Consider the following 56,766-nt stretch of genomic DNA (forward strand, 5'->3'; position numbering starts at 1 on the left):
AGGGCGACGGCGGCCTCCGGGGACGCGGGCCGCCCCTCGGCGCGGGCCCCGCCGCCCGCGTCGGGCACGATCCGCACCAGGCTCAGCGCCCCGGCGAGGAGAACGCCCCCGACGAGGGCGAGCAGCACCTTGCGCGGCCGGGGCCGCCGATGCCGCCCCCGCGCCCGTCCCCTGCCCCGGGCCGACGCGGGAGGGGGAGGGGAAAGGGGAGGGGGAGAGGGAAGGACGGTGTCAGGTTCGGGATCGGGAGCGGGAGCGGCGGCGGGGGTGGCTGGGGGCTCCGGGACCGGTACCGGGACCGGGACGGTCGGCGCGGTGAGGGTGCCAGAGGCGCGAGAGACCTTTGGGGCGCCCGGGGTCTTCGTTTCGCCCGGGGTCTTCGTTTCGCCCGGGGTCTTCGAGTCGGCTGGGGTCTTTGCTTCGGCCGGGGTCTTCGAGTCGCCCGGGTTCTTCGAGTCGCCTGGGCGCTTCGTGGGTCCTGGGGCCTTCGAGGCGCCCGGGGCCGGTATGTGGGGTGGGGGGCTGTCGGGCGGGGGCGGGGTGTTCCGCGCAGGCGTCGGACCGGTCCGTGTCTCGCTCATGGCGTCCCCTCCCTGGTGCGCGGTGGCGGACGCACGCTATGCGGAGAGGCGGGGTCCGGGGCGGGCGAAGCGGGCGGACATCACTCGAACGAGATGCGCGGAGCGGCTGCGGGAACTGACGGCGCCGGCCGGTGCGCGACCGTCCCGGGCCCGGTCGCGTGGCCGAACGCCCTTTCCCGGCGCGGCCCCGGCTGCGATGATCGGGGCGGACAGTTAACCCGCGTTAACCGGAGGGCGTCATGAGTGAGGAACGGTTCGGGGAGTTCGTGGTCGTGCGGCGGCCCGGCGAGGGGCACGTCGCCGAGCTGGTCCTCGACCGGCCCAAGGCCATGAACGCCGTCTCGTCGGAGATGGCCCGGTCGATCGCCGGGGCCTGCGCCGCGCTCGCCGGGGACCAGGGGGTCCGGGTGGTCGTCCTGACGTCGACGCACGAGCGGGCCTTCTGCGTCGGCGCCGACCTCAAGGAGCGCAACTCCCTCACCGACGCCGAGCTGCTCAGGCAGCGGCCGGTCGCGCGCGCCGCCTACGGCGGGGTCCTCGCCCTGCCGGTGCCGACGATCGCCGCCGTGCACGGCTTCGCGCTGGGCGGCGGGTTCGAGCTGGCGCTCTCCTGCGACGTGATCGTGGCCGACGGGACGGCGGTCGTCGGGCTGCCCGAGGTCTCGGTCGGCGTGATCCCGGGCGGTGGCGGCACCCAGTTGCTGCCCCGCAGGGTCGGCGCAGCCCGCGCGGCCGAGCTGATCTTCACGGCGCGGCGCCTGGAGGCGGCGGAGGCGCGGGAGACGGGTCTGATCGACGTGCTGGTGGACACGGGCCGGGACCGGGAGGAGGCGCTGGCGCTGGCCGCGAGGATGGCCGCGAACTCCCCGGTCGGCCTGCGCGCCGCCAAGCGCGCGCTGCGGCTCGGGCACGGTCTCGACCTCGCCACGGGCCTTGAGGTCGAGGACGCGGCCTGGCGCACGGTGGCCTTCTCGGGAGACCGGGCGGAGGGCGTGGCGGCGTTCAACGAGAAGCGCCCACCGAGGTGGCCGGGGGAGTGACGGGGCTCGGGGGCTGACGGGGGCCTCCGGGGGTCCCCGGCCCGCCCCCGGCCCGTCCCGGTCGCGTGCCGTGGGTCACCCCAGCGCGCTCTCAATGTCCCCCGGTGGCCGAAAACTGCCTAGCCTGGGGCGATGGGTGAGGACAGGCGGCTCGCGGCCGTCGTCGCGTTGGCGCAGGCCATGGCTGCGGCCCACGGCTCGCACGAGGCCTGGCGGGCCGCCGCGCTCGGCGCCTGTCACGCGCTGGGCGGCACCTTCGCGGCGCTCTCCGTGTGGGAGCGGGAGCTGGGGCGGCTGCGGGTCCTCGCCAACGTCGGGGAGCGGACGGCCGGGGAGGCCGAGTTCCCCGAGGACGAGTCCTACCCGGTCCACCAGTTCCCGGAGATCACCGAGTTCCTGCACGAACGCTGGGCCGGGGGCGGCGAGCCCGACGCCTGGGTCGAGACGGCGGCGGGTCCGGCCGCGGGCGACCGGCCCGGCTACGTCCACGAGCGGGTCGCCGCGCTGCGCCGCCGCGGCCGGGGCTGCTGCGTGGTCGCGCCGATCGTGCTGCACGGCCGGGCGTGGGGCGAGCTGTACGTCGCCCGCCCGGCCGGTGCCCCCGTCTTCGGCCGGGCCGACGCCGACTTCGCCACCGTCCTGGCCTCCGTCGTCGCCGCCGGGATCTCCCAGACCGAGCGGCTGGAGGAGGCCAGACGGCTGGCCTACACCGACGCCCTGACCGGCCTCGCCAACCGCCGCGCCGTGGACGGCAGGCTGGACGAGGCCGTCGAACAGCACCGCCTCGACGGCTCCGTCGTCAGCCTCGTCGTCTGCGATCTGAACGGGCTCAAGCGGGTCAACGACACCCTCGGGCACGCCGTCGGTGACCGTCTCCTGGAGCGGTTCGGGTCGGTGCTCTCGCTGTGCGGGGCGATGCTGCCCGGGGCGCTCGCGGCGCGGCTCGGCGGGGACGAGTTCTGTCTGCTCGCGGTCGGCCCGCCGGCCGCCGACGTGGTCGCGGCGGCCGGTGAACTCTGCCGCCGTGCGGCCGAGTTGGAGCTGGGCGAGGGGGTGGCCTGCGGGGTCGCCAGCACCGGCGACCCGATCGGGCCCGTCCGCTCCGGCCGCCGTCTGTTCCGGCTCGCGGACGCCGCCCAGTACCGCGCGAAGGCGGTGCGCGCCGCGGGTCCCGTCGTCGCCGGGCGCGAGGGCCCGGACGATCCCGTGGTCCGGCTCGCCGACGAGCCGCCCCCGAAGAACGCCGACCGCGGCGAACGCCGCCGCTTCCGGGGCCGCCGCGGCTGAGACCGGCGGCCCTGCGGCAGCGGTCCTGCGGCAGCGGCCTTGCGGAGACGGCCCCGCGGCAGCAGCCCGTCGAACCCGAACCCCGCCTCACCCGTCGCCCCGCGTCCCCCTCGCCCCGCCGCACCCGAACCCCGCCCCGCCCGTCGCCCAGCCCCTCCCCGGTCGCCCCCCCGCCGTGCGCTGCGCAGCGCCCCGCCCCCGGTGTGACCAATCGGTAAGGGGCGTAGCCCCGGTCCACTGGTGACATCCTGGAATTCACTGCGTACGCTCCTGAATATGGATATGCACACTGTGGTGGTGGGGACGTCCGGGGTGACCGCGTCCGACGTGCTCGCCGTGGCCCGCGGCGGTGCCCGGGTCGAGCTTTCCGGGGAGGCGGTCACGGCCCTCGCCGCGGCCCGCGAGGTCGTGGAGGCGCTGGCCGCCAAGCCCGAGCCGGTCTACGGGGTCAGCACCGGCTTCGGCGCCCTCGCGACCCGGCACATCAGCCCCGAGCTGCGCGCCCGCCTCCAGCGCAACATCGTCCGCTCGCACGCGGCGGGCATGGGCCCGCGGGTCGAGCGCGAGGTCGTCAGGGCGCTGATGTTCCTGCGCCTGAAGACCGTCTGCTCCGGCCGCACCGGTGTGCGCCCCGAGGTCGCGCGGACCATGGCGGACGTCCTGAACGCGGGGATCACCCCGGTCGTGCACGAGTACGGCTCGCTCGGCTGCTCCGGCGACCTGGCCCCGCTCTCGCACTGCGCCCTGACGCTCATGGGCGAGGGCGACGCGGAGGGCCCCGACGGCACCGTCCGCCCCGCGCGCGACCTCCTCGCCGAGCACGGCATCGAGCCCGTCGAACTGCGCGAGAAGGAGGGGCTCGCGCTCCTCAACGGCACCGACGGCATGCTCGGCATGCTGGTCATGGCCCTCGCCGACCTCGACACCCTCTACAAGACCGCCGACGTCACCGCGGCCCTCTCCCTCGAAGCGCTGCTGGGCACCGACAAGGTGCTCGCCCCCGAGCTGCACGCCATCCGCCCGCACCCGGGGCAGGGCGCGGCAGCCGCCAACATGCTGGCCGTGCTGAAGGGTTCGGGCCTCACCGGGCACCACCAGGACGGCGCCCCGCGCGTCCAGGACGCCTACTCGGTGCGCTGCGCCCCGCAGGTCGCGGGCGCCGGACGGGACACGCTGGCGCACGCCCGGCTGGTCGCGGAGCGCGAGCTGGCCTCGGCCGTGGACAACCCGGTGATCCTGCCCGACGGGCGGGTGGAGTCCAACGGCAACTTCCACGGCGCCCCGGTGGCGTACGTCCTCGACTTCCTCGCCATCGCCGCCGCCGACCTGGCCTCCATCGCCGAGCGCCGCACCGACCGGCTGCTGGACAAGAACCGCAGCCACGGGCTGCCGCCGTTCCTCGCGGACGACGCCGGTGTCGACTCGGGCCTGATGATCGCCCAGTACACGCAGGCCGCGCTGGTCAGCGAGATGAAGCGGCTGGCCGTCCCGGCGTCCGCCGACTCCATCCCGTCCTCCGCCATGCAGGAGGACCACGTCTCGATGGGCTGGTCGGCGGCGCGCAAGCTGCGCACCTCCGTCGACAACCTGGCCCGGGTCCTCGCCGTGGAGCTGTACGCGGCGACCCGGGCGGTGGAGCTGCGCGAGGGGCTCGTCCCCGCGCCCGCCTCGCGGGCGGTCGTGGCTGCGGCCCGCGAGGCGGGCGTCGGCGGCCCCGGGCCGGACCGTTTCCTCGCCCCCGACCTGGCCGCGGCCGACGCCTTCGTGCGCGCCGGGGGCCCGGTGACCGCCGCCGAGACGGTGACCGGACCGCTGCTGTAGGCCGTGGCGGCCCGGTGCCGGAGGCGTACCGGGCTGCCGCCGACCGCCGTGCGCTACTTGAGCTTGCTCTCCTGGGCCGTGACGATCTCCTCCGGTATGGAGGTGTCGGCCTTCTTGCCCGCCAGGGCGGCCAGGTTGAGCGCGTAGTACGTGGCGACCGTCGAGCCGTGGCGGACCACCTCGGCGTTCACCGTCGTCTCGCCGCCGTCGGTCTTGCCGTCGATGGTGAACGCGGCCGACTCGTCGCCCGACCCGACGGGCTTCCCCGGCGCCACCTTCGTGAACTGCTGGGCCTCCTGGCCCTCGGCCGAGAAGGTGAAGCCCCCCGCGCAGCCGGAGACCGCGTCCTTGACGGCCTTCATGGTGCGCTGGGCGCCGTCCCCGTCGTAGGAGGAGAGCGAGACGATGGTGATGGTCGAGCCGAGCAGGTCCTTCGCGGCGTCCAGGTCGGCGTCCGAGCCCGCCGACGGCGCGGCCGTGGGCGCCGCCTGGGTGGCGACCCGGTTGACGAACGCCTTCTCGTCGCCGGGCGCGAACCCGGTCAGCACGTAGGCGAGCGGCTCGCAGGCCGCGTCCTTCACCGTCAGCGCGTCCTTCGACGGGACGATCTGCTGGGCCGCCCCGGCGGGCTTGACGTCGTAGCCCTCGACGTCGGCGGTGGCGACGATCAGCTTCTCCAGCTCGCCCTTGCCGATCGCCTCGGCCGTGGCGGCGGGCGCCGACGGCTTCCCCGCGGTGTCCTTCGTGTCCTTCGCGTCGGAATCCCCGCCGCACCCCGTGATGAGGACGAGCGACAGCGCGCTCACGGAGAACGTGGCGACTGCGCGGGTCCTCGATGATCTCTTCATGGGCGGACTATGAAGTTTCGGTCAAGGCCACGTCAAGTCGGTTCAAAAACCGAGCCGTTCGCGGCGCACCGAGTAGACGACGAACCCGGCACCGAGCGTGAGGAAGAGCGTGCCGCCGACGACGTACGGCGTGGTGTCGAAGCTGCCGGTGTCGGCCAGCCCGACGCCCTCGGCACCGGCCTCGCCGGCCGGGTCCGACGGCCCGGCCGACTCGTCCGACGTCTCCGACAGGGCCCTGGCCTGCGTCGTCGAGGTGCCCGACGGCTGATCTGCCGCTGGGTTCTCCTGGGACGCGTTGGCGGACGGGACGAACCACAGGGCACCGAGGAGGGTCCCCGCGGCGGTGGCGGTCAGCAACGGACGGCGAGCGGATGACACGGAATATCGATCCCCTTGTGGCGCTGGCGAATTGGCCGTGTGGGGCGATGTTAGTGAAAGGCGCGGGTCACGGGAAAGTCACGGGTGCGACGGGCCGTACTCTCCGGGCATGAGCAACGAAGAGACCTCGCGTTTTGTGCGGCTTCGCGTGGAAGTCGTCCTCGAAGTGAACGACGCGGACGCCGTCACCCGGGCCGCGCTCGACCGGATCACCGACGACGAAGGTGTACCCGACGGCGAGCGGGTACACGCACAGAGCGCTGTGACGGAAGACACCGCGGAGGCCCTGGCCTACCTCGTCGACCCGTTCGACCTGGTCAGTGAGGTGCCCGGGGTGGAACTCGCGCAGGCCAGCTGGTCGAGCGAGGAGATCGAGTACGACCCCGATGCGCCCGAGTGGGAGCTGGACGAGGATGATGAGGACGCGGAAGGCGCGCGTGACATGGAGGACGTGGTGGACGGCGTCCGCTGAGGCGGCGGGGGAAAAACCCGGCCCCGGGCGGCAACCGCCGTCCGGGGTTCTCGCGTCTCAGAGGTGCGCACCGACCGGCCGCCGCACCACGCCTCCCCGGCGACGTGGCGTGCCCCACACGTCCGCGGATCGTGGAACGGGATGAGCCGGTCGTAGCGTTGAAGTTCGTTAACGGGGACTGTTGGGGTTTCTGGGTTCGGCAACGATGGAGAAGCGTGTGATGACGGACAGTAAGCGGCGCAGGGGCCTGATGGCCGCGTCCGCTCTGCTCGGCGGTGTGCTGGTGCTCTCGGCGTGTTCGGGCAGCGACGACGCCTCGGGCGGCGGGAGCAAGGACGCCTCGCAGGCCCAGGCGGACGAGGCGGCGGCCAAGAAGACCTCGGCGGCCGATATCAAGATCACGCCGAAGGACGGCTCGGACAACGCCTCCATCAACAACTCGGCCACGGTCACGGTCAGCAAGGGCACGCTCACCAGCGTCGCCATGAAGACCGCCGACGGCGCCGCGGTCAGCGGCGAGCTGTCCGCCGACAAGACGAGCTGGAAGCCGACCACCCAGCTGGAGCGCTCGACCACCTACCGCGTGACGGCGGCGGCGAAGGACACGGAAGGCCGCGTCGCGCACGAGAACGCGTCGTTCACCACCGTCTCCCCGAGCAACAGCTTCATAGGCAACTTCACGCCGGAGAACGGGGCCACCGTCGGCGTGGGCATGCCGGTGTCGATCAACTTCGACAAGGCGATCACGAACAAGGCCGCGGTCCAGAAGGGCATCACGGTCACCTCCAGCAGCGGTCAGGAGGTCGTCGGCCACTGGTTCAACGCCAACCGCATCGACTTCCGCCCCGAGGAGTACTGGAAGGGCAACTCCACCGTCACGCTGAAGCTCGCGCTCGACGGTGTCGAGGGTGCCGACGGGGTCTTCGGCGTCCAGCAGAAGACGATCACCTTCCACGTGGCCCGCAACCAGGTCTCCTACGTCGACGCGAAGACCAAGCAGATGAAGGTCACGCAGGACGGCAACACCGTCAAGACCATCCCGATCTCGGCGGGTTCCCCGGACAACAAGACGTACGAGGGCATCATGGTGATGTCCGAGAAGTTCAAGGAGACGCGCATGAACGGCGCGACCGTGGGCTTCACCGACGACGACGGCAAGGGCGAGTACGACATCAAGGACGTGCCGCACGCCATCCGCCTCACCAACTCCGGCACCTTCATGCACGGCAACTACTGGGGCGCCAAGTCCATCTTCGGCAGCGTGAACACCAGCCACGGCTGTGTCGGCCTGTCCGACACCAAGGGCGCGAACGACACCGGTACCGCGGCCTACTGGATGTACAGCCACTCGCTGGTCGGTGACGTCGTGGTCGTGGAGAACACCGGCGACAAGACCGTCGCGCCGGACAACGGCCTCAACGGCTGGAACCTCAGCTGGGCCGACTGGAAGGCCGGTTCCGCCGCCTGACGCACCCTCACCCCACAGTCCTCCGATGCCGCCTCCAGGGGCGGCATCGGTGTTTCCGGGGCGCTCCACAGCCTTCTCATGCTTCTCTTATGCGGGCCTTATCGCATCGTCACGGTGCCTCCCTAGCTTGCGGCCATGTTCTTCACCTACCTGAGGCGCGAACTGCGCCGCCGCAGAAAGGCGGCCCTCGTCGTCGCCTCCGGTCTCGCACTGGGCATCGCGCTGGTCATCGTGGTCACGTCCGTGTCGTCCGGCATGGGCAGGGCACAGGACAAGGTCCTCCAGTCGCTCTACGGACTGGGCACGGACATGACGGTCACCAAGGCGGCGGCGCCCTCGACGAGCGCGTCCCAGCGCCCGCGCTTCCAGTTCGACGCGCAGGGCGACGACTCCGGCGAGGAGCAGAGCAGCGACCGCGTCATGGTGCAGGGCTTCCAGACCCTGTCGGCGGCGACGGTGACCAAGGTCGGCTCGCAGCAGGGCGTCTCGGCGGCGGCCGGCGGGCTGAGCCTCCAAGTCATCAAGATCAACGGCCAGTTCACCCGCGGTCAGTTCCAGCAGGACCAGAGCGGCGGCGGACGGCAGGGCGGCCCCGGCGGCGGCAGCGACCAGCCGCAGGGCGAAGTCCGGGGCGGCGGCGCCGACTTCGACGTCAACAACTACTCCGTCTACGGCACCGACGTCACCAAGCCCGCGCTCGGCCCGCTGACCTCGTCCAGGATCAGCAGCGGCCGCACCTTCACCACCTCCGAGACCGACGCGAAGGTCGCCGTGGTGGACTCCGCCTACGCCAAGGAGAAGAAGTACAAGGTCGGTTCGTCGATCACGATCAAGGGCACCGCGTTCAAGGTGATCGGCGTGGCGACCGCCGACAGCGGTGACGCGGCGGCCAACCTCTACATCCCGCTCGAGCGCGCGCAGACGCTCGGCGACGCGAAGGACAAGGTCACCACGGTCTACGTCAAGGCGACCGACTCGCAGCAGATCTCCCGCGTCAAGTCCGTGATCCAGAAGAACGTCTCGGGCACCACCGTCACCACCTCCGCCGACCTCGCCTCCACCGTCTCCGGGTCGCTCTCCACCGCCTCCTCGCTCGCCACCAGCGTCGGCAGGTGGCTGTCGATCGCGGTGCTGGTGGCCGCGTTCCTGGTGGCAGGACTGCTGACCTCCTCGGCGGTCTCCCGCCGGGTCCGCGAGTTCGGCACCCTCAAGGCGCTGGGCTGGAAGTCGGGCCGGGTGACCGGGCAGGTGGTCGGCGAGGCCGTGGTCAACGGCCTCCTCGGCGGCGCCCTGGGCATCGCCCTCGGCCTCGCGGGCGCCTACGCCGTCACGGCCGTCTCGCCCACCCTGAGCGCCCAGTTGGGTGGCGGTGGCGGTGGCGGTGGCGGCATGGGCGGACCCGGCGGCGGCGGTGGCGGCGGCTTCGGGGGCGGCGCCGGGCGGGCCGCCGCCAAGACCCTGGAGGTCACCCTGACCGCACCGGTGAGCGTGACGACGGTGCTGACCGCGGTGGGCCTCGCGGTGGCCGGCGGTCTGATCGCGGGCGCCTTCGGCGGCTGGCGGGCCTCGCGGCTGCGCCCGGCGGACGCCCTGCGCCGCGTCGAGTAGCCGTCAACTCCCCTCCCACCACAGCACCTTCCAGGAGTCACCGTGTACGAACTCAGAAGCGTCACCAAGCGCTACACCCGGGGCAAGGACACCGTCACCGCGCTCGACGGCGTCGACCTCACCATCGCCGACGGCGACCGGCTGGTCATCCAGGGCCCGACCGGCGGCGGCAAGTCCACCCTGCTCCAGATGCTCGGCGGCCTCGACCGGCCCACCTCGGGCGAAGTCGTCCTGGACGGGACCGACTTGGCCACGCTCTCCGAGGGCAGGCTCACCGCCGTGCGCAGCGCCCGCATCGGCTTCGTCTTCCAGTCGTTCAACCTGATCCCCACGCTCACCGCGCAGGAGAACGTGGAGACCGCGCTCGTCCCGCTCGGCGGGAAGGCGAAAGAGCGCCGCGAACGCGCCGCCGAGGCGCTGCGCTCGGTCGGTCTCGGCGAGCGGCTCGGGCATCTGCCGTCCGAGATGTCCGGCGGGCAGCAGCAGCGGGTGGCGATCGCCCGCGCGCTGGTGAAGCAGCCGAAGGTGCTGCTCGCCGACGAACCGACCGGAAACCTCGACGAGTCGATGCGTGACGAGATCATGGAGGTTCTGGAACGGATGTGGAAGGAGCTGGGTCTGACCTTCATCATGGTCACGCACGACTCCGCCATCGCGCGGAAGGCGCCGCGCCTGGCGACGATCCGCAAGGGCCGGATCACTGTCAAGGAGAACGCCGGAGCCTGATCCGGCGATCTTGTAACAGCGGCCGCGCGGTCGGGTAACAGTCGGCACGAACCCCCTCTTACCGTCCTCTCACCTCTTGAGACGGCTGATCGCCCCCCGGCATACTCCAGCTCCGGGGGCGATCGCGCATGTGTACGACACACCTCTCGGCCGGGTGAACGGGAGGACCGCACCCGGACCTTCGGCGAGGGGGAGTTTTGCGCAGAGAATTCAAGAGAGCGTGCGCGGGCACGATCGCCGCGGCAGCGGCCGTGGCCCTCGCGGCGGGCATGACCAGCCCGGCGCAGGCCACGGCGGACCGCGCGGCCGGGACACCGGCCGTCAACGGCAAGGCCAAGCACCGCGTCACCCTGATCACGGGGGACCGGGTCGCGATCGACGGCAAGGGCCGCGTCGTCGGCCTGGAACCGGCCGCGGGCCGGGCCCACATACCCGTCGAGATCCGCAGGGCCGGCGGCCACACCCTGGTCGTCCCGGCCGACGCCGCCCGCATGATCGCGACCGGCAAGGTCGACCGGCGGCTGTTCGACGTCACCGAGCTGAACAAGGCCGCCAACCGCAAGGCCCAGAAGCAGGGCCTGAACGTCATCGTCGGCTACCAGGGCACCGCCAGGACCGTGAAGGCCGAGGTGCGCGGCGCGGGCAAGGTCCGCCGCACCCTCACCGCCCTCAACGCGGACGCCGTGCAGACCCCGAAGAAGGACGCGGCCGACCTCTGGGCCGCGGTCACCGACGGCACCACCACCGCCTCCGGCATCGCGCACGTCTGGCTCGACGGCGTCCGCAGGGCGAGCCTCGACAAGTCGGTGCCGCAGATCGGCGCCCCGACCGCGTGGGCCTCCGGCTACGACGGCAAGGGCGTCAAGATCGCCGTCCTGGACACCGGCGTCGACGCGACCCACCCGGACCTCAAGGGCCAGGTCACCGCGGCGAAGAACTTCTCCACCTCCGCGTCCGCCACCGACAAGTACGGCCACGGCACGCACGTCGCGTCCATCGCGGCGGGCACCGGAGCCAAGTCGGGCGGCAAGTTCAAGGGCGTCGCCCCCGGCGCCAAGCTGCTCAACGGCAAGGTCCTCAGCGACGACGGCTACGGCGACGACTCCGGCATCATCGCGGGCATGGAGTGGGCGGCCGAACAGGGCGCCGACGTCATCAACCTGAGCCTCGGCGGCGCCGACGCCCCCGGCATCGACCCGCTGGAGGCCGAGGTGAACAAGCTGTCCGAGCAGAAGGGCATCCTGTTCGCCATCGCCGCGGGCAACGAGGGCGAACTCGGCGACTCCACCGTCGGCTCGCCCGGCAGCGCCGCCGCCGCCCTGACCGTCGGCGCCGTCGACGTCAAGGACAGGCTCGCCGAGTTCTCCAGCCGCGGCCCGACGGCCGACGGCTCCGTCAAGCCCGACGTGACCGCGCCCGGCGTCGACATCACCGCCGCCGCGGCCCCCGGCAGCGTCATCGACAAGGAGGTCGGCCAGAACCCGGCCGGCTACCTGACCATCTCCGGCACCTCGATGGCCACCCCGCACGTCGCGGGCGCCGCCGCGATCCTCAAGCAGCAGCACCCCGACTGGGGTTACGCCGAGCTGAAGGGCGCCCTCACCGGCTCCGCCAAGGGCGGCGCGTACACGCCGTTCGAGCAGGGCACCGGCCGCATCCAGGTCGACAGGGCCATCAAGCAGACGGTCGTCGCCGACCCGTCGTCCGTCGACTTCGGCACCCAGCAGTGGCCGCACACCGACGACACCCCGGTCATCCGCCAGGTGACCTACCGCAACCTCGGCACCGAGGACGTCACCCTGTCGCTCAAGGCGACCGGCACCAACCCCAAGGGCCAGGCCGCCCCGGCCGGGTTCTTCACCCTCGGCGCGAGCACCGTCACCGTCCGCGCGGGCGGCACCGCCTCGGTGGGCCTCACGGCCGACACCCGGCTCGGCGGCACCGTCGACGGCGCCTACTCCGCCTACGTGACGGCGACCGGCGGCGGGCAGAGCGTGCGCACCGCGGCCGCCGTGCAGCGCGAGGTCGAGTCCTACGACGTCACGCTGAAGTTCCTCGGGCGCGACGGCAGGCCGACCAAGAACTACGACGCCACCCTGTTCGGCATCGCCGGGCTCGCCACCGACGCGATGGTCTCGCCGTACGACCCCTCGGGGACCGTCAAGGCGCGGCTGCCCAAGGGCACGTACACCCTCAGCTCGTTCCTGCTCGTCAACCCCGACGACTGGAGCAAGGGCGCCGACTGGCTGGCCCAGCCCAAGCTGACCGTCGCGAAGAACCAGACGGTCACCCTGGACGCCCGCAAGGCCAAGCCGGTGAGCGTCACCGTGCCCGCCTCCGGCACCAAGCAGGTCCTCGCCGCCTCCGACTTCGGCGTCGAGACCCGCGACTCCGCCTACGGCTTCGGCTACGTCGCCGACAACTGGACCGGGTTCCGCAGCGCCCACCTCGGCCCGCAGGTCACCGACGGGTCCCTGACCCAGCAGTGGCAGACGGCCTTCACCAAGGGCGGCAAGGAGGAGTTCCAGACCACCGCGGGCGGCAGGGTCAAGCAGCTCGGCACCGGCTACACCAAGAAGTACAAGGCGTCCGAGCTGGCCACCGTGAAGGTCGGCCTCGGCGCCGCGGCGAGCGGCAAGAAGGCCTCGGTCGGCGCCCTCGGCTGGCTGCCCCAGGGCGACGGCGGCTGGTCGACGGCCATCCCGCAGGCCGCGCCCGGCACCCGCACCCTGCACCTGTCGACGCCGGGCGGCGTCAAGTGGTCCCTGGACTTCGAGCAGTACTCCGGGGTCGACGCCGACGGCTTCCCGGTCGCCGACGCCTTCTACACGATGGGCGAGCCGCAGACCTTCAAGGGCGGCAAGAGCTACAGCAAGACGTTCAACACCGCCGTCTTCGGACCGCACCTGAACGCCGAGTTCGGCCTCTACCGCGACGGCAACAGCGTCATGGGGTACGTCCCGCTGTTCGCCGACTCCAACACCCACGCGGGTTCGTCCGTCTTCACGTCGGCCACGACCACGCTCTACCGCAACGGCACCAAGGTCGGCTCTCACCACGACCCCCTCTTCGGCGAGGAGGAGTTCAAGGTCCCGGCCGGTGACGCCGAGTACCGGCTGACGACGTCGGTGAAGCGCAGCGCCAAGGTCGCGGCGGCCTCCACCCGCATCGACGCGGCCTGGACCTTCCGCTCCAAGAAGGTCTCCGGCATGACCAAGCTGCCCGCCTCCATGGCCCGCTTCAAGGCGGTCACCGGTCTGGACAGCAAGGTCGCGGCGGGCAGGACCGTCAGCATCCCGGTGGTCGTCGAGGGCGCCGCCAAGGGCAGCAACCTCAAGTCGCTCGCGGTGTACACCTCGTACGACGGCGGCAAGACCTGGAAGAAGGTCACCGTCTCGGGCGGCAAGATCAAGGTGAAGAACCCGGCGAAGGGGAAGTCGATCTCCTTCAAGGCGAAGATCACCGACAAGAAGAAGAACACCTCGACGGTCTCCGTCTACAACGCCTACTACGGCAAGTAGCCCGACCGGCGGACCGGTTCACGAAGCGGGGCCCGGCGGGAGCGAGACGCTCCCGCCGGGCCCCGCCCGCACGGCGGACACACCCAGGCCGGGACCCACCGGGCACCCGGCGCCGGCGCCGACCGCTCCTCCCGCGCCGACTGCGGCGGTTGCGGCCACGCGGACCGCGGCTACGAGGACTACGACGACTGCGCCGAGGACCCCGCCCGGGTCGCGTCCGTGCCCCAGCTCGCCAGCAGCCGCAGCGCCTCCGCCGACTCCGAGCCCGGGTCCGCGTGATACGTCACCAGCGTCTGCTCGTTGCCCTCGGCGAGGTGGAACGACTCGTAGTTCAGGGTCAGTTCGCCGACCAGCGGATGCCGCAGGTGCTTCACCCCGTACGTCTTCTCCCGGACGTCGTGGGTCGCCCACAGCCGCCGGAACTCCGGGCTCTTGACGGACAGTTCGCCCACCAGCGCGGAGAGCCTGGGGTCGTCCGGATGGCAGCCCGCGTCCATCCGCAGCACGCTGACGATGTCGCTCGCCTTCTGGTCCCACTCCACGAACAGCTCCTGGTAGCCCGGGTTCAGGAACACCAGCCGCGCCCAGTTGCGCTCCGCGGGCGGCAGTTCGGCCCAGTCGCCGAAGACCGCCGCCGCCATCCGGTTCCACGCGAGGATGTCCCCGCGCCGCCCGGTGAGGTACGCCGGGACCGACTCCATCGAGTCCAGGAGCTGCCGCAGCGCGCCCCGCGCCTGCTGCACCCGCGCGGTGTGCTTCTTGCGGTGCTGCTTCGGCTTCGCCAGGTGCGTCAGATGCGCCCGCTCGGCGTCGGTGAGCCGCAGCGCCCGCGCGATCGAGTCGAGGACCTCCGCCGACACGTTCCGCCCGTTGCCCTGTTCGAGGCGGGTGTAGTACGCCACCGACACCCCGGCGAGCTGCGCCAGCTCCTCGCGCCGCAGCCCCGGCACCCGCCGGTGCCGCCCGAAGTCGGGCAGCCCCACGTCCTCCGGCTTCAGCCGGGCCCGCCGGGTGCGCAGGAACTCGCTCAGCTCGGCCCTCCGGTCCAGCGAGGCCGACGAGGCGGCAGACACGTCATCCATACGACCAGTATTCACCGTCGTACGCGGGTCAGTCTGTCCCCGCCAGTGGTAGGCACAGCAGTCGTACGCAAAGGCGGGGGATGGGTGGGCGCCGCGTTCCGGAGCAGGCTGGAGCCAAGCCCGGCCGGCAGAAGCAGCCGGGTCCGTCCCCCCCCCACGAGGAGAGCCACGGCATGACCACCGTCGCCGCTTACGCCGCACCCGCCGCCAAGGCTCCGCTGGAGCGCACCACCATCGAGCGCCGGGCGGTCCGCGAGTCCGACGTCCTGATCGACATCGAGTTCGCCGGCATCTGCCACTCCGACATCCACCAGGCCCAGGAGGGCTGGGGCAAGGCCATCTTCCCGATGGTCCCCGGCCACGAGATCGCGGGCGTCGTCTCCGAGGTCGGCCCCGGAGTCACGAAGTTCCAGGTCGGCGACCGGGTGGGGGTCGGCTGCATGGTCGACTCCTGCCGCGTCTGCGAGAACTGCCTCAAGGGTCTCGAGCAGTACTGCCTGGACGGCAACACCGGCACCTACAACGCCGTCGGCCGGGACGGCGAGCCCACCTACGGCGGCTACTCGCAGAAGGTCGTCGTGGACGAGAACTTCGTCCTGCGCATCCCCGACGGCATCTCCCTCGACGTCGCCGCCCCGCTGCTCTGCGCCGGGATCACCACCTACTCCCCGCTGCGCCACTGGAACGCGGGCCCCGGCAAGAAGGTCGCCGTGGTCGGCTTCGGCGGCCTCGGCCACCTCGGCGTCAAGATCGCGCACGCGATGGGCGCCGAGGTCACCGTCCTCTCGCAGTCCCTGCGCAAGCAGGACGACGGCAAGAAGCTCGGCGCCGACCACTACTACGCCACCAGCGACCCGAAGACGTTCGAGGAGCTGCGCGGCAGCTTCGACCTGATCCTCTCCACCGTCTCCGCCCCGCTGGACCTCGGCGCGTTCCTGTCGCTGCTGCGCACCGACGGCGCCCTGGTCAACGTGGGCGCCCCGGAGGAGCCCGTCTCGCTGAACCTGTTCTCGGTGATCGGCGGCCGCAAGACCCTCGCCGGTTCCGGCATCGGCGGCATCCAGGAGACCCAGGAGATGCTGGACTTCTGCGCGGAGCACGGGATCGGCGCCGAGATCGAGCTGATCTCCGCCTCCGAGATCAACGAGGCGTACGAGCGGGTCCAGTCCAGCGACGTCCGCTACCGCTTCGTCATCGACACGGCGACGATCTGACGCCGCCCGGACGCGGCCTGGACCGGGCCCCTCAGACCTGCCGTCGGCCGCCGCGTCCCAGCAGCCACAGCAGGTAGGGCCCGCCCACCAGTGAGGTGAGGGCGCCGACCGGCACCTCGAGCGGAGGCACCAGCGTCCGCGCGGCCAGGTCGGCGCCCACCAGCACGACCGCCCCCGTCAGCGCCGAGCACACCAGCGGGAGCTGCGGGGTGCGGGTCAGCCGCCGGGCGAGCTGGGGCGCCGTCAGCGCGACGAACCCGATGGGTCCCGCGGCGCCGGTCGCGGTGGCGGCCAGCACCACCCCGAGCACGGTCAGACCGAGCCGGGTCCGGTCCACCCGCACGCCCAGCGCGGCGGCCGTCTCCGGGTCGAGCCCCAGCGGCCCGGCCGCCCGGCCCGCCCACACCAGCGCGGGCAGCGCCAGCAGCAGGACGACGGCCAGCGGGCCCGCCTGCTCCCAGCCCCGGCCGTTGAGGCTCCCGGTCAGCCAGAGCTTGACCTGCTCGGCGGCGGCCAGCTCGCTGTCGGTGAGATAGAGCTGCACGACGGCCGAGAGCGCGACCCCGACACCCACGCCGGTGAGCACGAACCGGCTCGGGCGCATGCCGTGCCGCCAGGCCAGCACGTACACGAGGGCGGCCGCGGCGAGCCCTCCGGCGACGGCCACCGGCGGCACCGCGCCCGGCGAGGCGACGGCGCCGGTGGCCAGCGCCAGCACGGTCGCGGCGGCGGCCCCGTGCCCGACACCGATCACGTCGGGGCTGGCGAGCGGGTTGCGGGTGACCGTCTGCACCAGGGCCCCGGCGAGCCCGAGCGCCGCGCCGACCAGCGCCCCCAGCACGATCCGGGGCACCCGCAGCTCGTTCACGACCAGGTCGTACGGGGTGCTCTCGCCCCGCACGGTCCGCCAGACCGCGCCGGGCGCCACGAAGGTCTGCCCGACGCAGGCGGCGAGCGCCATCAGCGCGGCCAGCCCCACGACCAGCACGGCGGCGACGCCCAGGGAACGCCGGTTCAGCAGGAGGGACAGCCCGGGGGAGGGCCGCAGCAGCAGGGAGTGCGGGGAGGGGAGGAGGGCGGGGCGGCCCGCGGCGCGTGCGGGGTGCGCGGGAGCGGGGGGTTCGGAGTCCGGGCGGGCGGGAGTGGAGTCCGGGCGGGCGGGAGCGGGTTCCGGGGCTGCGGCGGTCGGGCGCGCAGGGCCGGCCCCCTTCGCCCCCTCCACCGTTTCCTCCGGTCCCGGTCCTGGTCCCGGCGCCTGCCCCTGCCCCGGCCCCTGCCCCGGCCCCTGTCCCGGCGCCTGCCCCGGTCCCGGTCCTGGTCCCGGCCCCTGTCCCGGCGCCTGCCCCTGCCCCGGCCTCTGTCCCTGTTTCTGCCCAGGTCCCTGCCCGGACCCGGGCTCCCGTGTCCGCGTCTCCTCGGCCCCGTTCAACTCACCGCCCCCTTGCGCCGTACCAGCACCACCAGCACCGGTACGCCCACCAGCGCCGTCATCACCCCGGCCGGGACCTCCGCGGGGGCCCGCACCACGCGGCCCACCACGTCGGCGGCGAGCAGCAGGCCCGCGCCCAGCAGGGCGGAGAGCGGGAGCACCGCCCGGTACCCGCCCGAGGTCACCAGCCGCCGCGCGAGATGCGGCACCGCGAGGCCCACGAAGGCGATCGGCCCGGCGGCGGCCACCGCGGCGGCCGTCAGCAGGGTCGCGCCGGACGCGGCCGTCACCCGGACCAGCGCCACCCGGTGGCCGAGCGCGCGCGCCGTCTCGTCGCCGAGGGCCAGCGCGTCGAGGCCCCGGGCGCAGGCCAGCACCAGGACCGCCCCGGCCAGCAGGAACGGCAGCATCCGGCCGACCGTCCCGGCGTCCCGCCCGCTCAACGCGCCCACCTGCCAGAACCGGAACTGGTCCAGGGTGGCCGAGCTGGAGGTGAGGACGACGGTGGTGCCGCCCGCCGTCATCGCGGACAGCGCGGTCCCGGCCAGCGCCAGCTTCACCGGTGACGCCCCGCCCCGGCCGCGCGCGGCGATCCCGTACACCAGGCAGGCGGCGACGACGGCTCCGGCGAACGCGTACCAGACGTACCCGGCGAAGCCGCTCGCCAGGCCGAGCGCGATGGCGAGGACGACCCCGGCGGCGGCGCCCTGGCTCAGCCCGAGGATGCCCGGGTCGGCGAGCGGGTTGCGGGTGACGGCCTGGAGCGCGGCCCCGGCCACGCCGAGCGCGGCGCCCGCCGTCAGCCCGACCTCGGTGCGCGGCAGCCGCAGCGACCGCACCACCAGCGCGTCCGGTGAACTCCCGTCGTGCAGCAGGGCGTCCAGGACGGCGGCGGGCGGCACGGCGCGGGTGCCGACGGCGAGACTGAGCAGGGCGGCGACGGCGACGGCGAGCACCGCCAGCGGCCAGGCGAGGCGCCGGCTCACGTGCCCAGGTGCTCGGCGAGCTGCCGGACGACGAGGCGGGCGGCGGTGGGCCCGGCGTTGAGGTACCAGGGGTCGTCGTCGACCTTGACGGCGTGTCCGGCGGTGACCGCCTTCATCGACTTCCACAGCGGCCCGGCCAGCACGCTCGCCGCGTCGGTCCTGGACGCGTCGCCCTGGACCGAGTAGAAGATCCAGTCGCCGTCGGCGGTGTCGACGCTCTCCGGTCCGATGTCCTGCGAGATCGCCGTGAACCGCTGGGACGCGGGGCGCGCGAGGCCCATGTCGACGGCGAGGGAGCCGGTGAAGGAGGAGACACCGAACATCCGGGTGCGGTCCGGGGTGAACCGCACCATGGAGACGGTCGTGCCGCCGAGGCCCGCGCCCTTGTCACCGGCGTCGGTGACGATGTCGTCGAGCAGCTTCCGGGCCGCCTCGCCCTTGCCGACCGCGTCGCCGACCAGCAGCAGGTCGCGCTTCCAGTTGACGCCGTTGCCCGCGGTGATCACGGTCGGGGCGATCTTCGACAGCTTGGGGTACAGGTCGCCGAGCGAGTCGTTGGCCAGGATCAGGTCGGGCTCGGCGGCGGCGAGGGTCTCCAGGTTGGGCGCCTGCCGGGTGCCCGCGTCGGTCATCCCGGCGAGCCGGTCCTTGTACCGCGGGAAGGCGTCGGCGAGGTACCCGGGCACGAGCCCCGCGTTGTCGGCGCGGGTGGTGGCGGCCGGGACGACACCGAGGGAGAGCAGGTCGTCGAGCTGGCCGGTGCTGAGCGCGGCGATCTTCAGGGGCGCGGAGGTGACGGTGGTGCTGCCCTCGAAGTGCGTGACGGTCCGGGGAAACGTTCCGTCCTTCGCCTCGCTCGACCCCATCCCGGCGGCCAGGTCGCTGGGCGCGGCGGACGGGCCCTCGTCGGCCCCGATGACCTGGTTCCGTCCGGCGGCGGCCTTGCCCGAGCCCTCGGTGCCGCTGCCGCCGTCCGAGGACGAGCAGCCGACCAGCAGCCCTCCGGCGACCACGACGGCCAGGCCGGCCTTCACACCCACACCACGCACGACGACTCCGATCATTGAATAAGGCAAGCCTTACCTTAACCGGAGCCGCGTGTTCGATTTGTCGGGGGCCGGTGCTCGGCCGGGCGCGCGGGGTCGCGCGATCCGCTCACCGCACCGCGAAGGACTCGCCCGCCCGATGGGACCGCACCCGCACCGACCCGTCCCCGTCCGCCGCCGGACGCACCGAGTGGGCGCGCCCGAGCCCCGCCACCCGGGCCGTCCCGTCCGCGCCCACCTCCACCAGCGTGTTCTCGTCGACGGCGACCGCGTGCCGGAGCCCGAACCGGGCCACGGCCGCGGTGAGCCGGGCCAGGGTGCCCCACTGGGCCGCGTGCACGTCCACCGCGAACGGGACCAGGCCGAGCCCGTCCCGCACCTCGATCTCCGCCAGGTCCTCGGCGCTGTCCGCCGGGCACACCGGCGTCCCGCCGTCCAGCCACCCGCCGACGACCGCCCGCCGCGCGGCGACGGCGGCCCCGGCCGAGAACCCGGCGTACGGGAGCCCCGACTCCCGCACCCACCGCCCGACGCCGGAGCCCGCCAGCGCCTCCTGGTAGGCGGGCGTCAGACCGCCGCACACCAGCAGCCCGTCCAGCCCCCGCGCCCGACCCGCGTCGAACCGCCCGCCCAGCGGCACCGGCAGCGGCACGGGCGCGCAGGAGCCGACCGCGCGCAGGACGGCGTCGTACCGCGCGAACTGCTCGGCGCCGTCCCCCTCGTCGACCAGCACGCACCCGATCCGCGGCACCCCCGTGCCCCGGGCCGCCCCGGCCGCCCGCAGGAAGGGCCCGTGGACGGCCGCCGCGGCACCGGGGTCCCAGCCGCCCCCGACCAGGAACACCGGCCCGGCGCTCACGCTCCCGCCTCCGCCCGCGCGCCCAGCCGGGACGACACGTCGTCCGGAAGGGGATAGGGGCGTTCGGGCGGCAGCAGCCGGGCCGCCGCGCCGAGGTCGTCGGCGCGGACGCGCGCGTGCACCTCCCGGGCCAGCGGCGTGACGTCACGGATGCCGACCGTCCACTCGTCGGCGTACCGGCGGACGGCCTCACCGCGGAGCCCGAGCTGCAACGACCGGTACGGCAGCGCCGCCAGCCGCAGATCGCGCTCGGGGTCCCACTGCACGCGGGCCGGTGAGCGCTTCGACTCCCGCTGCCAGGAGGCGAGATCGGCGTGCACACCGGGCACCCGGCTCGACAGGCAGGCGTGCCGCAGCGCCCACTCGAACCCCTCCCGGGTGATCTCGACGGCGAGCACGGTCTCCTGCCCCTCCTTGGCGGCCCAGCCGCAGCGGTACATCATCCAGAGGAAGGACGGCTTGATCCACGTCATCCGCTCCCGCTTCCACGCCGCCGGGAACCGCCCGTCGCGCGCGGCCGGGACGCCGATGTGCGGCGGGTAGGCCTGATAGACGGTCACGGTGGACCCGGTGCGGACGGCGCGCACCTCGCGCCGGGGTGTCTCCATGCCGACCAGGGTGCGGCCGAAGTGCCCCGCGCGGCCACCGGATTACCGCCGCGGAGCGCGCGCGGGCCGCCCCCGCCGCCGGACGCGGAGCCCCGGCCGCCGGGGCATCGTCCGAGTGGATGTGCGCGGCGGCCATTGCTGGCTAGAGTCGTCAGGTCACACCTGGTTGTGGGGACAGCCACGGTGGTTTCTGACGGTGAACGTCCGGGGGAGGGCCTGCACGCATGAGTCGTCGCTCAAGTGGTTCTGTCGGGGTGTGGGCTGACATGCAGCGGCAGCAGCAGCGTCAGCTGGAGGCCGAGGCCAGGCAGCGCAGGCAGCGCGAGCAACAGGCGCGGGCCTACCAGCGGCGGGCCGCCCAGAGCCACCGCGAGTACCGGCAGGCCGAGGCGCTGCGGCGCACCGAGGAACTGGACGCGCAGGTCGCCTCCCTGCAAGGGCTCCTCGCCGCCGGGTGCCGCGCCCCCGCCTTCCGCGCCTCCTCCCTGATGAGGCAGCAGCAGGTGCAGCCCTTCGCCCCGGGACCGCTGGCCCAGCCGGTGCCGATGCCCGTCCTCGCCCACTACCAGGCGCAGGGCGGCTGGACGGCCAACCGGCGGGCCCAGGCCCAGGCCGAGGCGCGGGCCCGCTTCGAGCGCGACTGGCGGGCGGCCCAGGCCGCGGAGACCCAGCGGCAGCGCCAACTGGCCTCCTACCAGCGGGAGTACCAGCAGTGGGTCGACGGTCAACTGGCCGAGGTGCGACGGCACAACGCGGGCGTCACCGCGACCACCGAAGGGGTGGCCCGCCGGGACCCCGACTCCGTGGTCGAGTACTTCTCCGCCGCGCTCTACGCCTCCACCGCCTGGCCCGAGGGCTTCCCGCGCCAGGTGACGGCGGCCTACGACCCGGGCGCCGGGCAACTCGTCCTGGACTGGGAGCTGCCCGGCTACGACGTCGTCCCCGAGGCCAAGGCGGTCCGCTACCTGTCCACGGCCGACCAGGACAAGGAGACCCCGCGCCCGGTGAGCCAGCGCCGCGCCCTGTACCGGGAGGTCCTCGCCCAGTGCGTGCTGCTCGTCCTGCACGAGCTGTTCGCCGCCGACGAGGCGGGCGCCCTGGACTCGGTGACCCTGAACGGCTTCGTCGACGGGCACGACCCCACGACGGGACGGCCCGGCCAGATCGTCCTCGCCACCGTCATGGCCGCGCGCTCCTCGTTCCGCGAACTGCACCTGGCGCAGGTGGACGCGGGCAGTTGCCTCGCCGACGCGCTGCACGGACAGCTCTCGGTGCGACCGGACCAGCTCACCCCGGTCCGCCCCAGCAGACGGCCGCAGGACGTCGGCAACCGCGTCGTCTCGCACGATGACGACGACGAACCCGACCTGCTGGCCATGGACCCGATCGCCTTCGAGAACCTCGTCGCCGACCTCTTCCGCGCGATGGGCATGCAGGCGGTGACCACCCAGCGCTCCAACGACGGCGGCGTCGACGTCGACGCCCTCGACCCGGCGCCGATCCGCGGCGGCAAGATCGTCGTCCAGGTCAAGCGCTACCGCAACACCGTGCCGCCCACCGCGGTGCGCGACCTCTACGGGACCGTGCAGGACGCGGGCGCCAACAAGGGCGTCCTCGTGACGACTTCGGGGTTCGGGCCCGGCTCGCACACCTTCGCCAACGGCAAGCCGCTCGAACTCATCACCGGCACCGCGCTCGTCGACCTCCTCCACCGGCACGGGCTGCGCGGGCGGCTCGGCGACGGCCGCCGGGCACCGGCCGCGCCGACCCCCACGGTGCCGGACACCCGGCTGCCGGACGACTACAACGTGCTGGGCATGTCCTGGACCGGAGACGTCGCCCTGGACGTCTGCGCCCTCGTCTGCCGCGGCAACCGGGTGCTCAGCGACGACCACTTCGTCTTCTTCAACAACACGCGCACACCGGACGGTTCGGTGCGCGCCCTGCCCGCCACCGCCCCGGACCGGGCCGCGATCTGCGTCTCCTTCGACGCCCTGCCCGCCGAGGCCGACCGGCTCGTCCTGGTGGCGGCCACCGACCCGGAGGCCGACCCGCACGCCGACCTCGCCGGTTTCACGGACGCCTTCATCCGCCTCCTCGACCCGGGGATGACCGAGCTGGGACGCCTGGAGGTCTCCGACGGCCGGGCCCGCGAGACCGCCCTGGTCCTCGGCTCCTTCCGCCGCAGGGCCAACGGCGACTGGGACTTCGTCCTGGGCGGCAAGGGCTACGAGTCCGGCCTGGGCCAACTCGTCGAGGACTTCGGCATCGAGGTGGAGTAGGGGAGCGGAGGGGAGCGACTCGGCGCGGCGCGGTGGGGGAGTGGCGCGGTGGGGATCGGTGCGGGGCGGTGGGGGAGTGGTGCGGGAGCGGTGTGGTGGGGTGGGAGTGGTGCGGTGGGGGTGGTGCGGCGTGGTGGGAGTCGTGCGGGAGCGGTGTGGCGTGGTGGGAGTCGTGCGGTGGGCGGTCCCGGCCTCGCGCACACCGGCTCAGCGCCTGGTTCCGGGCCCGGCCCGGCTCGGCCTTGCTCGGCTTGGCCCTGCCCGGCCTGGCTCTGCCCGGCCCAACTTGGCCTGGCCCGCCCCGCCTAGAGCCCTGCCCCCTGCCCCTGCCCGGCCCAACTTGGCCTGGCGCGCCGTGCCTAGGGCCCAGCCCCAACCCCTGTCCCTGTCCCGGGGATTCTCCGTACCCGGTGCGTCCGTCGTGGTCCGCGTGTGAGCATGGCGCATGCTCTTCGTCGTCCTCGTCCTGCCCACCGGGCTGGTGCTCGCCGCGATGGTGCTCAAGCTCGTCCTGCACGCCGTGCGGCGGGTGCGCGAAGGGGGACGGCCGCGCCTGGCGAGCCCCCGGCCCCTCGCGCTCGTCAGCGGATGCGCCGCCGCCGTCGCGCTCCTGGCCTACAGCCACGCCGACCTCATGTACTCCCCGGGTCTGTTCCCGGAAGGGACCTGCCTGCTCAGGGCGGGCTACAAGGTCGGGCCGCAGGCGCACAGCGCCTTTCCGCTCAGCACGGTCTGCGAAGGCGTGGAGATCGTCCCGACCTGGGTCAACCCGACGGTCACCGCACTGCTCGCCCTCGCGGCGGTGACCCTTCTGGCGGTGCCGTTCGCCCACCGGGTGCAGCGGGCGCGGGGGACGGCGGCGGTCTGACCGGCGGCCCGCCCCGCGGCCCCCGCGTCTGGGCAGGCGCCGTCGGTCGTCGTCAGTGCGGCAGCGACGCCGGGTTGCCGCCGTTCGCCTCGTAGCCCGCCACCGCCAGGGCCCGGTACACCGCGAACTCCGCCGCCGGGTCCGGGGACAGGGTCCACGGCAGGGCGCCGACATGGCCGTCGATGTGCACGAGCTGGCTCATCGCCTCGGACCAGCGCTCCGCGCGGACCAGGAAGAAGACCAGGAGATGGCGGACGTGCGCCAGCATCGGATCGTCCGCGCGGGCGGCGTGCACCGCGAACAGCGCGCCATGGATCGCCTTGCGCACCACCTCGCTCTGGTAGAACCCGCTGACCAGGTTCACCTCCGGCAGATGCTCGAAGACCGCGAACAACGGCATCGCGGCCAGCAGGGAACCCTGCGGTGCGCGGGCGGCGGCCGCCTCCGCGAAGGAGTTCGCCAGCTCCCGCGAGCCGTGCCACTTCTCGCACCAGTAGTGCAGCGCCGCCAGATGCGCCCCCATGTGCGCGGGCGCGCGGTCCAGGATCTTCAGCCAGACCTGCTCGAACTCCTCACGCGGGTAGGCCAGTCCGCGCGCCACCGACAGCTCCACGATGTACGGGACCGGGTCACCGGGGGCGAGCAGCGCCGCGTCACCGCACGCGGACCTGGCCTCCTCCATGATGATCCGGAAGTCGTCGGTGCCCGGTGTCGCCGTCCGCCACGCCTGCTGGACCAGGAACTCCGCGTGCACGGCCGCGCCCCCGGCGTCCTTCGGCTGCTCGGCGCGCCACACTCGCAGCCACTGCCCGCCCGGCGACTCGTCGACCCCGCCGGGGCGCTGCGCCAGTTCGAGCGAGGCGGCGCCCGCGAACGCCTGCACGCGCTGCCAGCGCAGCTCGCCCGCCGCCTCGGTGCCCGCCAGCAGCTGGGCGGCGGCCCGGTAGTCCTGGGTGCGCTGCACCAGGTCGAGCACGTCCAGCAGGTCCTGGTCGGGGCCCGGCATCCGGACGTCCAGCTCCTCCTGCGGCGTGAAGCCGTAGTTCGCCGGGTCCGCCGCGTCCGGGTGGCCGGGCGGGACCTGCTCGATCATGCCCCGGCGGCGCCGCATGACCGGCAGCAGCACGAAGCCGATCATGACCAACGCGATCAGGACCCACAGAATCTCCATGCGACAAGCGTTCCAGACACCGCCGACAATTGGCCAACCCGGTCCCCGAACCTGTGGAAAACTCCGCGCGGGACCCGCCCGGACCCTGGGGACGACCGTCGTCCGGCGCCCTCCCCGCCCGCGGCGGGTGGCCGGACCTCGCGTGCGGTCCGGCACCACCCTCTCCGGCACACTACGCTCGGTGCCCATGAGCGACAGGTACACCAGTCAGCACTTCGAGACGTTGGCGATCCACGCGGGCAACACCGCCGATCCCCTGACCGGCGCGGTCGTCCCGCCGATCTACCAGGTCTCGACGTACAAGCAGGACGGCGTCGGCGGTCTGCGCGGCGGCTACGAGTACAGCCGCAGCGCCAACCCGACCAGGACCGCCCTGGAGGAGAACCTCGCGGCCCTCGAAGGCGGCCGCCGCGGTCTCGCGTTCGCGTCCGGACTGGCGGCCGAGGACTGCCTGCTGCGTACGCTGCTCAGCCCCGGCGACCACGTGGTCATCCCGAACGACGCCTACGGCGGCACGTTCCGCCTCTTCGCGAAGGTCGTCGCCCGCTGGGGCGTGGAGTGGTCGGTCGCCGACACCAGCGACCCCGCCTCCGTGCGGGCCGCCCTCACCCCGAGGACCAAGGTCGTCTGGGTGGAGACCCCCTCCAACCCGCTGCTCGGCATCACCGACGTCGCGGCCGTCGCCCAGATCGCCCGTGAGGCGGGCGCCCGGCTGGTCGTCGACAACACCTTCGCCACCCCCTACCTCCAGCAGCCGCTGGCGCTGGGCGCGGACGTCGTCGTGCACTCCCTGACCAAGTACATGGGCGGCCACTCCGACGTCGTCGGCGGCGCACTCATCGTCGCCGACCAGGAACTCGGCGAGGAGCTGGCCTACCACCAGAACGCGATGGGCGCGGTCGCCGGGCCGTTCGACTCCTGGCTGGTGCTGCGCGGCACCAAGACGCTCTCCGTGCGCATGGACCGGCACAGCGAGAACGCCGGGAAGGTCGCCGACATGCTCACCCGCCACGCGCGCGTGACGCACGTGCTCTACCCCGGCCTGCCCGACCACCCCGGGCACGAGGTCGCCGCCAAGCAGATGCGCGCCTTCGGCGGCATGGTGTCGTTCCGCGTCCAGGGCGGCGAGGAGGCGGCCGTCGAGGTCTGCAACCGCGCCCAGGTCTTCACCCTCGGCGAGTCCCTGGGCGGTGTCGAGTCCCTGATCGAGCACCCCGGCCGGATGACGCACGCGTCCGCCGCGGGCTCCGCGCTGGAGGTGCCCGGCGACCTCGTCCGCCTCTCCGTGGGCATCGAGAACGTCGACGACCTGCTCTCGGATATCCAGCAGGCGCTCGGCTGAGCCGTCCCCGCGCTCACCAGCCGGTGAGCGGTGGAGTCGTCTGCGAGGGCGGCTCCACCCAGGGGCGCGCGGTCAGCGCCCACAGAGTGAAGGCCAGCGCCGCGGCCAGCAGGAACAGCCACAGCAGCCGCCGCGCGGCCCTGCGGCGGCGCAGCATCCGCCCGCCGCGCCGCACCGCGTCGCCGCACAGCTCCGACGGGACCGGGGGCGCCGGGCGCTCCATGATCTGCCGCGCGGCGGCCTCGCGCCCGGCCCGGTTCACGGATGGCCCACGCGGGCTGCCGCCGTCCTCATGACGCCGCCGCCCCGGCCGCCGTCCTGGGCCGCTCCCCGGGCGGGTGCAGCAGGGTGGCCGTCGCCCGGTCGCAGACCGTGCGGACGCGCTCCAGGGGGAGTCCGAGCAGCGCCGCCGTCTGCTGTTCGGCGACGCCCTCGTAGAGCCTCAGCACCAGGACCAGGCGCTCCTGCGGGGTGAGCAGGGCCAGTGGACCGGCCGGGCGGGTGCGGAAGGGGACCACCCCGCCGTACTGGTGCCAGGCACCGCGCGCGAAGCGGTCGGCCAGGTACCGGCGGGCCCGGTCGTAGGGGTCCTCGCCGCGCGCGCGGTCCCAGTACGCGTACGTGTGCGCGAGGGCGAGCGTCAGCAGCCGACGCGCGCGCGGGTTGCCGTCCGGGGGCTCGGCGGTGAGCAGTGTCGCCGTCTGCAGCAGCCGTCCGGCGGCCCCCGCCACGAACGCCTCGAACTCCCGGGTCCTGCGGGCGTCCAGGACCGCCTGCCGTGCCCGCACCGCGCCTCCCTCCCGACGCGCCCGGCGGCCCCCACGGCGGTCTCCGGGTCCTAGGAGGACGTCGGACGCCGGTCCGCGGGCGACGACAGGCGCAGGTCTTCATATGAGGACAGCGGCGGCCCCCGGTCAAGAGCCGGGCGCGCGGGGAGGCGGTCCTACGAGGCGGACGGCGTCTCGTCCGGCCCCGGGGCGCCCTGGGCCGACATCCGCGCGGAGAGTCCGGTGTTGAAGCGGGTCAGCAGCGCGCAGAACACCTCCCGTTCCTCCGGTGCCCAGCCCTGGGTCAGCTCCGCCATCAACTGGCGCCTGGAGGACCGCACTTCGTCCAGGCGGGCCAGCCCGCGCGGGGAGAGCTGGAGCACCACCGCGCGGCCGTCCTCGGGGTGCGAGGTCCGCTTGACGAGGCCGGTGTCCACCAGCGGCGCCACCTGCCGGGTGACCGTGGAGGAGTCGATGCCCATGCTCGCCGCGAGCGCCTTGACGCCCATCGGGCCCTCCTTGTCGAGCCGGTTGAGCAGCAGGTACGCGGCGCGGTCCATGGAGTTGCGCACCTGGCCGACCCCGCCGAGCCGGGTCTGTTCGGCACGGCGCGCGAAGACCGCCACCTCGTGCTGCAACGTGTCGAGGAGAGCGGTGTCACCGAGGGTCGTCATGTCCATCGACATTTCAGGCGTTGTGGGCATGGCCGGAAGCTCGCTTCATGAAGGGGCTGCTGGGATGGGGGACAGGGTACGCGGCCGGGGCGCGGGCCGTACCGGCGCTGCGCAAACCAGTCTCGGGGACTGGTCACCCGGGCGCCGTCCGCGGCCCGGCTGCGATGCTGGACCCATGAGCTACAGCACGGCCGACCCCCTGCGCTCCGTGACCCTGGACGACGTGCGGGGCGCGCGGAAGATGCTCGCGGGCGTGGCGCGGGTGACGGCGATGGAGGGCAGCAGGCACCTGTCCCAGCTGGTCGGGGCGCCGGTCCACCTCAAATGCGAGAACCTCCAGCGGACCGGCTCCTTCAAGCTGCGCGGCGCCTACGTGCGGATCGCCGGGCTGCTGCCCGAGGAGCGGGCCGCCGGGGTGGTCGCGGCGAGCGCGGGCAACCACGCGCAGGGCGTCGCCCTCGCCTCCGCGCTGCTGGGCGTCCGGGCGACCGTGTTCATGCCCATCGGGGCGCCCCTCCCCAAGATCAGCGCCACCCGCGACTACGGCGCCGAGGTGCGCCTGCACGGCCAGGTCGTCGACGAGACGCTGGCCGCGGCCCAGGAGTACGCGGCGGCGACGGGCGCGGTGTTCATCCACCCCTTCGACCACCCGGACGTCATCGCCGGTCAGGGCACGGTCGGCCTGGAGATCCTGGACCAGTGCCCGGAGCTGCGCACCCTCGTGGTCGGTGTCGGCGGCGGCGGGCTCGCCGCCGGTATCGCGGTCGCCGTCAAGGAGCTGCGGCCCGACGTGCGGATCGTGGGCGTCCAGGCGGAGGGCGCGGCCGCGTACCCGCCTTCACTGTCGGCGGGCCGCCCGGTGTCGATCGCGGCCCCGGCGACGATGGCCGACGGCATCAAGGTGGGCCGGCCGGGCGAGGTGCCGTTCCGGATCGTCGCCGACCTGGTGGACGAGGTCCGCACGGTCGGCGAGGACGAGCTGTCCGCCGCGCTGCTGCTCTGCCTGGAGCGGGCCAAGCTGGTGGTGGAACCGGCCGGGGCGAGCCCGGTGGCGGCGCTGCTCGCCCGGCCCCGGGAGTTCGAGGGGCCGGTGGTCGCCGTGCTGTCAGGCGGCAACGTCGACCCGCTGCTGATGCAGCGCATCCTGCGCCACGGCATGGTCGCGCAGGGCCGCTACCTGGCCGTCCGGCTGCGCCTGACCGACCGTCCCGGGGCGCTGGCCTCGCTCCTCGGGGCGCTGTCGGCGGCCGACGCCAACGTCGTCGACGTGAGCCATGTGCGGACCGACTCGCGGCTCGGGCTCACCGAGGCGGAGGTGGAGCTGCACCTGGAGACGAAGGGCCCCGAGCACTGCGCCGAGGTGGGCCGCGCCTTGGGCGAGGCGGGTTACACGGTCATCGACTGAGGCCGCGCGGCGGCCGTCGCCACTAGGTGTCGGCGGGGGCGTCGGCAGGGCGGGAGCGGGGGCGGGGAGGGTGGCCGACCGGCTCCCCGCGGCCTCGTCACTCGTTCGGGAAAATCCGTTGAGGGACGCGATACATCGCGTTATGGTGTGTCGCGTGTCACTCGCGTGCCGTCCGCTCGTATGTCACCCGTGTGCGGACCGATCGGGGTGAGCCCATGCTTTCCCCAGTATCCCCGACGAAACCGACCACCCGACGACGTGGAGACAGATATGCCGGGCGCCATCTATGCCGAGGCTCTGGTCAAGACCTTCGGCGACGTAAGGGCTCTGGACGGCGTCGACCTCGATGTCCCCGAAGGCACGGTCCTCGGTCTGCTCGGGCCCAACGGCGCGGGCAAGACGACCGCCGTCCGCTGCCTGACGACCCTGCTGCGGCCGGACAGTGGCCGGGCCCTCGTCGCCGGTCTCGACGTCCTGCGCCACCCGAACGAGGTGCGCCGCTCGATCGGCCTCTCCGGCCAGTTCGCCGCCGTCGACGAGTACCTCACCGGCCGCGAGAACCTCCAGATGGTCGGCCAGCTCTACCAGATGCGGTCCAGGGCGGCGAAGGCGCGCGCCGTCGAACTCCTCGACCAGTTCAGCCTCACCGACGCCGCCGACCGCCCCGCCAAGACCTACTCCGGCGGGATGCGCCGCCGTCTCGACCTCGCGGCGGCCCTCGTCGTCTCCCCGCCCGTCATGTTCATGGACGAACCCACCACCGGGCTCGACCCGCGCAACCGGCAACTGCTGTGGGAGGTCATCAAGGGCCTCGTCTCCGGCGGCACCACCCTGCTGCTGACCACGCAGTACCTGGAGGAGGCCGACCAGCTCGCCCACGACATCGCGGTCGTCGACCACGGCCGGGTCATCGCCCGCGGCACATCGGACGACCTCAAGGCCCGCACCGGCGGCGAGCGCGTCGAGGTCGTGGTGCACGCCCGCGAACACCTGACGGCCGCCGCCGAGATCCTCGGCGGCTACGGCAAGGGCGCCGTCTCCGTCGAGCGGCACACCCGCAGGCTGACCGTGCCCGTCACCGGGGGCCCGAAGCTCCTCGCCGAGGTCATCCGCGACCTGGACGGACGCGGCATCGAGATGGACGACGTCGGGCTGCGCCGCCCGACCCTCGACGACGTCTTCCTCTCCCTCACCGGTCACGCCACCGAGGACGCGGACACCGCGACCGACCCGGCGGACGGGACCGGTGAGGACCCCAAGGCCCGCAGACGCGGCCGCGGCAAGGACCGCGGCCGGCAGAAGGAGGCAGACCAGTGAGCGCCGTCACCGACCCCGCACCCACCCCCGCGCCCCCGCCCACCGGCACCGTCGGCGCGCTCGGCCAGTCGGTCCGCGACTCGCTGGTCGTCGCCCGGCGCAACCTGATCCGCATGTCCAGGATCCCCGAGATGCTGCTCTTCGCGGTCATCCAGCCGGTGATGTTCGTGGTCCTGTTCACGTACGTCTTCGGCGGCTCGATCCAGGTCGGCGGCTCCACCAGCCCGGACGTCTACAAGAACTTCCTGATGGCCGGGATCTTCGCCCAGACCGTCACCTTCGCCACCGCGGGCGCGGGCGCCGGCATCGCCGACGACATGCACAAGGGCCTCATCGACCGGTTCCGCTCGCTGCCGATGGCGCGCGGCGCCGTCCTCACCGGGCGCACGGTCGCCGACCTCGTCCAGACCTCCATCACGCTGGCCGTCCTCGCGGTCGTCGCGCTGATCGTGGGCTGGCGCCCCGGCTACGCGGAGCCGACCGGCATCGGGAAGGTCCTCGGCGGCTTCGGCCTGCTGCTCCTGCTGGGGTACGCCTTCACCTGGATCGGCGCGCTGATCGGCCTCTCGGTGCGCACCCCGGAGGCGGCGACCTCCGGCGGCCTGGTCTGGCTCTTCCCGGTGACGTTCATCTCCAACGCCTTCGTGGACTCCAGCCGGATGACGCCCTGGCTGCGGCACATCGCCGACTGGAACCCGTTCAGCGCGACGGTGCAGGCGTGCCGCACCCTCTTCGGCGATCCCGGGGTCTCCGCCTCGACGGCCTGGCCGATGCAGCACCCGGTGTGGGCGTCGCTGATCTACTCGGTCCTGATCGTGGCCGTCTTCCGGACGCTGGCGGTCCGCAAGTACCGCTCCGCCACCGCCTGATCCCGCGCCGCCCTCCCGTCGGCATGACGAGACCCCCGGCGTCCGGGACACCGGGGGTCTCGTCAGAGGCGTGCTGGGCGGCGGCCCCCGGAGGGCCGGGCGCGGTCAGCCGTTGTACGGCTCGGCCTTGATGATCTTCACGGAGGCCTTCTTGCCGTTCGGCAGCTCGTACTCCGCGTCCTCGCCGACCTTGTGGCCGATCACGCCGGAGCCGAGCGGGGACTGCGGCGAGTAGGTCTCGATGTCGGAGCTGGCGTACTCGCGGGAGGCGAGAAGGAAGGAGAGGGTGTCGTCCTCGTCGCCGTCGAAGGCGATCGTGACGACCATGCCCGGCGCGACGGCGCCGTCGGCGGAGGCCGGGGCCTCACCGACCTTGGCGTTCTCCAGGAGCTGGGTCAGCTGGCGCACCCGGAGCTCCTGCTTGCCCTGCTCCTCCTTCGCCGCGTGGTACCCGCCGTTCTCGCGCAGGTCCCCTTCCTCGCGCGCGGCTGCGATCTTCCCGGCGATCTCCGTGCGCGCGGGACCAGACAGGTACTCCAGCTCTGCCTTGAGCTGGTTGTACGCCTCCTGGGTCAGCCAGGTGACGTTGTCGCTGGTCTGGGTCACAGGTGCTCCTCGTAGGTACTGGGAATACAAAGCATCGCCCTACCCAGAAGGATGTTCCTTCATGGAAGGGCGAAACCACGAGCCTAACAATTCACCGGCCGAAGGGGGAGGACATAAGCCGTCAGAAACCCGTCAGCGCAGGTCAGCGGTGATGTATTGGAGCGGGGGCGGGCCGCGTCAGTCGGCGTGGCAGCCGAGCAGCTCCGCCGTCGTCCCCGGGGAGGTGGTGCGCAGGGTGACCACCTCGTCGATGCGGGTCGCGTCCCCGCCGAAGCGGAAGTCGGCCCGGCCCACCTCGGCGCCGTCCCGCGACTGGGAGCGGACGGTGCAGTAGCCGCTCGCACCGGCGTCCTTGCGGACCTCCAGATGCACCTTCACCGCGTGCTCGCCCACGTCGAAGGTGATCACCTCGCCGCTGATCTTGTTCTGCGCGACGTAGTGGTAGGCGAAGTAGCCGATCAGCGCCACCAGCAGCGCCCCGAGCACGGCACCGACGACCTTGAGCGTGCGGTCGGCCCGCTCGTCCGAGGAACGGCCGTAGCGGCCGTCGGGCCGACGCGTGCTCACGGCGCTCATGATCGGTCCTCTCGCGCGGTGCGGGACCGCGGTCCCGAAAGGGGCCCCAGGTGCGGACCCCGGAATTATTCGCCCTCCGATTCGGTCACTATAGAAGCCGCCGATCGCACCCCCGCCCGCGGGGGCGCCGACTGACTGAGGAATGAGTCTTGACTGACCAGCTGCGACTGATGGCCGTGCACGCCCACCCCGACGACGAGTCGAGCAAGGGCGCGGCGACCATGGCGAAGTACGTGTCCGAGGGGGTGGACGTGCTGGTCGTGACCTGCACGGGCGGGGAGCGCGGCTCCATCCTCAACCCGAAGCTCCAGGGCGACGCGTACATCGAGGAGCACATCCACGAGGTCCGCAAGAAGGAGATGGACGAGGCCCGCGCGATCCTCGGGATCAAGCAGGAGTGGCTGGGCTTCGTCGACTCCGGGCTCCCCGAGGGCGACCCGCTGCCCCCGCTCCCCGACGGCTGCTTCGCCCTGGAGGACGTCGACAAGGCGGCCGGCGAGCTGGTGAAGCAGATCCGCTCGTTCCGCCCGCAGGTGATCACCACCTACGACGAGAACGGCGGCTACCCGCACCCCGACCACATCATGACCCACAAGATCACGATGGTCGCCTTCGACGGTGCCACCGACACCGAGAAGTACCCGGAGGCGGAGTTCGGCCCGGCGTTCCAGCCGCGGAAGCTCTACTACAACCAGGGCTTCAACCGCCCCCGCACCGAGGCCCTGCACCACGCGATGCTGGACCGCGGCCTGGAGTCGCCGTACGGGGACTGGCTCAAGCGGTGGGCCGAGTTCGCGCGGGTCGAGCGCACCCTGACCACGCACGTCCCGTGCGCGGACTTCTACGAGGTCCGCGACAAGGCGCTGCTCGCCCACGCCACCCAGATCGACCCCGACGGCGGCTGGTTCCGGGTCCCGCTCGACCTCCAGAAGGCGGTCTGGCCGACCGAGGAGTACGAGCTGGCGAAGTCCCTCGTGGACACCTCCCTCCCCGAGGACGACCTCTTCGCGGGCATCCGCGACAATGCATGACATGAGTGCAAGCGTGAGCGTGGCAATGGCGCACCTCGTCCCCCTCGCCCAGGAGGTGGACGAGAACAAGGTCACCCCCGGCGTCCTCGGCTTCGTCGTCTTCGCGGCGATGGCCGTGGCCGTCTGGGGGCTGATGAAGTCGATGAGCCGGCACATGAACCGGGTCGACTTCAAGGAACCCGGGGCCGAGCGGGAGCCGCAGGCCGCCGAGCGGACCGAAGCCGACCGGAGCACGGCCGGGAACCGCGAACCACGGAGCTGACGCCCGCGCGCGCGGGTCCGGACGGCGGCCGGCGAGCCCGCACCCCGCCCACCCCTGTCCGGACGACGGCCCCATCGGGGCGGACGCGACCGGTCCCGGGGCGGACGGCCCCGGCAGGGGCGGGACGTCCCGCCCCCGGGCCTCACCGCGCCGCGTCGGCGACGGGCACCCCCATCACCTCGCGCGCGTGGCGGCTCGGGACCATGCCCAGGCGCCACGCCTGCCAGCCCGCGTCCAGGTCCACGCCGCGCTCCAGCAGGAGCCGGTAGGCCGCCGCGTACTCGGTCAGCTTCTCGTCCCGCAGCGGATGGGACGTACGGGACAGCTGGGCCAGCTCCTCCTGGGCGACCGCCGTCCCCACCTCCGTGCCGCCGGGCGCCGCGTACGGCAGCAGCGTGCAGCGCAGGAAACGCGCCCAGTCCTCACCGCGCCGGTCACCGTACGACGCGAACAGCGTCGCCGCCTCGTCGCACAGCGCGAGCGCCTGCTGCGCGCGCCCGTTGCCCGCGTCCACCACCACCAGTTCCAGACACGTCCACGCCTCGCCGTGGGCGACGCCGATGCGCTGGAAGTCGGCGCGCGCGTCGACCAGGAGCTGGCGGGCGAACCCGGAGTTGCGCAGCGAGCCGGTCTGGGCCGCCCGCTGGTCGCGGGTCACCCGGGCCGAGTGGTGCCGGGCGCAGGCCAGCCCGTACACGTCCCGCATCCGGGAGAACATCGTGCGGGAGCGCTCCAGCTCCCGCACCGCCCGGTCCAGGTCGCCGGTCTCCTCCAGGGCCTGGCCCAGGTAGTACACCGTCCACGCCTCACCGCGCGCGTCCTCGTTCTCCCGGTGCCGCGCGGCGGCCTGGCGCAGCTCGTCCACGGCGGGCGAGGCGTCCCCGTCCAGGAGCCGGGCGCGGGCGAGCTGGGTCAGCGCCCACGCCTCGCCGCGCGCGTCCCGGGTGCGGCCGTACCGTTCGAGGGCCGCGCGCAGCTCTTGGTCCGCGCGCGGCACGTCCCCCATCCGCAGGGCGAGCTGCCCCAACTGGAAGTGCGCCCACGCCTCCCCGTGCACGGACTCGCCCGCGCGGTGCAGGACCAGCGAGTCGGTGAGCAGCGTCAGCGCCTCCGCGAGATGCGACCGGTCGCGCTCCACCGCCGCGAGGGCGTGCATCGTCCAGGCCCGGTCCGTCGCCAGCTCCGGCGGCGCCTGGAGGTCGAGGGCCTCCCGCAGCTTCGCCGCCGCCTCGGTGAGACTGCCCTGGTGGTGCAGCGTGATCCCGAGGGAGCACAGGGCGCGCGCCACCCCCGCGTCGTGATGGGCGTCCCGGTACAGGTCGACGACGGACGTCAGGGTCGCCCGCGCCTTGTCCAGCTCGCCCAGTTGACGGGCCGCGATGCCGGTGCGCCACTGCACCGAGCGGACCAGCAGCCCCTGGTCGACGGCCTGCGCCAACTCGCTGATCTCGCCCAGGCGGTAGAGGTCGCCGCGCAGCAGGCAGTAGTCGCACAGGGCGCCCAGCAGGTTCAGCACGGACGCCTGGTTGACGCCCTCGGCGTGCCGCAGGGTGGAGGTGATGAAGCTGGACTCGTCGTCCAGCCAGCGCAGCGCCTCGTCCAGGGAGGTGAAGCCGTGCGGGCTGAACCGGTCGGAGCGGGTCGACATGTTGCCGTCGACCAGCCGCAGCACCGAGTCCGCCAGCTCGGCGTAGTTCACGATCAGCCGCTCCTGCGCCGCCGTCCGCTCCGTCTGCTCCTCCTCGTCGAGGAGCCGGGCGTGCGCGAACGCCCTTACCAGGTCGTGGAGTCGGTAGCGGCTGCCGCGCACATGGTCGATGAGCCCGGCCCGGGAGAGCGCGGCCAGATGGCGTCTGGCCTCCGTCTCGTCGGTGGACAGCAGCGCGGCGGCCGCCGCGGCGCCCAGCGACGCCCGCCCGGCCAGCGCGAGACGGCGCAGCAGCCGCCTGGCCGGGTCGGACTGGTCGGTGTAGCGCAGCCACAGCGCCCGCTCCACCGGCTCCACCGGCCCGTACACCCCGAGATCCGTGGCGAGCCGGCGCGGTGAGCGGGGGCCGAGCGCCGAGCCCGCGACGCTCAGCGCCAGCGGCAGCCCGCCGCACAACTCCCTGATCCGCTCGGCGGATTCGGCGTCGTAGGGTCCGGTGCTGTCCTGCGCGGCCGCCTCCAGCAGCTCCTCGGAGCCCGCCGCGTCCAGCGCCGTCACCGGCAACTGGTGGACGTCGCCCGGGAGATCGGCCGGGTCGAGCGGTCGCGCGGCGGTGACGAGGACCAGGCTGTCGGACCGCTCCGGGATCAGCGCGCGCACCTGCGCCGGATCCGACGCGTCGTCCAGGACGACGGTGACGGCGACCCGGGTCAGATGCTGCTGGTACAGCTCGCTCAACCGCTTGACCTGCTGGTCGGGGGAGGAGCGCTCACGGAACAGGAGCTGCTCGCGGGGTGCGCCGAGGCGGTTCAGCAGGTGCAGCAGGGCGTCCCGGGTGGGCAGCGGCGGCTCCTCGGGGCTGCCGCCGCGCAGGTCGACGACGCAGGCGCCCCGGAAGTGGTCCCGCAGCTCGTGCGCGGCCCGTACGGCGAGGGTGGTGCGGCCGCTGCCGGGCGCTCCGTGCAGCACGACGACCGTCGGACGGGTGGTGGTGCTGGCCCGCGACGCCTGCACCCACTGCCTGATGCGGCCCATCTCGACCCGCCGTCCCGCGAACACGCCCTCGATGTCCGGCAGTTGCGCGAACGACTGGGCCAGCACGCTGCGTCCGCGGGCCGCGCCGCTCTTGTCCGCGCCGCGCAGTTGCGGCCCGGTCTTCTTCGGGCCCGTGGACGCGGCCAGCACCCGCTGCTGGTCGAGGAAGGGGCGGATGCCGCGCACCTCCAGGGCGGTCAGCCACTGGAGCCGCAACTGCTCGGGCCCGCCCGGCTGGCTCGCGGCTCCGGCGCGGTGGTGGGCGGCCGGCAGATGGGAACCGGCCACCTTGACCACCGTCGCCGCGGCGCCCACCACCCCGACGGTCAGGCCCACGCCCAGCGCGGTCTGGGTGTCGGTGCCGACCACCAGGTCGGAGACGGCGGCCGCGACCGCGGCGACGGCCGCCACCAGCAGCGGGGTCCCGGCGCCCTCGCGCGCGTACCGCTGCGCGAAGCTGAGGCGCCCGGCCTCCGCCTCGTCCAGCGCGTGCGTGTACGCACCGTACTCCTCGGCGGCCGACTCCGCCATGGTGTCCAGCGCGCCCCGGGCCCTGGAGAGCAGCACGTTCCCGTCGCTGCGTCCGCCCGACCGCCGCACCTCTTCCTCCACGGCTCGGGCCAGCACCCGCTCGGCGTCCGTGCGATGACCGTCGCGCATGTCCCGTCCCCCTCCGGCGTCAACTCCTGTGCCTACGAGTGTCCTTCGGGCGGCGCGGGAGCGCGAGGGGGCGGAGATCGCGGGATTGGGCGACGGCCGGGCCGCGGGACACCAACTCGGCCCTCTTGCAGCCCTGTTGGCGCTCGTCGGTCCGGCCGTCCCGGAGCCCTTCCGGTGTCGCCGTCCGTCAGCGGTCGTCGGGGGTGCCGGTGCGCAGGATCTCCGGGAGGGACTCCGCCCGCCAGCGGCGCAGGAGTTCGTGGAAGGCGACCGCGCCGTGCGGGTAGGCGGTGGGGCCGTTGGGGCGGCCGCGGCCCTCGGCGTTGTAGTAGCCGGGGGTGCACTCGGCGTGGAACCACTCGTGGTCGGCGGCGCCGTCGGCCAGCACGGCGAGCCACGCGTCCTCGGCCTGCCGGGTCGGCTCGATCCGGGCGCCCGCCGTCTCCGCGGCGGCGATCAGGGCCGCGGCGTGGACGGCCTGCTCGTCCAGGATGTGCGTGTAGTTGACGCTGCTCGCGTTGTGCAGCGACCCCATCCGCACCAGGTTCGGGAAGCCGTTGCTGGTGAAGCCGTGCAGCGAGCGCGGACCCTGCCGGGCCCAGGCGTCGAGCAGCCGGACGCCGTCGCGGCCGTGGACGGGGAGCCTGCCCGAGAGGATGCCCGAGGTGCCGACGGAGAAGCCCGTGGCGAAGATCAGGCAGTCCAGTTCGTAGCTGGTCCCGCCGACCACCACCCCGTTCTCGGTGACGCGCTCGATGCCGTGGGTGTCCGCCGTGTCGACGAGGGTGACGTTGGCGCGGTTGAACGCCGGGTAGTACAGGTCGGAGAAGGTGGGGCGCTTGCAGGCGTACCGGTACCAGGGCTTGAGCGCCTCCGCGGTCCGCGGGTCGCCGACGATCTCCTCGACGCGGGCCCGCAGTTCGTCCATCTTGACGGCGTCGGCGGCCTCGTAGGCGTCCTCGAACCCGGTGCGGTCCAGCGGCCTGCGGAAGCTCGGCAGCAGCTTCTCCAGCAGGGCGGCCGAGGCGGTCCAGCGGTCGGCGACGAGATCCTCGTCGACCGGCTCCCCGGAGACGATGCGGAGGTAGTTCTCGCGGCGCGCGCGGGCCCAGCCGTCCCGGTCGGCGCCGACGTCCTCGGCGGTGGTGCGCCGGTTGCCGCGCACGTCCACGGTGGAGGGGGTGCGCTGGAAGACGTACACGTGCCCGGCGTCCTCGGCCAGCATCGGGATGAGCTGGACGCCCGTCGCGCCGGTGCCGACGACCCCCACCCGACGGTCGGCGAGGCCGGTCAGACCGCCGTCCGGGCCGCCCCCGGTGTAGCCGAAGTCCCAGCGCGAGGTGTGGAAGGTGTGGCCCTTGAAGTCCGCGATGCCGGGTATCCCCGGGAGCTTCGGCTCGGAGAGCGTGCCGGTGGCGGTGACCACGTAGGTGGCCCGGAACGCGTCGCCCTTGTCGGTGGCCACGAGCCAGGTGCCGGACGGCTCGTCCCAGGTCAGCGAGGTGACCTGGGTGCTGAACAGGGCGTGCTCGTAGAGGCCGAACCGCTCGGCGACGCGCACCGCGTGGCGCCGGATCTCCTCGCCGGGCGCGTACTTCCACTCCGGGACGTACCCGGTCTCGTCCAGCATCGGCAGGTAGACGTGCGACTCGATGTCGCAGTGGATGCCGGGGTAGCGGTTCCAGTACCAGGTGCCGCCGAAGTCGCCGCCCTGCTCGACGATCCGGACCCGCTCCACGCCCTCCTGGCGCAGCCGCGCCCCGGCCAGGATGCCGCCGAAGCCGCCGCCGACCACGGCGACGTCGACGGTGTCGGTGAGCGGCGCGCGCTCGGTCGCCTCGGTGTACGGGTCGGCCGCGTAGTAGCCGAACTCCGCGTCGGTGGACAGGTATTGCTTGGCGCCGTCGGGCCTGACCCGGCGCTCGCGTTCGAGGCGGTAGCGCTCCCGCAGCTCGGCGAGTCCGCGGGGGTCGGGGGCGTGCGGGGTCGTCACGTGGGGGGCCTCGATCCTGTGGGTGCGTCGACACGTGGGCCGCTCGGGCGGCCGGGTCGTCGGCTACCGTAGCAACTACCGGACAACACTGTCCGGTTGGAGTGCGGGCGTACCGCAGCATCCGGCCACCGCGTCCGCCCCACCGACGCGCAGGCCACCGGAAGGCCGCGCCCGCGGACAGGAGGAGTGATCCCCCCTATGCGACGACTTCCGATCCGAACCCTCGCCGCCCTCGCCGCGACCGGCGCGCTGACCCTCACCGGCTGCGGCACGCAGACCGCCGGCACCGGGACGGAGGGCCCCGCGGACCAGGGCAGGACCATCACGGCCAAGAAGGTGATGCGGCTGACGACGACACACCGGGAGACCGGGATGACGCTGCTGGAGGGCCCGACCTTCGGCGGCGACGGCGGCCTGTTCGTCGTCGACGTCACCGCGCCCGCGGGTGAGCCGAAGGTGCTGCGCGTCGACGTCGCCCGCAAGACCTCCCGCGCGGTCCACACCGATGCCCGAGGGGCCTACACCTCGGCCCAGTTCAGCCCGTACGACGGGCGGCTCTACCTGTCCGACTACGCGCACGGGGAGATCGTCAGCATGACCCCGGACGGCGGCGACGTCCGGACGTTCTTCTCCGGCGAGGTCGACGGCGCGCGCATGAACCCCGACGACATCGCCTTCGACCGGGACGGCAACCTGTACGTCAGCGACTCCCGCGGGCTCTCCGAGGGCGAGGCGCGCGGCCGGGTGGTGCGGATCGACCGCGCGGGGGAGCGGACCGACGTCCTCGCGGACGGGCTCGCCGCCACCAACGGCATCTCGTTCGACCGGAGTTACCAAGGTCTGTGGATCAGCGAACTCACCGAGAACCGGATCTCCCACCTCGCCCTCGACGCGGACGGCCGTGTGACGGCCCGGCACACCGCGATCCGGGTCGACGGCGGGCTCGCCCAGACCGACTCCATCGCGGTGGACGCCGACGGCAACCTCTACCAGGGGCTGCACGGCCGCGCCGCGATGATCGTCTACGACCAGTACGGCGAGCGCCTCGCCACGGTCCGGCTCCCCGCCCGCACGGAGGGACTCGAATCGGCGACGAACGTGGCGATCGCCCCCGGCACCCGGACGGCGTACATGACGGTCAGCGGCCCGGCGGGCGGCTACCTCTACACCTTCGACGCGCTGGCGGAGGGGGTTCGGCAGTCCAACGGGGGCTGAGCGGAGGGTGATCGGGGCGGGTGACGTGCGGGGGGCGGGTCAACGCGGTGACTGGTGACGGGGGTTGGTGAGCGACGGAGGTCTGCCCACCGGCGACGGGCTGCACCGCTCGGCTCCGTTCGACGGCGATGCCGGCGCCGCGTCGGCCCGCTCACCGGCGACGCCCGCGCCCCGCGGCTCAGCTCACCGGCGATGTCAGCGCCGCGCGGACCCGCTCAACGGGGTCTGCCGTGGGGCTCGTTCACTCCTCGTGGGGGCGCACCGGGTCCGCCTCGACGCCGAGCAGGTGCCAGGCGACCCGTGCGCGCCGCTCGCGCTCCTCGCGGGTGGGCCCGGTGACGGCGCCGGAGACCATGGCGACGGCGAGCATGAGGTCGCCCGTGGTGTGCAGCCGCCCGCCGTAGGGGGCGTGCCCCCGCAGGGCGCGCTCCACCCGCTCGGAGAGCGCCAGCGCGTGCGGCGCCGTACCGCGCGGGCTGATCGCGCTGTCGGCGTGCAGCAGGCCGATGAAGGCCGCCGACTCCGTCAGGTGCCAGGTCAGCACGCCGAGGACGGTGGCGGCGGTGGCGCCCTCGGCGGCGGCGGCCTGCTCGACCTGGCGGACGTTCTCCTCCAGGACCGCGGCGGCGATGGCGGCCCGGTCGGGGAAGTGCCGGTACAGGACGCCCTGCCCGACCCCCGCCCGCCGGGCGATCGCGGAGAGCGGGGCGGCCAGGCCGTGCTGGGCGTATATCTCGCGGGCGGCGCCGACCAGGGCGGCCCGGTTGCGGGCGGCGGCCCTGGGGCCCTCGTTCGCCCGGCGCACGGCGTCCGGCGCTGGGTGCTCTGTCACCCGGGAAGGGTACCGCCGGGGGCGTGGGGGCGTGGGGGCGCGGAGGACGGGTGACCGCACGACGGAACGAACGCGGCAGAGGCGAGGGCGCGGGCGGAGCGGAACCCGCAGAGCCACCGGGCGCGGGAAATCCGAGGGAGGACACCCGGATAGGGAAATTCCCTCATGCCGGACGGAATGCTCGGATTCGGAGGGCTTTCTCTCGCCATGCCGATGTCTTCCGGGCGGAGTTCTGCATACCGGGACATGGGGGCGGCCGCCTGTGAAAATCCGGTCCGGGTCCGGGCGGGTGTGATTTCCCGGCGCATTGACAGGGTCGGCCGGAAGCCGCTTCACTGCTGCATCGAGCCAGAGGCACCGCTCCTCTGCGCCGAAGAGGTGCGCCCATCCGGTAGCGAATCGAGAACGAGTTCGGAGCCCGGACCGAGTCGCCAGGACGTGTCGAACACCGTCCGAGGCGGGGACGCACCCACGATCTCTCGGAGATCCCGTATGAAGGACAACGCGATCAGCGTTCTGCACCGATGTCTGGTGCTGGCCGTCGTGCTGGCGGCCGCGTTCGTCGCCTGGCCCACACCGTCCGAGGCGGCGTCGGCCAAGACGCTGCCCCCGGCCGCGGGCAGCTTCGACTACCAGATCGGCGGCCCCTACACACCCGCCGCCGGAGTCAAGATCGTCAGCCGCGACCACACGGCGACGCCCGCGGCCGGCCTGTACAACATCTGCTACGTCAACGCCTTCCAGACCCAGCCCGGCGCGAGTTCCGAATGGGCGGCGGACCTCCTGCTGCGCGACGCGAACGGCAAGCTGGTGGAGGACAAGGAGTGGCCCGGCGAGTACATGCTCGACGTGCGCACGGACGCCAAGCGCGCGGCCATTCTCCAGAAGGTCGGGGGATGGATCGACGAATGCGCGACGAAGGGATTCGACGCCGTCGAGCCGGACAACTACGACCACTACACGCGTTCCAAGGGCCTGATCGACCCGAGCGACTCGAAGAAGTACATGAAGCTGCTCGTCGACCGGGCGCACGCGAAGAACCTGGCGATCGCCCAGAAGAACACCCTCGAACTCGCCGGTGACGCCGCCTCGCTCGGCATCGACTTCGCCGTCGTCGAGGAGTGCGGCGTGATCTGGCCGGACGCCACCGCGCCCGAATGCCCCGAGTACTACGCGGCGTTCGGCAACCGCATGATCGACATCGAGTACACCGACGCCGGCCTGAAGCGGGCCTGCACCGCGTACGCGGGTGTCTTCAGCATCGTGCAGCGCGACGTCTCCGTCACCCCCAACGGCCCCCGCAAGACCTGCTCCACCCGCTGACCCCGGACCCACCCGGTCCGCGCGCCCGGACGCCGGCACTTCCCTGCGGGGGAGGCCGGTGTCCGGGCGCACCCGGGGTTCTCACCGGCGGGGTCCGCGCGGGCCGCCCGGCGCAGCCGGCGTGCGCCGTGCGGGTTCCACGGGTGAGGTGGCCGCTGTGAGAGCCTGGATCGTATGAACCGGCTCGCTGGTGTGACCTCCCCTTACCTCCAACAGCACGCTGACAACCCCGTCGACTGGTGGCCCTGGGAGCAGGGCGCCTTCGAGGAGGCACGGCGGCGGGGGGTGCCCGTGCTGCTGTCCGTCGGGTATTCCGCGTGCCACTGGTGTCACGTCATGGCCCACGAGTCCTTCGAGGACGACGTCACCGCCGCCTACCTGAACGAGCACTTCGTCAGTGTCAAGGTGGACCGCGAGGAGCGGCCGGACGTCGACGCCGTGTACATGGAGGCCGTGCAGGCGGCCACCGGGCAGGGCGGCTGGCCCATGACCGTGTTCCTCACCCCGGACGCCGAGCCCTTCTACTTCGGCACCTACTTCCCGCCCGAGGCGCGGCCCGGCATGCCGTCCTTCCGGCAGGTGCTGGAGGGCGTGAGCACCGCGTGGAGGGACCGGCGGGACGAGGTCGCCGAGGTCGCCGGGAAGATCGTCAAGGATCTCTCCGAACGCGAGATCGCCTTCGGCACCGGCACCGCCCCCGGTGACCAGGAGACCGCGCAGGCCCTGCTGGAACTCACCCGCGCCTACGACCCGCAGCGCGGCGGATTCGGGGGCGCTCCCAAGTTCCCGCCGTCCATGGTCCTGGAGTTCCTGCTGCGCCACCACGCGCGCACCGGTGCCGAGGGCGCCCTCCAGATGGCCCAGGACACCTGCGAGCGGATGGCCAGGGGCGGGATCTACGACCAGCTCGGCGGCGGGTTCGCCCGGTACTCGGTCGACCGGGACTGGATCGTGCCGCACTTCGAGAAGATGCTCTACGACAACGCGCTGCTGTGCCGGGTGTACGCGCACCTGTGGCGGGCCACCGGCTCCGAGCAGGCCCGCCGGATCGCCCTGGAGACCGCCGACTTCATGGTCCGCGAACTGCGCACCGAACAGGGCGGGTTCGCCTCCGCGCTGGACGCCGACAGCGACGACGGCACCGGGCGCCACGTCGAGGGCGCCTACTACGCCTGGACCCCCGCGCAGTTGACCGAGACGCTCGGCGCGGACGACGCCCGGATCGCCGCCCACTACTTCGGCGTCACCGACGAGGGCACCTTCGAGCACGGTGCCTCGGTGCTGCAACTCCCGCAGCAGGAGAGCGTGTTCGACGCCGGGAAGATCGACTCGATCCGGCAGCGGCTGCTCGCCGCGCGCGCCGGGCGCCCGGCACCCGGCCGGGACGACAAGGTGGTCGCCGCCTGGAACGGCCTCGCCGTCGCCGCCCTCGCCGAGACCGGCGCCTACTTCGACCGCCCCGACCTGGTGGACGCGGCCGTCGGCGCCGCCGACCTCCTCGTCCGGCTCCACCTCGACGAGCAGGCACGCCTCGCCCGCACCAGCAAGGACGGCAAGGCCGGCGCCAACGCGGGGGTGCTGGAGGACTACGCCGACGTCGCCGAAGGCTTCCTCACGCTCGCGTCGGTCACCGGCGAGGGCGTCTGGCTGGAGTTCGCCGGGTTCCTGCTCGACCACGTCCTGGCCCGGTTCACCGACCCGGACACCGGCGCCCTCTTCGACACCGCCGCCGACGCCGAGCGGCTCATCCGCCGTCCGCAGGACCCGACCGACAACGCCACCCCGTCCGGCTGGACCGCCGCCGCGGGCGCGCTGCTCGGGTACGCGGCGCAGACCGGCTCCGCGCCGCACCGTGCCGCCGCCGAAAGGGCGCTGGGCGTGGTGCGGACGCTCGGCCCGCGGGTGCCCCGGTTCGTCGGCTGGGGTCTCGCGGTCGCCGAGGCGCTCCTCGACGGGCCGCGTGAGGTCGCCGTGGTGGCGTCGGCGGCCGACGACACCGCCTCGAAGGCCCTGCACCGCACGGCGCTGCTGGGGCTCGCGCCCGGCGCCGTGGTCGCCTACGGGACCGCCGGGAGCGACGAGTTCCCGCTGCTCGCCGACCGGCCGCTGGTCGACGGCGGCCCGGCCGCGTACGTCTGCCGCCACTTCACCTGCGACGCCCCCACCACCGACCCCGTCAAGTTGCGCACCACGCTGAGCAGTTGAGAGGGGCCCCGCCCAGCGGTGGGCCGGATCAGCGCGCGAACTGCGCCAGGGCGCGCGTCACGATCGTCTCCAACTGCTCGTGGTGGGCGCCCTTCCAGTAGGCGCGACCGCAGTCCCCGCAGCGGGCGAAGACGTCGACGGTGCGGCGGGTGCCGCCCGCGAGCTGGTCGGCGACCTCCGCCTTGGTGGCCGGGCGCAGCGGGCCGTTGCAGGCGGTGCAGCGGGTCCAGGGCGTGAGCTCCGGGCGGAACCGGTCGAGCACGTCGTCGAGTTGGGCGTCGGGAGCGGTGGAGTACACGAAGGCGCCCGCCCACAGCTCGCGCCGGTGCAGCAGGCCGCGGTCGCGGCTGAGCAGGACCCGGCGCTCTGCGGCCGAGCGGGCGGCGAGCGCCGGGTCGCCGATGTCCGTCGACTCGTAGGCGGCGTCCACCCCGAGCAGCCGCAGCCTGCGGGCGAGGGTGCCGAGATGGACGTCGAGGAGGAAGCGCAGCGGGGCGCCCGGCACCCGCTGGGGGCGTTCGACCGGCCGGACGGTGACGGACTCGCCGTCGGCCGGGACGTGTCCCGCGGCCACCTCACGGCCGTCCACGACCAGCGCGCCCACCTCCGTCAGCGGGACCCCGAGGGACTCCACGACATGGCCGAGGGTCGCCTTGCCGTCGACACGCAGGGCGGTGGGTCCGGCGCGGCGGACCCGCGGCACGAACAGGGTCAGCCCGGGGGCGACGTCCACCTGGATCTCGGGTCCGTTCACCCGGTCAGGATGGCACGGGCCGAGGTCGGCGGCTCAGGGATTTCCGGCGGCCGGGCGGGGCGCGCGGTCGTCGAGGGCGCGGTCCACGAGGTCGGCGAGGTCCCCCTGGAAGCCGTGCTCCGCCCAGTACAGCGGGACCTCCAGCAGGCCGCCGAGCAGGGACATCGTGAAGACCCTGACCTCCAGGTCGTCCGGGTCGAGCCCGGCGCGTTCGGCGGCGGCCCCGCACAGCAGGCGGCCGGTGGCGGACACCGTCTCCTGGAGCCGGGCGCGGACGGCGGGGACCTCGGCCAGCAGACGGCCGCGCAGCCGGGCCACGTCCGGGCCGTCCGCGGTGCCGAGGTCGACGGCCGCGCGCACCACGTGCCGCACCGACGTCCGCCAGGGCTCGTCGGCCGGGCGGCGCCGCAGCGCGTCGAGGAGACGCGCGGTGTCCTCGTCGGGCAGGACGATGTCCTCCTTGGCGGTGAAGTACCGCGACACCGTCGACGGGGAGACCTCGGCCCGGTCGGCGATCTGCTCGATCGTCGTGGCGTCGTAGCCCTGCCGTGCGATCAGGGTGTGGGCCGCGGCGCGGATCGCTCCCCGGGTCCTGGCCTTCTTCCGCTCCCGCAGGCCCGGCCGGGGTCGGTCGGCCGAGGGCGCGGGACGTGCGGTGGTCATGGGCTCATTGTCGGGCATCGGCCGCCCGTCCGTACCGCCCGCGGGCACGCGAAAGGCCACGGCCGGACGGCCGTGGCCCTGGGCGGACGCGGTCAGGCGTGCTGGTAGGCCACCAGCGAGATGCCGACGTAGTGGACGACGAAGGCGGCCAGCGTCAGCGAGTGGAAGACCTCGTGGAAGCCGAACCAGCGCGGTGAGGGGTTGGGCCGCTTGATGCCGTAGACGACGCCGCCCACGCTGTAGAGCAGCCCGCCCACGACCACCAGGACCAGGACGGCGATGCCGCCGGTGCGCATGAAGTCCGGCAGGAAGAAGACGGCGGCCCAGCCCATCGCGATGTAGCAGGGGGTGTAGAGCCAGCGCGGGGCGCCGACCCAGAAGACCCGGAAGACGATCCCGGCCGCCGCCGCGGCCCAGATGCCCCAGAGCAGCCACTGCCCCTTCGCGCCCGGCAGCAGCAGCATCGTCAGCGGGGTGTAGGTGCCCGCGATGATCAGGAAGATGTTGGCGTGATCCAGACGGCGCAGGACGCCGTCCATCCGCGGACTCCAGTCGCCCCGGTGGTACAGCGCGCTCACACCGAAGAGCAGGCACGCCGTGAGGACGTAGATCCCGCAGGCGATCCGCCCGCGGGAGGAGTCGGCCAGGGCGGTCAGCACCAGTCCGGCGACCAGAACGGCCGGAAACATACCCAGGTGGAGCCAGCCACGGAGCTTGGGCTTCACCGGGTGCGGCAGGGAGAGCGCGGTGGGACCGCGGCCGACGGGCGGCTGGTCCGTGGGCGCGTCAGGGGCGGACGCAGTCATGTCGGCATCGTACCTACGGAACCGTAAGTTACGGGTCAACAACGGCCGGGGCCGACGAAGAGTGGCCATCGTCTCACGGCAGTTGGCGCGGGCGGTGGGCGGTGGGCGGTGGGCGGCGGGCGGCGGGTGCCGGGTGGTCGGCGGTGAGTGGTGCCGGGTGGTGAGTGGTGCCGGGTGGTGAGTGGTGCCGGGTGGTGAGTGGTGCCGGGCGGTGCCAAGGGGGCTTCAGGTGAACGCCACGCGCACGCAAAGAAACGCCGCGAAACGTCGGCATACGTGGCGATCCTCACTCCGCTCAAGTGTGAGGCCCTCTGGACAGATGGGCGCGAGCGTCGGATGATCAAATGAGTGCGGTCGGCACCGGATGAGCGCAGGGTTCTCGTGCAAGGAACCCGGCGCGGTGGCATCCGGGTCGCAGCCCCCACGGGGCCTCCAACAAAAAATCCCTCATCTAGGAGCAATCGTGGCGCGCGACAACGCGGCTCCCTCCGCCGTTCCCACCCACCACAAGGAACTGATCTCGTGGGTCAACGAGATCGTCGAGCTGACCCAGCCGGACCGCGTGGTCTGGTGCGACGGGTCGGAGGCCGAGTACGAGCGCCTGTGCGGGGAGCTCGTCACCAAGGGCACCTTCAAACGGCTCGACCCGGTCAAGCGCCCCAACTCCTACTACGCCGCGTCCGACCCCACCGACGTCGCGCGGGTCGAGGACCGGACGTTCATCTGCTCCGCCCGGGAGGAGGACGCGGGCCCGACCAACCACTGGAAGGACCCCGCCGAGATGCGGGAGGTCTTCCAGGGCAAGGAGGGGCGCGGCGGCGTCTTCCGCGGCTCGATGCGCGGCCGGACGATGTACGTCGTCCCGTTCTGCATGGGCCCCCTCGGCTCGCCGCTCTCCGCGCTCGGCGTCGAGATCACCGACTCGGCCTACGTCGCCGTCTCCATGCGCACCATGACCCGCATGGGCCAGGCCGTCCTGGACGAGCTGGGCGACGACGGCTTCTTCGTGAAGGCCGTCCACACCCTCGGCGCCCCCCTCCAGGAGGGCGAGGCCGACGTGCCGTGGCCCTGCAACCCGACCAAGTACATCTCGCACTTCCCCGAGAGCCGCGAGATCTGGTCCTACGGCTCCGGCTACGGCGGCAACGCCCTGCTCGGCAAGAAGTGCTACGCCCTGCGCATCGCCTCCGTCATGGCCCGCGACGAGGGCTGGCTCGCCGAGCACATGCTCATCCTCAAGCTGACCCCGCCGAGCGGCGAGTCGAAGTACGTCGCCGCCGCCTTCCCGAGCGCCTGCGGCAAGACCAACCTCGCCATGCTGGAGCCCACCGTCCCCGGCTGGACCGTCGAGACGATCGGCGACGACATCGCCTGGATGCGGTTCGGCGAGGACGGCCGCCTCTACGCCATCAACCCCGAGGCGGGGTTCTTCGGCGTCGCGCCCGGCACCGGTGAGCACACCAACGCCAACGCGATGAAGACGCTCTGGGGCAACTCGGTCTTCACCAACGTCGCCCTCACCGACGACAACGACATCTGGTGGGAGGGCATGACGGAGCAGACCCCGCAGCACCTCACCGACTGGAAGGGCGCGGACTGGACGCCCGAGGCCGGTGCCCCGGCCGCCCACCCCAACGCCCGCTTCACCGTCCCCGCCGCCCAGTGCCCGATCATCGCGCCCGAGTGGGAGGACCCCCGGGGCGTGCCGATCTCCGCGATCCTCTTCGGCGGGCGCCGCGCCTCCGCCGTCCCGCTGGTCACCGAGTCCTTCGACTGGAACCACGGCGTCTTCCTCGGCGCCAACGTGGCCTCCGAGAAGACCGCGGCCGCCGAGGGCAAGGTCGGCGAGCTGCGCCGCGACCCGTTCGCCATGCTGCCGTTCTGCGGCTACAACATGGGCGACTACATGGGCCACTGGGTCGACGTCGCCAAGGGCAGGGACCAGGCGAAGCTCCCGAAGATCTACTACGTCAACTGGTTCCGCAAGAACGACGCCGGACAGTTCGTGTGGCCCGGCTTCGGCGAGAACAGCCGCGTCCTGAAGTGGATCGTGGACCGCCTCGACGGCCGCGCCGAGGGCGTCGAGACCCCGATCGGCGTGCTGCCCGCCCCGGGCGCCCTGGACACCGACGGCCTCGAACTCGCCGACGCCGACCTGGAGTTCCTGCTCACCGTGGACAAGGAGATCTGGCGCGAGGAGGCGTCCCTGATCCCCTCGCACCTCGACACCTTCGGCGAGCACACCCCGAAGGAGCTGTGGGACGAGTACCGCGCGCTGGTCCAGCGCCTGGGCTGATCCCGTCCGAGAGACTCCGCGGCCGGCCCGGATGTGCCCTGACCAGCGATCGTCACGGCCGGCCGCGGTGCACCACCCGAAGGCCCGCGCGGGCCCCAGGGTCCGCGCCCGCGTCACCCGATGACCGGCGAGGCCCCGTACAACGGCGTACGGGGCCCGGGTCCGTCGCCGGGACCGCCGTCCGCCCCGACGGCACCCCGGCGACGGACCTTCGCCCGCAGAGGACCATGACCCGGGCCGGGCCCGCGACCCGTACCCGCGGCCCGCGACCCGCGGCCGTGCCGTGCCCATGTCCGGGCCCGTGAACTGAGCCCGCTTCCTTTCCGTCCCGCCTCCGTTCAGGCGCCGCGTCCGCGGTCCTCCAGGTAGCGGGTGTGCGACTCCTGGCGGCGGGCCTCGGTCTCCCGCAGTGAGGCGGCCAGCCGGTCCGCCTCCTCGTGCAGCAGGGTCAACTGCCGTTCCAGATGGCGCTCCGGCGGTTCCTGCCCCGGCGCCATCCGGTTCCACCACCGCGTCCGCACGAACGCGTCGACGGCCTCCGGCACGTCCTGGCGCACCGCGCGGGCCAGCGCGTGCACACCCTCCGGGTCCAGGGCGAGCACCTCCGCGACCCAGCCCGGATCGAGCAGCGCGGCCAGCAGCTCCGTCAGCTCGACGAGCCTCCCGGCTGCGGCGGGCGGCAGGTCGACACCGTCGAGGTACTCCGTCAGCCGCGCGAAGTCCTCGCGCAGCGCGTCGAGTTGGGCCGACGGGTCGGGGAAGTCGGGCGGCGCCGGCCGCTCCGGCGGCGCGATCAGCGCGCCCGCGCCGTACAGCCCGGCGACCACGACCGGCCAGTACGCCCCCGCCACCCCGGCGAAGGTCAGCGCCACCCCGGCCAGCCCGCAGGCGCTGCCGGTGAGGTTCTTGCGGGACTCCAGGGCGCGCAGGACCCTACTGGTAGCCACGGATCTCCTCGAAGGCGCCGTCCAGGGAGCCCTGCCGGGCGTCGAAGAGGCGGCCGCCGGTCAGGTCGGCGATGTGGGTGAGTTCGGCGCGGTCGGAGTCGCCGAACAGGATGGGGAAGACCGGGATCTCCCGCTGCCGCCCGTCGAGCCCGCGGTAGAAGGCGTCGAATTCGGCCGGGCGCGCGCCGGTGGTGTTCTCGCCGTCCGTCATCAGCACGATCGACGTGAACGTGTCGCCGCCGGAGCCCAGATGCCCGTACGCCGCCTCCAGCGAGGTGTAGATCGCCGTGTCGCCGTCGGCTTCCAGGGCCCGGGTGTCGGCGCGGATGCCGTCGAGGCCGCGTTCGGGGTCGGCCGGTTCGACGACGTGCGTGCGCACGCTCTTGACCCCGGAACCGAACGGCATCAGCGTCACCTCCTCGCGCTCCCTGAAGTCCCCGGTGAGACCGGTGAGCGCGGTCTTCAGCCGGGCGATGCGCTCGCCGCGCATGGAGCCGGAGGTGTCCAGCACGTACACCGTGCGCGACGGGCGGCGCAGCTCGTTCTCGTACGCGTCGAGCAGCCCGTCCGCCACCGAACGGCTGCCGGGGAAGGGGAGTTCGCGGCGGCGCGCGGTGTCGAGCCCGGCGGCGGGCGGCACCGAGGCGACCACCGGACGGCGGTGGGTGCGCTCGGTGATCAGCCGCTGGATTGGGGCGCTGCGCAGCGCCGCGGTGAGCCTGCGGACGTCCTCGCGGGTCGTGGCGGAGGTACCGGCGAGGGAGGAGAGCGGGTAGTCGGCGGTGACCACGCCGTCCTTGGGCCGGATCACGGTCAGGCCCGGGATGCCCTTGAGGACGGACTCGTAGTTCAGGAGCGCCTCGACGTTCCCGCGCCGCCGGTAGGCGGCCGCCAGCCAGCCCGACGAACCCGACGTCAGCTTCTGCCCGGCGAAGAACTCCTTCAGCCGGGGCGTCGCCTTCGCCACGTCCGCGTCGGTGAGCGCCGACTGGGCGCCGGAGAGCGCCGAGGCGACCGAGACGAGGGTGGCGAAACCGGAGTTGGAGCGCGCCGGGTCGGTCATGCCGTAGCCGATCTCGCCGTCCCGCACGGACTGTTCGACCTGGGACCAGGTGACGTCGGCCGGGCTCCAGCCGAGCGCCCGCACGGTCTCCGTGCGCACCCCGACCGCCACCGGGCTCGACATGATCGGCGTCTCCGAGACGACCCGCTTCGCCGCCTCGGGCCGCAGCCGCAGCCAGTCGTCCGACGACAGCCACACCGCGTCGTAGTGCCCCTCGGCCCCGCCCTTGGCGAGCAGGTCCACGGCGTCCAGGGTGCCCAGGTAGGTGGGCCGGACGGTGATCCCGGTCTCCTCGCGGACCCGGTCGAGGACCGGCGTCATGTCGGCCAGCTCGCTGGAGGCGAGGACACGCAGGGTGCCGGGGGCCGCGGACGCCGGGTCGGCCGGGGTGTCCCGGGCCGCGGTGCAGGCGCTCAGCAGGGCGGCGGCGGTCGCGGCCAGCGCGATCACGCGTCTCACGCGGTGCCCCCGTCCAGCGCGCCCCGGGACCGGCTGCGCTCCAGGTAGACGCTGGCGGACTCCAGTTCGGAGGTGAGGGACTCGACGGTGGTCGCCATCACCTCGGTGGCGCGCACCTTGTAGGTGTCGATCGCGTCCAGGGTGCGGTAGATCTGCTGGAACGCGGCCCGCAGCGTCTCGGCGCCCACCGCGGGGTCGGCGGCGATCCGCTGGATCTCCCCGCTCTGCGTGGCCAGCATCTCCGCGTTGCCCCTGATCAGGTCCTCGGTGGTGGAGCGCAGCGCGTTGACCTGCTCGACGACCTTGCGCTGGTTGTCCAGCGCGGACGCCAGCATCACCGCGATCCGCAGCGCGGAGACCGTGGTGGTGGCGGCCCGGTCGACGCCCTTGATCAGCTCGTCGTTGTTGCGGCGCACCACGTCCATGGCGAGGTAGCCCTGCGCGCAGACCGCGAGCTGGGTGAGCAGGTCCTGCTGCTTCTGCCGGACCGGGAAGAGCACGTCGGCCCGGAGCGCGTCCGCCTGCTGCGGATCGGTCGCCTCGACGCCGGTGAGGTGCTGTTCGACGGCGGTGTCGAGGGCCTCGGTGAGCACCACGTACTCCTGGAGCTTGCCCATGGTCTCCCACAGCCGCACCCGCTCCGTCTGCAACGCCGCGTTGTCGCGCCGCAGTTCGTCCTGGCCGCCGCGCAGCGAACCGACAATCTTGTTCAACGTGCCCTGCGCGGACGCGTACTTGGCGACGTGGTCGCGCAGCCTGTTGCCGCCGGGCAGCCGGGACAGCAGGCGGCGGCCCCGGTTCGCGGGCAGGTCGCGGGGGTCCAGGTCCCCGACCACGCGCCGCAGTTCGACCAGGGACCCGGCGACCTGGCTCTGCGCGTCGCCTCCCCGGTCGGGCAGCGCGCGCACGGTCCGCTCCAGCATCCGGTTGGACTGCGCGGCCGCGCTGCGCATCTCGCCGCCGCCCAGCGCGGTGATCTCGCCGACCTTGCCCGCGAACGCGGGGGAGCGGGCGTCGAGCGCCGCGAGGTCGGCGACGTAGCCCGCGGCCTTCTCGGCCAGACCGGCCCTGACCGTCTCGTCGACGGGCACCAGCCCGCCGGCCTTCTCCCGCGGCACCGGGGCGACGGCCTCGGGCGGGGTGAGCGTGAACGTCTCGTCGGTCATCGGTGGGTCCCCCGTCATCCCCGGGCCCGGCGTGCCATGTCGCGCAGCACCGCGTAGGTGGGCACGGGAGCCTGCCGGACACCGGTCAGTGTCTGGTTGAGGTAGTCGGCGTGGGCGGCGGTGGCCGCCTCGAACTCGGAGGTCGCGCCCTGCGGACGGAACCCGTGGCGCACCGCGAGCCGCCGCAGCGCCGGGTCGGTGCTGAGCAGTTCGCCGAGGGCGCGGCCGTCGTCGGTGAGCGGGACGACCGTGTGGTCGCTGGTCGCGGTGGTGTCCGGGTAGAGCACCACCAGGTCGTCGCCCGCCTGCCCGGCCGCGAGCAGCGAGGCCACCTGTGACTCGTAGACCAGCACCAGCGGGTTCCCGGCGCCGCTGACGAAGTCACGGAACGCCGCGTCGCTGCTGGACTGCTGGGCGCCCTGGACGCTGATCAGCTTGCGCATCAGGGGCGCGGTCCGCCCGACGTCCGCGGCGTTCGCGGCGACCTTGCCGCCCGCGGCGACGTAGGAGGCGGCGGCGAGGTAGAGGGCGCCGGAGTTGGAACTCTCCGGGTCGGTGCTGGTGATGGCCAGCGTGCCGGTCAACTCCCCGTGCTTGTCCGCCCCCTTGAGCTGCTGCCAGGTCCGGTCGTGCCGGGCGGCGTCGAGGTAGGCGGCCATCCGCAGGGTGCCGCGGTGGCCCGTGACGTCGGCGAGGCCGTTGCCGGCGAGCACCCCGGCCGCGGCGCGGTGCGCCACCACCACGAGCGGTGAGTAGAAGGGGCGCGGCAGCGGCTCCCGCACCCGGAACTTCGCGGCCAGCGCGTCGGCCGGCGCCTGACTGGACGGGAACGCGAAGTCGTACCCCTTGAGGTCGAGTCCCTCCATGGCCCAGGACCCGGAGGTCTCGGCCTTCACGGTCCAGCCCTCGGTGGCGAGGGCCTTCACCACGTCGGGGTCGGCGAAGAACTCGGCCTTCTCCGACCCGATCACTCCTCGCACGGTCTTCGTTGCCGTGCCTGTGTCCCCTGAGTCCCGGCCCGCCACGACGGCTGCCACCACGCCGCCGACCAGCAGCACCGCGAGGACGATTCCCGCGATACGTCTCACAGGAGGGAGCCTGCTCGCGGAAACCCACGTTCCGGTGCGAGTGGGATGAACGGGGAGTGAAGCGGGCGTCCCGTTATCCAACGCGGGGTGGAGAAAGGGCGGTTGAGAGGGCGTCATCGCAGCCGGAGCCGACATCGCCGTCCACACCGGCATCCGGCACCGGGCTGAGCGTCTCCGGACTGCCGGACTGCCGGACTGCCGGACTGCCGGACTGCCGGACCGCCGGACCGCCGGACCGCGGGATCACGGGACCGCGTGGTCGCGGGACCGCCGGACAGGGGCGGGTCGGGTCCGTGGTCGGTGGCGCCCGGTCCGCGTGCGTCTTGGGCGCGCGGACCGGGGCCGTCTGTGGGGCCCCGGTCCGGTCAGCGGGCGGCGAGGGCGTGCGGGCGCAGGGCCGCCGTGTGGGCGTCGATGCGCTCGGCGGACAGGATCGCCGCCGCCGTGTCCGCCCGGGACGCCGCCACGACCAGGGCCCGTCCGGCGAGCGCCTGGGCCCGCTGGTGGAGCGCGGCCGGGTCGGAGCCGGGGACGGTGGCGGAGAGCCGGGCCGGGGCGGACCCGCCGCGCAGCCGGGCCACCTGGTCGGCGAGCCGCCGCGCCGCCGCGTCCAGCTCGGCGGACGGGACGGTCGCGCGCAGCTCGTCGGTGACGGCGAGCAGGGCCGCGAGATGGCCCGCGAGCTGGATGTCCAGCTCCTCCTCGCGGGACCGGTGGGGGAAGTCGGAGGGCGTGCCGGTCATCGTGCTGTGGACCGACTTGGTGCGGATCGGTTCGTACATGGGACGGCCTCCCGTGCGGTGACAGGAAACCATCCTAGCTTAGATCTCGTCTAAAGTTGTGCGCGTCACAAAACAGGACCTTCTACCTACTGTGGGTGAGGGTCACGGCTGGCCGTAGCCGTCGAGGAAGTGGGCGATCCGCCCGACCGCGTCCCGCAGGTCCCCGACGGACGGCAGGGTGACGACCCGGAAATGGTCGGGTTCCGGCCAGTTGAAGCCGGTGCCCTGGACGACCATGATCTTCTCGCGGCGCAGCAGGTCGAGCGCCATCCGCCGGTCGTCCTTGATCTTGAACGTCTTCGGGTCGAGCCGCGGGAAGAGGTACAGCGCGCCCTTCGGCCGGACGCAGGTCACGCCCGGGATCTGGGTCAGCAGCTCGTAGGCGGTGTCGATCTGCTCCTTCAGCCGCCCGCCGGGCAGCACCAGCTCGCCGATGGTCTGGCGGCCGCTGAGCGCGGCGACCACGCCGTGCTGGCCCGGCATGTTCGCGCACAGGCGCATGTTCGCCAGGATCGTCAGGCCCTCGATGTAGGAGTCGGCGTGCGCGCGCGGTCCCGAGATGGCCATCCAGCCGACCCGGTACCCGGCCACCCGGTACGCCTTCGACATGCCGTTGAAGGTGAGGGTGAGCAGGTCGGGGGCGACCTTGGCGGTCGGGATGTGGGTGGCGCCGTCGTAGAGGATCTTGTCGTAGATCTCGTCGGAGCAGACCAGCAGGTTGTGGCGGCGGGCGATGTCGGTGAGCCCCTTGAGCACCGCCTCGTCGTACACCGCGCCCGTGGGGTTGTTCGGGTTGATGACGACGATCGCCTTGGTGCGGTCGGTGACCTTGCGCTCCACGTCGGCGAGGTCGGGCATCCAGTCGGACTGCTCGTCGCACCGGTAGTGCACGGCGGTGCCGCCGGAGAGCGAGACGGCGGCCGTCCACAGGGGGTAGTCGGGGGCGGGCACGAGGACCTCGTCGCCGTCGTCGAGCAGGCCCTGCATGGCCATGACGATCAGCTCGGAGACGCCGTTGCCGATGAAGACGTGCTCGACGTCGGTCTCGATGCCGAGGGTCTGGTTGTGCATGACGACCGCGCGCCGGGCCGCCAGCAGCCCCTTCGCGTCGCCGTAGCCGTGGGCCGTGGAGACGTTGCGGAGGATGTCCTCCAGGATCTCCGGCGGGCACTCGAAGCCGAACGCGGCCGGGTTGCCGGTGTTCAGCTTGAGGATGCGGTGACCGGCCGCTTCCAGCCGCATCGCCTCCTCGAGGACCGGCCCGCGGATCTCGTAACAGACGTTGGAGAGCTTGGTCGACTGGATCACCTGCATGTCTGGGAGCTTACGGCCCGGTAACGGACCGCGCGTGGTGTTTTCCGCCACGCGTGCGCGCACCCGGTGCCTGCGCCGGTCCCCGCGCCCGGACCCGCCGCCTTCACGGCGGCCGTATGACCGGAAACCGCTCCTTGTTCCGTCCCCTCCGCCCCACAACAATGCACATGACAATTTCGAGAGCGGGCGGACGATCTCCGGCCGCTCGCGTCCACGAGGGGACCCCACATGAGAAAGCCTCTCCTTGCCGCGCTCGCGACCCTGGCCATCGCCGGGACCGGGGTGGCACCCGCGGTCGCCGCGCCGCAGGCCGCGGCCGTGACCGTCGACTTCGCGGGCATCGTCTCGCTCAGCAACTGTTCCGGCTCGGTCG

48 protein-coding genes (1 of these 48 only partly in view) are annotated in these 56,766 nt (G+C 73.3%); 22 read left to right on the forward strand and 26 right to left on the reverse strand.

Features of this window, described 5'->3' with window-relative positions; genetic code table 11:
• Positions 1-820: 820 nt before the first annotated feature.
• The 3 genes from GA0115242_RS10855 (at position 821) to hutH (ending at position 4,729) form a co-directional block, all read left to right on the forward strand.
• Positions 821-1,621: an enoyl-CoA hydratase/isomerase family protein gene (locus tag GA0115242_RS10855; RefSeq protein ID WP_093827064.1), complete on the forward strand. Its 801-nt coding sequence runs from the start codon at positions 821-823 to the stop codon at positions 1,619-1,621.
• Between the two features lie 132 nt (positions 1,622-1,753).
• Entirely contained in the window at positions 1,754-2,908 is a 1,155-nt protein-coding gene (locus tag GA0115242_RS10860) for a GGDEF domain-containing protein (protein ID WP_093827066.1), read from the forward strand.
• Positions 2,909-3,190: 282 nt separating this feature from the next.
• Positions 3,191-4,729 (forward strand): histidine ammonia-lyase, encoded by a 1,539-nt coding sequence (gene hutH, locus GA0115242_RS10865; RefSeq protein ID WP_093827068.1) that lies wholly within the window; start codon positions 3,191-3,193, stop codon positions 4,727-4,729.
• Positions 4,730-4,782: 53 nt separating this feature from the next.
• Here hutH and GA0115242_RS10870 read toward each other — a convergent pair whose 3' ends face one another.
• Together GA0115242_RS10870 and GA0115242_RS10875 are read right to left on the reverse strand one after the other, a co-directional pair.
• Complete coding sequence (locus GA0115242_RS10870; protein WP_141721571.1) at positions 4,783-5,577, reverse strand: hypothetical protein; 795 nt, start codon at positions 5,575-5,577, stop codon at positions 4,783-4,785.
• Positions 5,578-5,619: 42 nt separating this feature from the next.
• Positions 5,620-5,955 carry a hypothetical protein gene (locus GA0115242_RS10875; protein WP_176729791.1) on the reverse strand — a complete coding sequence of 112 codons (336 nt, stop codon included), beginning with the start codon at positions 5,953-5,955 and terminating at the stop codon, positions 5,620-5,622.
• Between the two features lie 109 nt (positions 5,956-6,064).
• On the opposite strand from GA0115242_RS10875, the gene GA0115242_RS10880 reads away from it, so the two are divergent.
• The 5 genes from GA0115242_RS10880 to GA0115242_RS10900 all read left to right on the forward strand — a co-directional run bounded on the left by GA0115242_RS10880 (position 6,065) and on the right by GA0115242_RS10900 (position 13,750).
• Complete coding sequence (locus GA0115242_RS10880; protein ID WP_202555168.1) at positions 6,065-6,427, forward strand: hypothetical protein; 363 nt, start codon at positions 6,065-6,067, stop codon at positions 6,425-6,427.
• 205 nt (positions 6,428-6,632) lie between these two features.
• Positions 6,633-7,895 carry a L,D-transpeptidase gene (locus GA0115242_RS10885; RefSeq protein WP_093827074.1) on the forward strand — a complete coding sequence of 421 codons (1,263 nt, stop codon included), beginning with the start codon at positions 6,633-6,635 and terminating at the stop codon, positions 7,893-7,895.
• 135 nt (positions 7,896-8,030) lie between these two features.
• Positions 8,031-9,503: an ABC transporter permease gene (locus tag GA0115242_RS10890; protein WP_093827076.1), complete on the forward strand. Its 1,473-nt coding sequence runs from the start codon at positions 8,031-8,033 to the stop codon at positions 9,501-9,503.
• Positions 9,504-9,545: 42 nt separating this feature from the next.
• Positions 9,546-10,229, forward strand: coding sequence for an ABC transporter ATP-binding protein (locus GA0115242_RS10895; RefSeq protein ID WP_093827078.1), 684 nt, complete (start codon positions 9,546-9,548; stop codon positions 10,227-10,229).
• 197 nt (positions 10,230-10,426) lie between these two features.
• Positions 10,427-13,750, forward strand: coding sequence for a S8 family peptidase (locus tag GA0115242_RS10900; RefSeq protein ID WP_237548980.1), 3,324 nt, complete (start codon positions 10,427-10,429; stop codon positions 13,748-13,750).
• A gap of 179 nt (positions 13,751-13,929) precedes the next feature.
• On the opposite strand, the gene GA0115242_RS10905 is transcribed toward GA0115242_RS10900, so the two are convergent.
• On the reverse strand, positions 13,930-14,832 hold the full coding sequence (locus GA0115242_RS10905; protein WP_093827080.1) for a helix-turn-helix domain-containing protein: 903 nt from the start codon (positions 14,830-14,832) through the stop codon (positions 13,930-13,932).
• Between the two features lie 173 nt (positions 14,833-15,005).
• Here GA0115242_RS10905 and GA0115242_RS10910 point away from each other — a divergent pair, with 173 nt between their 5' ends.
• Positions 15,006-16,046 (forward strand): NAD(P)-dependent alcohol dehydrogenase, encoded by a 1,041-nt coding sequence (locus GA0115242_RS10910; protein WP_093827082.1) that lies wholly within the window; start codon positions 15,006-15,008, stop codon positions 16,044-16,046.
• A gap of 31 nt (positions 16,047-16,077) precedes the next feature.
• On the opposite strand, the gene GA0115242_RS10915 is transcribed toward GA0115242_RS10910, so the two are convergent.
• The 5 genes from GA0115242_RS10915 to GA0115242_RS10940 form a co-directional block, all read right to left on the reverse strand.
• Positions 16,078-17,100: a FecCD family ABC transporter permease gene (locus tag GA0115242_RS10915; protein WP_093827212.1), complete on the reverse strand. Its 1,023-nt coding sequence runs from the start codon at positions 17,098-17,100 to the stop codon at positions 16,078-16,080.
• 371 nt (positions 17,101-17,471) lie between these two features.
• The gene (locus tag GA0115242_RS10925; RefSeq protein ID WP_093827084.1) at positions 17,472-18,461 is read right to left on the reverse strand and encodes a FecCD family ABC transporter permease; all 990 of its coding nucleotides are present in this window, start codon (positions 18,459-18,461) and stop codon (positions 17,472-17,474) included.
• The gene (locus tag GA0115242_RS10930) at positions 18,458-19,525 is read right to left on the reverse strand and encodes an ABC transporter substrate-binding protein (RefSeq protein WP_093827086.1); all 1,068 of its coding nucleotides are present in this window, start codon (positions 19,523-19,525) and stop codon (positions 18,458-18,460) included. Before GA0115242_RS10930 ends, GA0115242_RS10925 begins: the two co-directional genes overlap by 4 nt.
• A gap of 91 nt (positions 19,526-19,616) precedes the next feature.
• Entirely contained in the window at positions 19,617-20,366 is a 750-nt protein-coding gene (locus GA0115242_RS10935) for a hypothetical protein (RefSeq protein WP_256089404.1), read from the reverse strand.
• Positions 20,363-20,974 (reverse strand): DUF4291 domain-containing protein, encoded by a 612-nt coding sequence (locus GA0115242_RS10940; RefSeq protein WP_093827088.1) that lies wholly within the window; start codon positions 20,972-20,974, stop codon positions 20,363-20,365. Before GA0115242_RS10940 ends, GA0115242_RS10935 begins: the two co-directional genes overlap by 4 nt.
• Positions 20,975-21,198: 224 nt before the next feature.
• On the opposite strand from GA0115242_RS10940, the gene GA0115242_RS10945 reads away from it, so the two are divergent.
• Together GA0115242_RS10945 and GA0115242_RS10950 are read left to right on the forward strand one after the other, a co-directional pair.
• Complete coding sequence (locus tag GA0115242_RS10945) at positions 21,199-23,256, forward strand: restriction endonuclease (protein ID WP_176729792.1); 2,058 nt, start codon at positions 21,199-21,201, stop codon at positions 23,254-23,256.
• Positions 23,257-23,701: 445 nt separating this feature from the next.
• Entirely contained in the window at positions 23,702-24,124 is a 423-nt protein-coding gene (locus GA0115242_RS10950; RefSeq protein ID WP_093827092.1) for a hypothetical protein, read from the forward strand.
• Between the two features lie 52 nt (positions 24,125-24,176).
• Here the strand turns inward: GA0115242_RS10950 and GA0115242_RS10955 are convergent, their stop codons facing one another.
• On the reverse strand, positions 24,177-25,295 hold the full coding sequence (locus GA0115242_RS10955; RefSeq protein ID WP_093827094.1) for a hypothetical protein: 1,119 nt from the start codon (positions 25,293-25,295) through the stop codon (positions 24,177-24,179).
• A 187-nt stretch (positions 25,296-25,482) separates the two neighbouring features.
• Here GA0115242_RS10955 and GA0115242_RS10960 point away from each other — a divergent pair, with 187 nt between their 5' ends.
• On the forward strand, positions 25,483-26,637 hold the full coding sequence (locus tag GA0115242_RS10960; RefSeq protein ID WP_093827215.1) for a cystathionine gamma-synthase: 1,155 nt from the start codon (positions 25,483-25,485) through the stop codon (positions 26,635-26,637).
• A gap of 13 nt (positions 26,638-26,650) precedes the next feature.
• On the opposite strand, the gene GA0115242_RS41530 is transcribed toward GA0115242_RS10960, so the two are convergent.
• The 3 genes from GA0115242_RS41530 to GA0115242_RS10975 form a co-directional block, all read right to left on the reverse strand.
• The gene (locus tag GA0115242_RS41530; RefSeq protein ID WP_093827096.1) at positions 26,651-26,899 is read right to left on the reverse strand and encodes a hypothetical protein; all 249 of its coding nucleotides are present in this window, start codon (positions 26,897-26,899) and stop codon (positions 26,651-26,653) included.
• 28 nt (positions 26,900-26,927) lie between these two features.
• Complete coding sequence (locus GA0115242_RS41535) at positions 26,928-27,425, reverse strand: sigma factor-like helix-turn-helix DNA-binding protein (protein WP_093827098.1); 498 nt, start codon at positions 27,423-27,425, stop codon at positions 26,928-26,930.
• A 155-nt stretch (positions 27,426-27,580) separates the two neighbouring features.
• A complete protein-coding gene (locus GA0115242_RS10975; RefSeq protein ID WP_093827100.1) occupies positions 27,581-28,090 on the reverse strand; it encodes a MarR family winged helix-turn-helix transcriptional regulator in 510 nt (169 codons plus the stop codon).
• A gap of 163 nt (positions 28,091-28,253) precedes the next feature.
• Between GA0115242_RS10975 and ilvA the strand changes: the two genes are divergently transcribed.
• The 3 genes from ilvA (at position 28,254) to GA0115242_RS10990 (ending at position 31,669) form a co-directional block, all read left to right on the forward strand.
• Positions 28,254-29,483, forward strand: coding sequence for a threonine ammonia-lyase (ilvA, locus tag GA0115242_RS10980; protein WP_093827102.1), 1,230 nt, complete (start codon positions 28,254-28,256; stop codon positions 29,481-29,483).
• A 270-nt stretch (positions 29,484-29,753) separates the two neighbouring features.
• Positions 29,754-30,800 carry an ATP-binding cassette domain-containing protein gene (locus GA0115242_RS10985; protein WP_093827105.1) on the forward strand — a complete coding sequence of 349 codons (1,047 nt, stop codon included), beginning with the start codon at positions 29,754-29,756 and terminating at the stop codon, positions 30,798-30,800.
• On the forward strand, positions 30,797-31,669 hold the full coding sequence (locus tag GA0115242_RS10990) for an ABC transporter permease (RefSeq protein ID WP_093827107.1): 873 nt from the start codon (positions 30,797-30,799) through the stop codon (positions 31,667-31,669). Before GA0115242_RS10985 ends, GA0115242_RS10990 begins: the two co-directional genes overlap by 4 nt.
• Positions 31,670-31,774: 105 nt before the next feature.
• Here the strand turns inward: GA0115242_RS10990 and greA are convergent, their stop codons facing one another.
• Complete coding sequence (gene greA, locus GA0115242_RS10995) at positions 31,775-32,275, reverse strand: transcription elongation factor GreA (RefSeq protein WP_093827109.1); 501 nt, start codon at positions 32,273-32,275, stop codon at positions 31,775-31,777.
• A gap of 177 nt (positions 32,276-32,452) precedes the next feature.
• Entirely contained in the window at positions 32,453-32,851 is a 399-nt protein-coding gene (locus GA0115242_RS11000) for a DUF4307 domain-containing protein (protein ID WP_093827111.1), read from the reverse strand.
• Between the two features lie 170 nt (positions 32,852-33,021).
• Here GA0115242_RS11000 and mca point away from each other — a divergent pair, with 170 nt between their 5' ends.
• Both mca and GA0115242_RS11010 read left to right on the forward strand, forming a co-directional pair.
• Positions 33,022-33,882 (forward strand): mycothiol conjugate amidase Mca, encoded by an 861-nt coding sequence (gene mca / locus GA0115242_RS11005; protein ID WP_161353083.1) that lies wholly within the window; start codon positions 33,022-33,024, stop codon positions 33,880-33,882.
• Positions 33,875-34,144, forward strand: a complete 270-nt coding sequence (locus GA0115242_RS11010; RefSeq protein ID WP_237548981.1) for a hypothetical protein — start codon at positions 33,875-33,877, stop codon at positions 34,142-34,144. The genes mca and GA0115242_RS11010 overlap by 8 nt, the downstream gene beginning before the upstream one ends.
• Positions 34,145-34,286: 142 nt before the next feature.
• Here GA0115242_RS11010 and GA0115242_RS11015 read toward each other — a convergent pair whose 3' ends face one another.
• Positions 34,287-37,487 carry a tetratricopeptide repeat protein gene (locus GA0115242_RS11015; RefSeq protein WP_093827117.1) on the reverse strand — a complete coding sequence of 1,067 codons (3,201 nt, stop codon included), beginning with the start codon at positions 37,485-37,487 and terminating at the stop codon, positions 34,287-34,289.
• Between the two features lie 187 nt (positions 37,488-37,674).
• A complete protein-coding gene (locus GA0115242_RS11020) occupies positions 37,675-39,480 on the reverse strand; it encodes a flavin-containing monooxygenase (RefSeq protein ID WP_093827119.1) in 1,806 nt (601 codons plus the stop codon).
• Positions 39,481-39,678: 198 nt separating this feature from the next.
• Between GA0115242_RS11020 and GA0115242_RS11025 the strand changes: the two genes are divergently transcribed.
• Positions 39,679-40,695: an SMP-30/gluconolactonase/LRE family protein gene (locus GA0115242_RS11025; RefSeq protein WP_093827121.1), complete on the forward strand. Its 1,017-nt coding sequence runs from the start codon at positions 39,679-39,681 to the stop codon at positions 40,693-40,695.
• Between the two features lie 241 nt (positions 40,696-40,936).
• Here GA0115242_RS11025 and GA0115242_RS11030 read toward each other — a convergent pair whose 3' ends face one another.
• Complete coding sequence (locus GA0115242_RS11030) at positions 40,937-41,527, reverse strand: TetR/AcrR family transcriptional regulator (RefSeq protein WP_093827123.1); 591 nt, start codon at positions 41,525-41,527, stop codon at positions 40,937-40,939.
• 492 nt (positions 41,528-42,019) lie between these two features.
• On the opposite strand from GA0115242_RS11030, the gene GA0115242_RS11035 reads away from it, so the two are divergent.
• Both GA0115242_RS11035 and GA0115242_RS11040 read left to right on the forward strand, forming a co-directional pair.
• A complete protein-coding gene (locus tag GA0115242_RS11035) occupies positions 42,020-42,850 on the forward strand; it encodes an endo alpha-1,4 polygalactosaminidase (RefSeq protein WP_093827125.1) in 831 nt (276 codons plus the stop codon).
• Between the two features lie 174 nt (positions 42,851-43,024).
• Positions 43,025-45,055: a thioredoxin domain-containing protein gene (locus tag GA0115242_RS11040; protein ID WP_093827127.1), complete on the forward strand. Its 2,031-nt coding sequence runs from the start codon at positions 43,025-43,027 to the stop codon at positions 45,053-45,055.
• A 28-nt stretch (positions 45,056-45,083) separates the two neighbouring features.
• On the opposite strand, the gene GA0115242_RS11045 is transcribed toward GA0115242_RS11040, so the two are convergent.
• The 3 genes from GA0115242_RS11045 to GA0115242_RS11055 form a co-directional block, all read right to left on the reverse strand.
• Positions 45,084-45,809 carry a Mut7-C RNAse domain-containing protein gene (locus GA0115242_RS11045; RefSeq protein ID WP_093827129.1) on the reverse strand — a complete coding sequence of 242 codons (726 nt, stop codon included), beginning with the start codon at positions 45,807-45,809 and terminating at the stop codon, positions 45,084-45,086.
• A 33-nt stretch (positions 45,810-45,842) separates the two neighbouring features.
• Positions 45,843-46,472, reverse strand: a complete 630-nt coding sequence (locus GA0115242_RS11050; RefSeq protein WP_093827131.1) for a TetR/AcrR family transcriptional regulator — start codon at positions 46,470-46,472, stop codon at positions 45,843-45,845.
• Positions 46,473-46,564: 92 nt separating this feature from the next.
• A complete protein-coding gene (locus GA0115242_RS11055; RefSeq protein ID WP_093827133.1) occupies positions 46,565-47,278 on the reverse strand; it encodes a PAQR family membrane homeostasis protein TrhA in 714 nt (237 codons plus the stop codon).
• A gap of 463 nt (positions 47,279-47,741) precedes the next feature.
• Here GA0115242_RS11055 and GA0115242_RS11060 point away from each other — a divergent pair, with 463 nt between their 5' ends.
• On the forward strand, positions 47,742-49,574 hold the full coding sequence (locus GA0115242_RS11060) for a phosphoenolpyruvate carboxykinase (GTP) (RefSeq protein ID WP_093827135.1): 1,833 nt from the start codon (positions 47,742-47,744) through the stop codon (positions 49,572-49,574).
• A 338-nt stretch (positions 49,575-49,912) separates the two neighbouring features.
• Here the strand turns inward: GA0115242_RS11060 and GA0115242_RS11065 are convergent, their stop codons facing one another.
• The 6 genes from GA0115242_RS11065 to GA0115242_RS11090 all read right to left on the reverse strand — a co-directional run bounded on the left by GA0115242_RS11065 (position 49,913) and on the right by GA0115242_RS11090 (position 56,393).
• A complete protein-coding gene (locus tag GA0115242_RS11065) occupies positions 49,913-50,521 on the reverse strand; it encodes a hypothetical protein (protein WP_176729793.1) in 609 nt (202 codons plus the stop codon).
• Complete coding sequence (locus tag GA0115242_RS11070; protein WP_093827137.1) at positions 50,508-52,043, reverse strand: substrate-binding and vWA domain-containing protein; 1,536 nt, start codon at positions 52,041-52,043, stop codon at positions 50,508-50,510. Before GA0115242_RS11070 ends, GA0115242_RS11065 begins: the two co-directional genes overlap by 14 nt.
• A complete protein-coding gene (locus GA0115242_RS11075; RefSeq protein WP_176729794.1) occupies positions 52,040-53,209 on the reverse strand; it encodes a toxic anion resistance protein in 1,170 nt (389 codons plus the stop codon). The genes GA0115242_RS11070 and GA0115242_RS11075 overlap by 4 nt, the downstream gene beginning before the upstream one ends.
• Positions 53,210-53,223: 14 nt before the next feature.
• A complete protein-coding gene (locus tag GA0115242_RS11080) occupies positions 53,224-54,297 on the reverse strand; it encodes a substrate-binding domain-containing protein (protein WP_093827141.1) in 1,074 nt (357 codons plus the stop codon).
• Positions 54,298-54,662: 365 nt separating this feature from the next.
• Positions 54,663-55,079, reverse strand: a complete 417-nt coding sequence (locus tag GA0115242_RS11085) for an SCO4983 family protein (RefSeq protein ID WP_093827142.1) — start codon at positions 55,077-55,079, stop codon at positions 54,663-54,665.
• Between the two features lie 102 nt (positions 55,080-55,181).
• The gene (locus GA0115242_RS11090; RefSeq protein WP_093827144.1) at positions 55,182-56,393 is read right to left on the reverse strand and encodes a pyridoxal phosphate-dependent aminotransferase; all 1,212 of its coding nucleotides are present in this window, start codon (positions 56,391-56,393) and stop codon (positions 55,182-55,184) included.
• Positions 56,394-56,621: 228 nt separating this feature from the next.
• Here GA0115242_RS11090 and GA0115242_RS11095 point away from each other — a divergent pair, with 228 nt between their 5' ends.
• A protein-coding gene (locus tag GA0115242_RS11095; protein WP_093827146.1) for a trypsin-like serine peptidase crosses the window boundary here: on the forward strand, positions 56,622-56,766 show its 5' portion. It continues 680 nt past the right edge of the window; only the first 145 of its 825 coding nucleotides appear in the window; its start codon is at positions 56,622-56,624; its stop codon lies off the right edge, out of view.

It is taken from the genome of Streptomyces sp. SolWspMP-5a-2 (assembly GCF_900091845.1).
Taxonomy (GTDB): Bacteria; Actinomycetota; Actinomycetes; order Streptomycetales; family Streptomycetaceae; genus Streptomyces; species Streptomyces doudnae.

What these genes read in the sequence shown, in the direction of transcription:
- GA0115242_RS10855 (WP_093827064.1), top strand. Translation starts at nt 821, where the DNA reads ATGAGTGAGGAACGGTTCGGGGAGTTCGTGGTCGTGCGGCGGCCCGGC.
- GA0115242_RS10860 (WP_093827066.1), top strand. Translation starts at nt 1,754, where the DNA reads ATGGGTGAGGACAGGCGGCTCGCGGCCGTCGTCGCGTTGGCGCAGGCC.
- hutH (WP_093827068.1), top strand. Translation starts at nt 3,191, where the DNA reads ATGCACACTGTGGTGGTGGGGACGTCCGGGGTGACCGCGTCCGACGTG.
- GA0115242_RS10870 (WP_141721571.1), bottom strand. Translation starts at nt 5,577, where the DNA reads ATGAAGAGATCATCGAGGACCCGCGCAGTCGCCACGTTCTCCGTGAGC.
- GA0115242_RS10880 (WP_202555168.1), top strand. Translation starts at nt 6,065, where the DNA reads ATGAGCAACGAAGAGACCTCGCGTTTTGTGCGGCTTCGCGTGGAAGTC.
- GA0115242_RS10885 (WP_093827074.1), top strand. Translation starts at nt 6,633, where the DNA reads ATGGAGAAGCGTGTGATGACGGACAGTAAGCGGCGCAGGGGCCTGATG.
- GA0115242_RS10890 (WP_093827076.1), top strand. Translation starts at nt 8,031, where the DNA reads ATGTTCTTCACCTACCTGAGGCGCGAACTGCGCCGCCGCAGAAAGGCG.
- GA0115242_RS10905 (WP_093827080.1), bottom strand. Translation starts at nt 14,832, where the DNA reads ATGGATGACGTGTCTGCCGCCTCGTCGGCCTCGCTGGACCGGAGGGCC.
- GA0115242_RS10910 (WP_093827082.1), top strand. Translation starts at nt 15,006, where the DNA reads ATGACCACCGTCGCCGCTTACGCCGCACCCGCCGCCAAGGCTCCGCTG.
- GA0115242_RS10930 (WP_093827086.1), bottom strand. Translation starts at nt 19,525, where the DNA reads ATGATCGGAGTCGTCGTGCGTGGTGTGGGTGTGAAGGCCGGCCTGGCC.
- GA0115242_RS10940 (WP_093827088.1), bottom strand. Translation starts at nt 20,974, where the DNA reads ATGGAGACACCCCGGCGCGAGGTGCGCGCCGTCCGCACCGGGTCCACC.
- GA0115242_RS10945 (WP_176729792.1), top strand. Translation starts at nt 21,199, where the DNA reads ATGAGTCGTCGCTCAAGTGGTTCTGTCGGGGTGTGGGCTGACATGCAG.
- GA0115242_RS10950 (WP_093827092.1), top strand. Translation starts at nt 23,702, where the DNA reads ATGCTCTTCGTCGTCCTCGTCCTGCCCACCGGGCTGGTGCTCGCCGCG.
- GA0115242_RS10955 (WP_093827094.1), bottom strand. Translation starts at nt 25,295, where the DNA reads ATGGAGATTCTGTGGGTCCTGATCGCGTTGGTCATGATCGGCTTCGTG.
- GA0115242_RS10960 (WP_093827215.1), top strand. Translation starts at nt 25,483, where the DNA reads ATGAGCGACAGGTACACCAGTCAGCACTTCGAGACGTTGGCGATCCAC.
- GA0115242_RS10975 (WP_093827100.1), bottom strand. Translation starts at nt 28,090, where the DNA reads ATGTCGATGGACATGACGACCCTCGGTGACACCGCTCTCCTCGACACG.
- ilvA (WP_093827102.1), top strand. Translation starts at nt 28,254, where the DNA reads ATGAGCTACAGCACGGCCGACCCCCTGCGCTCCGTGACCCTGGACGAC.
- GA0115242_RS10985 (WP_093827105.1), top strand. Translation starts at nt 29,754, where the DNA reads ATGCCGGGCGCCATCTATGCCGAGGCTCTGGTCAAGACCTTCGGCGAC.
- GA0115242_RS11000 (WP_093827111.1), bottom strand. Translation starts at nt 32,851, where the DNA reads ATGAGCGCCGTGAGCACGCGTCGGCCCGACGGCCGCTACGGCCGTTCC.
- mca (WP_161353083.1), top strand. Translation starts at nt 33,022, where the DNA reads ATGGCCGTGCACGCCCACCCCGACGACGAGTCGAGCAAGGGCGCGGCG.
- GA0115242_RS11010 (WP_237548981.1), top strand. Translation starts at nt 33,875, where the DNA reads ATGCATGACATGAGTGCAAGCGTGAGCGTGGCAATGGCGCACCTCGTC.
- GA0115242_RS11015 (WP_093827117.1), bottom strand. Translation starts at nt 37,487, where the DNA reads ATGCGCGACGGTCATCGCACGGACGCCGAGCGGGTGCTGGCCCGAGCC.
- GA0115242_RS11025 (WP_093827121.1), top strand. Translation starts at nt 39,679, where the DNA reads ATGCGACGACTTCCGATCCGAACCCTCGCCGCCCTCGCCGCGACCGGC.
- GA0115242_RS11035 (WP_093827125.1), top strand. Translation starts at nt 42,020, where the DNA reads ATGAAGGACAACGCGATCAGCGTTCTGCACCGATGTCTGGTGCTGGCC.
- GA0115242_RS11040 (WP_093827127.1), top strand. Translation starts at nt 43,025, where the DNA reads ATGAACCGGCTCGCTGGTGTGACCTCCCCTTACCTCCAACAGCACGCT.
- GA0115242_RS11050 (WP_093827131.1), bottom strand. Translation starts at nt 46,472, where the DNA reads ATGACCACCGCACGTCCCGCGCCCTCGGCCGACCGACCCCGGCCGGGC.
- GA0115242_RS11055 (WP_093827133.1), bottom strand. Translation starts at nt 47,278, where the DNA reads ATGACTGCGTCCGCCCCTGACGCGCCCACGGACCAGCCGCCCGTCGGC.
- GA0115242_RS11075 (WP_176729794.1), bottom strand. Translation starts at nt 53,209, where the DNA reads ATGACCGACGAGACGTTCACGCTCACCCCGCCCGAGGCCGTCGCCCCG.
- GA0115242_RS11085 (WP_093827142.1), bottom strand. Translation starts at nt 55,079, where the DNA reads ATGTACGAACCGATCCGCACCAAGTCGGTCCACAGCACGATGACCGGC.
- GA0115242_RS11090 (WP_093827144.1), bottom strand. Translation starts at nt 56,393, where the DNA reads ATGCAGGTGATCCAGTCGACCAAGCTCTCCAACGTCTGTTACGAGATC.